The 57,671-nt window shown below is 54.0% G+C and carries 31 protein-coding genes, 1 other RNA gene and 3 pseudogenes (1 of these 35 running past the window's edge); 20 read left to right on the forward strand and 15 right to left on the reverse strand.

The window, feature by feature from the left end; genetic code table 11:
• Window positions 1-6: 6 nt before the first annotated feature.
• The 10 genes from AU511_RS05505 (at window position 7) to AU511_RS05550 (ending at window position 25,799) form a co-directional block, all read left to right on the forward strand.
• A complete protein-coding gene (locus tag AU511_RS05505) occupies window positions 7-7,098 on the forward strand; it encodes a non-ribosomal peptide synthetase (protein ID WP_205756428.1) in 7,092 nt (2,363 codons plus the stop codon).
• Entirely contained in the window at window positions 7,098-10,808 is a 3,711-nt protein-coding gene (locus AU511_RS05510; protein ID WP_094109042.1) for a non-ribosomal peptide synthetase, read from the forward strand. The genes AU511_RS05505 and AU511_RS05510 overlap by 1 nt, the downstream gene beginning before the upstream one ends.
• Window positions 10,808-18,292: a non-ribosomal peptide synthetase gene (locus tag AU511_RS05515; protein WP_139829357.1), complete on the forward strand. Its 7,485-nt coding sequence runs from the start codon at window positions 10,808-10,810 to the stop codon at window positions 18,290-18,292. Before AU511_RS05510 ends, AU511_RS05515 begins: the two co-directional genes overlap by 1 nt.
• Before the next feature lie 605 nt (window positions 18,293-18,897).
• On the forward strand, window positions 18,898-19,968 hold the full coding sequence (rfbB, locus tag AU511_RS05520; RefSeq protein WP_094109044.1) for a dTDP-glucose 4,6-dehydratase: 1,071 nt from the start codon (window positions 18,898-18,900) through the stop codon (window positions 19,966-19,968).
• The gene (rfbA, locus tag AU511_RS05525; RefSeq protein ID WP_094109045.1) at window positions 19,965-20,828 is read left to right on the forward strand and encodes a glucose-1-phosphate thymidylyltransferase RfbA; all 864 of its coding nucleotides are present in this window, start codon (window positions 19,965-19,967) and stop codon (window positions 20,826-20,828) included. Before rfbB ends, rfbA begins: the two co-directional genes overlap by 4 nt.
• 21 nt (window positions 20,829-20,849) lie before the next feature.
• A complete protein-coding gene (rfbD, locus tag AU511_RS05530) occupies window positions 20,850-21,722 on the forward strand; it encodes a dTDP-4-dehydrorhamnose reductase (protein ID WP_094109046.1) in 873 nt (290 codons plus the stop codon).
• A 4-nt stretch (window positions 21,723-21,726) separates the two neighbouring features.
• Window positions 21,727-22,275, forward strand: coding sequence for a dTDP-4-dehydrorhamnose 3,5-epimerase (rfbC, locus tag AU511_RS05535; RefSeq protein ID WP_094109047.1), 549 nt, complete (start codon window positions 21,727-21,729; stop codon window positions 22,273-22,275).
• Window positions 22,276-22,409: 134 nt separating this feature from the next.
• On the forward strand, window positions 22,410-23,309 hold the full coding sequence (locus tag AU511_RS05540; protein WP_094109048.1) for a glycosyltransferase family 2 protein: 900 nt from the start codon (window positions 22,410-22,412) through the stop codon (window positions 23,307-23,309).
• A complete protein-coding gene (locus AU511_RS05545; RefSeq protein WP_094109049.1) occupies window positions 23,272-24,438 on the forward strand; it encodes a glycosyltransferase family 4 protein in 1,167 nt (388 codons plus the stop codon). Before AU511_RS05540 ends, AU511_RS05545 begins: the two co-directional genes overlap by 38 nt.
• Before the next feature lie 116 nt (window positions 24,439-24,554).
• Window positions 24,555-25,799: a rhamnan synthesis F family protein gene (locus AU511_RS05550; RefSeq protein WP_094109050.1), complete on the forward strand. Its 1,245-nt coding sequence runs from the start codon at window positions 24,555-24,557 to the stop codon at window positions 25,797-25,799.
• A gap of 106 nt (window positions 25,800-25,905) precedes the next feature.
• Here the strand turns inward: AU511_RS05550 and AU511_RS05555 are convergent, their stop codons facing one another.
• From AU511_RS05555 to AU511_RS17985, 5 genes and pseudogenes are all read right to left on the reverse strand, one after another.
• Window positions 25,906-26,643 carry an ABC transporter ATP-binding protein gene (locus AU511_RS05555; protein ID WP_094109051.1) on the reverse strand — a complete coding sequence of 246 codons (738 nt, stop codon included), beginning with the start codon at window positions 26,641-26,643 and terminating at the stop codon, window positions 25,906-25,908.
• Window positions 26,644-26,652: 9 nt separating this feature from the next.
• Window positions 26,653-27,453 (reverse strand): ABC transporter permease, encoded by an 801-nt coding sequence (locus AU511_RS05560; protein WP_094109052.1) that lies wholly within the window; start codon window positions 27,451-27,453, stop codon window positions 26,653-26,655.
• A gap of 498 nt (window positions 27,454-27,951) precedes the next feature.
• Complete coding sequence (locus tag AU511_RS05565) at window positions 27,952-29,025, reverse strand: hypothetical protein (RefSeq protein WP_094109053.1); 1,074 nt, start codon at window positions 29,023-29,025, stop codon at window positions 27,952-27,954.
• The gene (locus AU511_RS05570) at window positions 29,025-30,251 is read right to left on the reverse strand and encodes a glycosyltransferase (RefSeq protein WP_094109054.1); all 1,227 of its coding nucleotides are present in this window, start codon (window positions 30,249-30,251) and stop codon (window positions 29,025-29,027) included. The genes AU511_RS05565 and AU511_RS05570 overlap by 1 nt, the downstream gene beginning before the upstream one ends.
• Window positions 30,252-30,353: 102 nt before the next feature.
• Window positions 30,354-32,257: pseudogene (locus AU511_RS17985) on the reverse strand (polysaccharide biosynthesis protein).
• A gap of 176 nt (window positions 32,258-32,433) precedes the next feature.
• On the opposite strand from AU511_RS17985, the gene AU511_RS05580 reads away from it, so the two are divergent.
• The 5 genes from AU511_RS05580 to AU511_RS05605 all read left to right on the forward strand — a co-directional run bounded on the left by AU511_RS05580 (window position 32,434) and on the right by AU511_RS05605 (window position 39,216).
• On the forward strand, window positions 32,434-33,393 hold the full coding sequence (locus tag AU511_RS05580; protein WP_094109055.1) for a UDP-glucose 4-epimerase family protein: 960 nt from the start codon (window positions 32,434-32,436) through the stop codon (window positions 33,391-33,393).
• Between the two features lie 27 nt (window positions 33,394-33,420).
• Window positions 33,421-33,969, forward strand: coding sequence for a sugar transferase (locus AU511_RS05585; RefSeq protein WP_094109095.1), 549 nt, complete (start codon window positions 33,421-33,423; stop codon window positions 33,967-33,969).
• Window positions 33,970-34,669: 700 nt separating this feature from the next.
• Window positions 34,670-35,596, forward strand: a complete 927-nt coding sequence (gene lpxP, locus AU511_RS05595) for a kdo(2)-lipid IV(A) palmitoleoyltransferase (protein WP_094100270.1) — start codon at window positions 34,670-34,672, stop codon at window positions 35,594-35,596.
• Between the two features lie 358 nt (window positions 35,597-35,954).
• Entirely contained in the window at window positions 35,955-37,322 is a 1,368-nt protein-coding gene (locus AU511_RS05600) for an NCS2 family permease (protein ID WP_026742168.1), read from the forward strand.
• Window positions 37,323-37,569: 247 nt separating this feature from the next.
• Window positions 37,570-39,216, forward strand: coding sequence for a Na+/H+ antiporter (locus AU511_RS05605; RefSeq protein ID WP_094100269.1), 1,647 nt, complete (start codon window positions 37,570-37,572; stop codon window positions 39,214-39,216).
• A 48-nt stretch (window positions 39,217-39,264) separates the two neighbouring features.
• Here the strand turns inward: AU511_RS05605 and acs are convergent, their stop codons facing one another.
• Entirely contained in the window at window positions 39,265-41,223 is a 1,959-nt protein-coding gene (acs, locus tag AU511_RS05610; protein WP_094109057.1) for an acetate--CoA ligase, read from the reverse strand.
• A 757-nt stretch (window positions 41,224-41,980) separates the two neighbouring features.
• Here acs and AU511_RS05615 point away from each other — a divergent pair.
• Both AU511_RS05615 and AU511_RS05620 read left to right on the forward strand, forming a co-directional pair.
• Window positions 41,981-42,373 carry a transcriptional regulator gene (locus tag AU511_RS05615; RefSeq protein WP_094100267.1) on the forward strand — a complete coding sequence of 131 codons (393 nt, stop codon included), beginning with the start codon at window positions 41,981-41,983 and terminating at the stop codon, window positions 42,371-42,373.
• A gap of 712 nt (window positions 42,374-43,085) precedes the next feature.
• Window positions 43,086-44,096, forward strand: coding sequence for an AI-2E family transporter (locus AU511_RS05620; RefSeq protein WP_094109058.1), 1,011 nt, complete (start codon window positions 43,086-43,088; stop codon window positions 44,094-44,096).
• A gap of 164 nt (window positions 44,097-44,260) precedes the next feature.
• Here the strand turns inward: AU511_RS05620 and AU511_RS05625 are convergent, their stop codons facing one another.
• Window positions 44,261-45,403, reverse strand: coding sequence for a L,D-transpeptidase family protein (locus AU511_RS05625; protein WP_094109059.1), 1,143 nt, complete (start codon window positions 45,401-45,403; stop codon window positions 44,261-44,263).
• A gap of 295 nt (window positions 45,404-45,698) precedes the next feature.
• Window positions 45,699-49,232, reverse strand: coding sequence for a pyruvate:ferredoxin (flavodoxin) oxidoreductase (gene nifJ / locus AU511_RS05630; RefSeq protein WP_094109060.1), 3,534 nt, complete (start codon window positions 49,230-49,232; stop codon window positions 45,699-45,701).
• 292 nt (window positions 49,233-49,524) lie between these two features.
• Here nifJ and AU511_RS05635 point away from each other — a divergent pair, with 292 nt between their 5' ends.
• Entirely contained in the window at window positions 49,525-50,109 is a 585-nt protein-coding gene (locus tag AU511_RS05635; RefSeq protein WP_094109061.1) for a GNAT family N-acetyltransferase, read from the forward strand.
• A gap of 130 nt (window positions 50,110-50,239) precedes the next feature.
• Here the strand turns inward: AU511_RS05635 and ddlA are convergent, their stop codons facing one another.
• The 4 genes from ddlA to smpB form a co-directional block, all read right to left on the reverse strand.
• Window positions 50,240-51,340 (reverse strand): D-alanine--D-alanine ligase, encoded by a 1,101-nt coding sequence (gene ddlA, locus AU511_RS05640; protein ID WP_094109062.1) that lies wholly within the window; start codon window positions 51,338-51,340, stop codon window positions 50,240-50,242.
• A 189-nt stretch (window positions 51,341-51,529) separates the two neighbouring features.
• Window positions 51,530-52,612: a lytic murein transglycosylase B gene (mltB, locus tag AU511_RS05645; protein WP_094109063.1), complete on the reverse strand. Its 1,083-nt coding sequence runs from the start codon at window positions 52,610-52,612 to the stop codon at window positions 51,530-51,532.
• Window positions 52,613-52,892: 280 nt separating this feature from the next.
• Window positions 52,893-53,257, reverse strand: a transfer-messenger RNA (tmRNA) gene (gene ssrA / locus AU511_RS05650).
• 49 nt (window positions 53,258-53,306) lie between these two features.
• Window positions 53,307-53,789: an SsrA-binding protein SmpB gene (gene smpB / locus AU511_RS05655; RefSeq protein WP_094100260.1), complete on the reverse strand. Its 483-nt coding sequence runs from the start codon at window positions 53,787-53,789 to the stop codon at window positions 53,307-53,309.
• A 154-nt stretch (window positions 53,790-53,943) separates the two neighbouring features.
• Between smpB and AU511_RS05660 the strand changes: the two genes are divergently transcribed.
• Both AU511_RS05660 and AU511_RS05665 read left to right on the forward strand, forming a co-directional pair.
• Window positions 53,944-54,378, forward strand: coding sequence for a type II toxin-antitoxin system RatA family toxin (locus AU511_RS05660; protein WP_205756430.1), 435 nt, complete (start codon window positions 53,944-53,946; stop codon window positions 54,376-54,378).
• Entirely contained in the window at window positions 54,371-54,661 is a 291-nt protein-coding gene (locus AU511_RS05665) for an RnfH family protein (protein WP_094109065.1), read from the forward strand. The genes AU511_RS05660 and AU511_RS05665 overlap by 8 nt, the downstream gene beginning before the upstream one ends.
• 318 nt (window positions 54,662-54,979) lie before the next feature.
• On the opposite strand, the gene bamE is transcribed toward AU511_RS05665, so the two are convergent.
• From bamE to nadK, 3 genes and pseudogenes are all read right to left on the reverse strand, one after another.
• Complete coding sequence (gene bamE / locus AU511_RS05670) at window positions 54,980-55,318, reverse strand: outer membrane protein assembly factor BamE (RefSeq protein ID WP_026738635.1); 339 nt, start codon at window positions 55,316-55,318, stop codon at window positions 54,980-54,982.
• Window positions 55,319-55,429: 111 nt separating this feature from the next.
• Window positions 55,430-57,090, reverse strand: a pseudogene (recN, locus tag AU511_RS05675) (DNA repair protein RecN).
• Between the two features lie 85 nt (window positions 57,091-57,175).
• Window positions 57,176-57,671: pseudogene (gene nadK / locus AU511_RS05680) on the reverse strand (NAD(+) kinase) (it continues 382 nt past the right edge of the window).

A 57,671-nucleotide genomic window follows, 5' to 3' on the forward strand; every position in this document is an offset into this window, starting at 1 on the left:
CTGGGCGTGACGGGCGAGCTGTATGTCGGCGGCGCCGGGGTTGCGCGGGGCTATCTGAATCAGCCTGGGCTGACGGAAGCGCGATTCCCGCTCGACCCGTTCAGCGGTGAAGTGGGGGCGCGAATGTATCGCACCGGCGATCTGGGCCGCTGGCGGGAAGACGGCTCGGTGACGTATCTCGGCCGCAATGATTTTCAGGTGAAGATCCGCGGGTTCCGCATCGAGCTTGGGGAGATCGAGTCTGCGCTCCAGGCCTGTGAGGGCGTAAAACAAGCGGTGGTCACGGCGACAGGCACGGAGACGCAGGATAAACGGCTGATCGCTTACTATGTTGCGGATGAGCGGGGACAGGCTCCGACGACGGAAGCGCTCAAGGCTCAGCTCGGTAAACGCTTACCGGCATTTATGGTCCCGGCGGCCTACGTGGCGTTGGACGCCGTGCCGCTGACGGCGAACGGTAAGGTGGATCGCCCATTGCTGCCGTCCCCGGATCTTGAGGCGTTCGAGCATCAGATTTATGAGGCGCCGCGCGGCGATACGGAAACGACGCTGGCGTCGATCTGGCGCTCGATATTGGGCGTGGAGCGAGTCGGGCGCCACGACAGCTTCTTTGCGCTGGGCGGTCACTCGCTGCTGGCGGTGCAGCTGATTTCCCGCGTGCGTAGCGAACTCCAGCGGGAGCTGTCGGTCGCGACATTGTTTGACTGTCCGGTGCTGCATGAACTGGCGGCCACGTTGGACATCGCGCCGACCGACGGGCATCTGCCCGACATCGTGCCGTTGGCGGAGGGCGTTCATCCTCCGCTGTCTTTGGCTCAGCAACGACTGTGGTTTCTGTCGCGCATGGATGACACCGCGCGGGCGGCATACCTCATTGCATTTACGATCCGGATCGAGGGCGAGCTTAACGTCACGGCGCTAGCGCAGGCGCTCGATCGTATCGTGGATCGTCACGCCGCGCTGCGCACTTGTATTGCTGAACGTGACGGCGCGCCGGTGCAGGTTATCGCTTCTGACGGCAGTGGATTCCCGCTTCGACGTACAACCTCGGACGCGCCGATAGCGACGCCTGATACGGCATCTGAGTCCGCCTCGGACGCCTTGGCGCACGGCGAGCTCATCGCGGTCGGCGCGCAGGAACACCACCTGCGTTTGTCGTTTCATCATTTGGTCGCCGACGGTTGGTCGGTCGGCATTTTTCTTCAGGAACTGCAAAGCCTGTACATCGCGTTCAGTCAGGGCCGCGGCGATCCGTTACCACCGCTGGCGATCCAATTCGGTGACTACGCGGCCTGGCAGCAGCAACACATGCAGGGAGAGGTGCTGCGCGCCCAGCAGGCGTATTGGGAAAAACAGCTGAGCGGGATCCCGGATTGCCTGACGCTGCCCAGCGACCGACCGCGTCAGCCGATGCAGGATTATCGCGGCGCCAGCCTGGACATTGAGCTGGATCCGTCGTTGACGCAGGATCTGAAGTCGCTGAGTCAGCGTCATGGCGCGACGCTGTTCATGATACTGCTGGCGGGCTGGTCGGCGCTGATGAGCCGTTTGTCCGGTCAGGAGGATGTCGTGATCGGCAGCCCGGTCGCTGGCCGCGGCCGTCAGGAGCTTGAGCCGCTGATCGGCATGTTTGTCAATACGCTGGCGCTGCGCGTCAATTTGTCGGAACAGCCGGATACCATCGCGCTGCTTGCGCAGGTGAAGGCGATGACGCTGGCGGCGCAGGAACATCCGGATCTTCCCTTCGAGCAGGTGGTGGAGATGCTGGCGCCTGCTCGTAGTCTGTCTCACAGCCCGGTATTTCAGGTCATGCTGGCGTTGCAGAATACGCAGGAGGTGGCGTTTACGCTTCCTGGACTGAAAGCCTCCCTGATTGCTGATCCCGTGGAGACGGCCCAATTCGATCTGAGTCTGGATCTCCGTGAGGCCGACGGTCGGATCACCGGACGGCTCTACTACGCCACCTCACTGTTTGACGCCGCGACGGTCCGGCGCTATTTGGACTACTGGCATGCAATGTTGCGGGGGATGACGGCGGATCCGCATCAGCCGGTGCAGACGCTGCCGCTGTTACCCGACGACGAACGCCGCCAGCTATTGTTCGGCTTCAACGCCACGCGTGCCGACTATCCGGCCGAAAATGCCCTGCATACGCTGTTCGAAGAGCAGGCGGAGCGACAGCCGGACGCGGCGGCGGTGGAGTGCGACGGAGAACGCCTGAGCTACGGTGAGCTGAACCGGCGCGCTAACCAACTGGCCCACTGGCTGATGGCACAGGGCGTCCGGCCGGATGGCCGAGTGGCGATAGTGCTGGAGCGCAGCTGCGATCTGATCGTCGCGATGCTGGCGACGCTGAAGGCTGGCGGAGCCTATGTGCCGATTGATCCGGCGACGCCCGCTGAACGTCTGGCCTATCTGCTGGAAGACTGTGGGCCGCAGGCCATCATCACAGAACGTGCGCTGCGTAGTCGACTGGGGGAACCGTCGCGCCATCCTCATACGCTGGTCATTGACGGCGGCGCCCGTCCGTGGACGCGCTACCCGCAGGACAACATTCCGCTTGCGGCGGCAGGGCTGACGTCGTTTCATCTGGCGTACCTCATTTACACCTCGGGTTCGACGGGTCGCCCGAAAGGCGTCATGGTCGAGCATCGCAATATCATCAATTTGGTGCATTGGCACTGCGAGGCCTTCGCCCTGCGCTCACGGGACTGCGTTTCCAGCGTGGCGGGTCTGGGCTTCGACGCGGCCGTCTGGGAGATCTGGCCCGCGCTATCGGTGGGCGCGCGGTTACTGCTGCCCTCGCCCGCGATCGCCCGCGATCCGGATCAACTGCTGGCGTGGTGGTGCGCGCAGCCGCTTGACGTGAGTTTTCTGCCGACGCCCATCGCTGAACTGGCGTTTGTCCGCGAGGCCGCACCGGCCACGCTGCGCACGCTGCTGGTCGGCGGCGATCGGCTGAATCGCCGACCGTTTGCCGGGGCGCGCTTCACCCTGATGAACAACTACGGCCCGACCGAAAACACCGTGGTGGCGACTTCCGGAGACATCAGCGCCGATGAAGCGCTGCTGCACATCGGCCGTCCCATCGCCAACACCCAAACCTATATTCTGGATGCGCGAATGCAGCCTGTTCCGGTAGGGGTGTGCGGAGAACTGTATATCGGCGGCGCGCAGGTGGCGCGCGGGTATCTCAACCGTCAGGATCTCACTACCGAGCGCTTTATTCCCGACCCGTTCTCCTCTGAGCCGCATGCGCGACTGTACCGTACCGGCGATTGGGGGCGCTGGCGCGCCAACGGCACGATCGAGTTTCTGGGACGCTGCGACTTCCAGGTGAAGATCCGCGGCTTTCGCATCGAGCTCGGCGAAATCGAAGATGCCTTGTTGCACTGCGAGGGGATCCAGCAGGCCGTGGTGGTTGCGCAGGGGGGCGCCGCTCAGGAAAAACGTCTGATCGCCTACTATCTGGCGGAGAAAGGTACGAATGCACCTTCTATTGATGCGCTGCGAGAACAGCTACTGGCGCGATTGCCTGAATACATGGTGCCGATGGCCTGGGTGCCGCTGGAAAGCCTGCCTCTGACGGCCAATGGCAAGGTTGACCGGCGTGCGCTACCTGAGCCGGATGACTCCGCATTTATAAGACAGCGCTATGAAGCGCCGCAGGGTCGGGTGGAGCCGACGTTAGCCGCCATCTGGCAAACGTTGCTGCGCGTGGAGAAGGTGGGGCGCCGGGATAACTTCTTCCTGTTGGGCGGGCACTCGCTGCTGGCGGTGCAGTTGATCTCGCGTATTCGCAGCGAAATGCAGCGGGAGCTGGACCTGAAAACGCTGTTCATGCACCCCACATTGTGTGAGATGGCGCAAGCGTTGGGCGAGAAGGCGGTACCGCCTTTACCGGCGATTTCTCCCCTGGCGGCGGCTGAGCCGCCGCTGTCGCTGGCGCAGCAACGCCTCTGGCTATTGGTGCAAATGGATCCGGCGGCAAGCGCGGCCTATATGATCACCGGCGGGATCCGGCTCCAGGGACATCTGAATCTCGCCGCGTTGCAACAGGCTCTGGATCGTATCGTCATGCGCCACGCGGCACTGCGCACGCACATCGAGCGCCGGGACGGCGTTGACGTGCAGGCGATTGCTCCCGCGGAGAGCGGTTTCCCCCTGTACCGGCTGGATATGAGCGGCAGCCAAGATCGCCCGGAACCGTTCACGCCGTCCATGTCCCTCACTGCCGGTCCGCTGGCGCAGGGGCAACTGCTCCGTATTTCCCCGCAGGAACACTGGCTGAGGTTGGCGCTGCACCACATTATCGCTGACGGCTGGTCGGTCGGCATTCTGATGCGCGAGCTAGGTACCCTCTATAGCGCATTGAGTCAGGGACAGCCCGACCCGCTGCCGCCGCTGCCTATCCAATACGGCGACTATGCCGCTTGGCAGCGACAACATTTGCAGGGCGAGCGAATGCAGGAGCAGCAACGCTACTGGGTCGAACAGCTGCGCGGCGCGCCTGACACTCTGACGTTACCGACGGACCGACCCCGTCCGCCGTTGCAGCGCTTTGCCGGGGCGTATAAAACCCTGACGCTGGACGCCGACCTGACGCAGGCGTTGAAGACGTTAGGTCAGCAACACGGCTGTACGCTGTATATGACGCTGTTAGCCGGTTGGTCTGCGTTGATGAGCCGCCTTTCCGGGCAGGATGACATCGTGATCGGGTCACCTATCGCCGGGCGCGATCGACAGGAAATCGAACCGCTGATCGGGATGTTCGTCAACACGCTCGCGCTGCGGGTTGCCGTGACGCCAGAGATGGACACTGCGGCGCTGCTGGCGCAGGTCAGGCGTACCACACTGGCGGCGCAGAGCCACGCCGATATTCCGTTCGAACAGGTGGTTGAAGCCGTCGCGCCGGTGCGCACGCTGTCCCACAGTCCCATCTTCCAGGTGATGATGGCGCTGCACAATCTACCTGAAATGGCGATTGAGTTACCTGAGCTTCATGTGTCGCCGTTGCCTAACGAGACGGCGACCTGCCAGTTCGATTTGAATCTGGAATTACGTGAGACGAACGGGCGGCTGGAAGGCACGCTGTATTACGCGACCGCGCTGTTTGATGAGGATACCGCCCAGCGTTATCTGGACTACTGGCAGCGTTTGTTGCGAGGGATGGTCGCCTCCGCCGCGCAGCCGGTAGCCACGTTGCCGCTGGTCTCCGCCGCTGAGCGGCAGCGGGTGCTCACGGCGTTCAACGCCACGGAGTCCGCCTGTCCGGCAGACCGTTGTCTGCATGAACTGTTTGAGATACAGGCGCATCGGCAGCCGACAGCAACGGCGCTGGTCAGCGGCGAACGGCGGCTGAGTTACGGCGAGCTGAACGAGCGGGCCAACCAACTGGCGCACTGGCTGATGGCTGAGGGCGTGCGTCCGGACGATCGCGTGGCGATCTGCGTCACACGAGGTCCGGACATGGTCGTGGCGCTGATGGGGATCCTGAAAGCCGGCGGCGCTTATGTGCCGCTTGATCCCCTCTATCCTACCGAGCGTTTGGCTCACATGATCGCCGACTGCACGCCGCTGGCGGTACTGTGTGACGACGTCGGTCGCTCTTCGCTGGCATCTTGTTCCGCGTTGCCGCCCATCCTCGACCTGAGTGCGGATGAGCCGCTGTGGGCCAAGTCAGAGCGCAGCAATCCGGATCCGCAATGTATCGGACTGACCCCGCGTCATCTGGCTTACACCATCTATACCTCCGGCTCGACCGGTCGCCCCAAAGGCGTGGCGATGCCGCACGCGCCGCTGGTCAATTTGGTGCATTGGCAGAATCAGCGCCCCGTCGGCGTCACGTTGCAGTTTGCTTCTTTTGGTTTCGATGTGGCGAGCCAAGAGATCCTCAGCGCGTTGACCGGCGGGGGGCGGTTGATCATTGTCCCGGATGATGTGCGGCTCGATATGCCGCGGCTGGCGGACTTACTCGAGCAGCAGCACGTCGAGCGGGCCTTTATTCCGCCGTCAGTTTTGCCTGCGCTGGCGCAGATGTATCGCGCTTCGGAACGCGTGCCGCCGTCGATGGAGATTATCGCCAGCGGCGAGGCGCTGCGCCTCGGTCCTGATGTGCGGGCGTTGTTCCAGCACTCGGAGAATGTCCGGCTTCACAACCAGTACGGCCCGGCGGAAACGCATGTGGCGAGTGAATTCGTCTGTCCGGCGACATTTTCGAACGGGGTGTCCCAACCGCCTATCGGGCGTCCTATCGCCAACAGCCGACTCTATCTCCTCGATCAAAAAGGCGAACCCGTGCCAGTCGGCGTGGCGGGGGAGATCTATATCGGCGGCGTCAGCGTGGCGAGAGGTTACCTGAATCAGCCGGCGCTGACCGCCAAGCGGTTTATCCGGGATCCTTTCTCCTCTGAGGCGGACGCGCGAATGTACAAAACCGGCGACCGGGGGCGTTGGCGCAAGGACGGCATCCTCGACTATCTGGGACGCGACGACGACCAGGTCAAGATCCGGGGATTCCGCATCGAGCCGGGCGAGGTGGAAGCCTGTCTGAGCGGATGTCCGGACGTTGTGGCGGCGGTGGTGGTTCCGCGTGAGTGCGGCGGAGAAACACGGCTGGTCGCTTACTACCAGGGGAGCGCGAAAATCGAGGCGATGCGCGCCCATCTCGTGGCGCAACTGCCGGCCTATATGGTGCCCGCGGCCTGGGTGGCATTGACCGAGTTCCCTCTGTCGCCCAATGGAAAAGTGAACCGCCGCGCGTTGCCGGAACCGGGGGATGATGCGTTCGCGCATGCAGCATTCGAAGCGCCGCAAGATGAAACGGAACAGGCGGTAGCGGCAATCTGGCTGTCATTGCTGGGCGTCGAGCGTATCGGCCGTCACGACAACTTTTTCGAACTGGGCGGGCACTCGCTGCTGGCAGTGCAGCTGGTGTCTCGACTACGGCTTGAGCTGGACGTCGACGTGCCGTTGGCGGAAATTTTTGCTCATCCGAGTCTGAGCGCGCTCAGCGAGCGGATCCTGGACCTGAGCATCGAAGAGTTTGATATCGCTGAGCTGCTGGATATGGCGGCATCAATGGAAGGAGAAGAATAATGCAGAACACGGAAGAAACCTCATCCTCTGTCCAGCCCCTCACGCGGGAGCAAAAGGCCAAACTGCTGGCGCTGGCAAAAGCCAAGGGGCTTAAGCCGAAGGCCGCGGGCCGTCGACAACCGATCCCTCTTGCGACGCGCGTCGAAGGCGGGATGCCGCTGGCGCCCGTCCAGCGCGGGCTGTGGTTTATGTCGCAAATGGAGTCGCAAGCGCCGGAGCGTTATCTCCTGAGCATCGCCTATCGGCTTAGTGGCCAGGTGAATATGGCGGCGCTACAGGCGGCGTTGGACCGCATTGTCGCCCGTCATGAGATTCTACGAACGAGGGTGATCAACGTGGCGGGTACGCCGCGTCAGCTCATCGCTTCCGCCGATAGCGGTTTCGCGCTGGAAATCCGGACGTTATCGGATGCCTCGGAACCACTACCGGATTTCACGCCGCGGCCCGATCCGGAAGCCGGCCTGCTGCTGGGCGGACAGCTGGTATGTCTGGGCGACGGGGAGTGCCTGCTGCGCGTTGCGCTGCATCACTTGATTGCCGACGGGTGGTCGCTCGGGATTTTTCTGCATGAGTTGAACGCCCTCTATACGGCGTTTAGCCAGGGACAGCCCGATCCTTTGCCGCCGCTGCCGATTCAATATGCCGACTATGCGGCGTGGCAGCATGCGCAGCTGAGTGACGAGGCGCTGGAAACGCAGCGCGACTACTGGCGGATGCAACTCCGGGGGGCGCCGACGTGTCTGGCGCTGCCGACCGATCGCCCGCGTCCGCGGGTACAGGATTACGACGGCGCCTGCGCGTCAGTGACGCTGGACGCGAAGTTGCTGAACGAGCTGAAAGCGCTGGCGCGGCGCCACGGGTGTACGCTGTTTATGACACTGTTGTCAGGGTGGGCGGCGTTGATGAGGCGTCTGTCCGCTCAGGACGACATCGTCATCGGCGTCCCGACGGCTGGGCGTCACCGCCGCGAGGTCGAATCGTTGATCGGCATGTTCGTCAACACGCAGGCGCTGAGAATCGATCTCTCGGATCCGTTGGATACGCCCGCGCTGCTGATGCAGGTGCGGGACACGGCGCTGGCGGCCCAGCGTTACGCCGACATCCCTTTGGAGCAGGTGGTGGAAGCGGTCGCGCCGACCCGCAGCCTGTCTCACAGCCCGCTGTTTCAGGTGATGCTGTCGTTGCAAAATACGCCGCAGCAGCCGTTTACCCTGCCCGGCGTTGTGGCTTCGCCGTTGGAGGGCGAAGCCACGATGGCGCAGGTCGATTTGAATCTGACGTTGACGGAAACCGACGGGGGATGCGAAGGGACGCTGTGCTATGCGAAGGCCCTGTTCGACGCGGACACGGTGCGGCGTTATCTGAGCTACTGGCTGCGGATCCTACGTGGTATGGCGGAACAGCCTGACTGCGCGGTGCAGTCGCTGCCGCTACTGTCTGCTGATGAGCGGCGACAGGTTCTGGACGAGGTTAATGCGATGCGGGTGGACTACCCCCGCGAGGCCTGCGTCCACGAATTGGTCGAATATCAGGCCGCCGCGCAACCTGAGGCGCTGGCGGTGGTCTCCGACGAACGGACGCTGAGCTACGGCGAACTTAACCGCATGGCTAACCAATTGGCGCACTGGCTCGTGGCGCACGGAGCCGGCCCGGAGACCCGGGTGGCCGTGGCGCTGCCGCGCGGCCCTGAGTTAGTTGCCTCGTTGCTGGCGGTGCTTAAGGCGGGGGCCGCTTATGTACCTTTGGACCCGGCCCAGCCGTCGGCGCGACTTAACGCGTTGCTGCATGACTGCGCGCCTATCGTGGTGATCGCTTCGCAAACAACGCGCGGGGCGCTGGGCGAGCTGCCTGACTCGGCCACGTTGCTGGAGTGTGATGAGGCAATCGGTCCGTGGACGCGATGCGCCGAGGCCAATCTTGCCCCGGTTTCGCGTGGGCTGACGGCGAAGCATCCGGCTTATCTCATTTATACCTCCGGCTCGACCGGCCGTCCCAAAGGCGTGACGGTGCCGCACCGGGCCGTCGTGAATTTCTTGCACAGTCAGCGACATCAGCATCAGGCGGCGTCGCATACCCGACTGCTGGCGGTCACGACCGTCTCCTTTGATATCCACGTTCTGGAAATTTACCTGCCGTTAATCGTGGGTGGTCAACTGCATCTGGCGAGCGATGCACTGCGCCGGGACGGCGAACGGCTGGGGCGTTACCTGAACGCGGAGGCGATCTCGCTGTTTCAAGCCACGCCGGCGACGTGGAAACTGTTGCTGGCCGCCGGTTGGGCAGGCGCGCCCGGCTTGACAGGATTGATAGGCGGTGAGGCTTTTTCGCCGACGCTGGCGGCGGCGTTGATCCCGCGCGTTGATGCGCTGTGGAATATGTTCGGTCCAACGGAGACCACGGTTTGGTCGACGACGTGGCGCATCGGAGCTGAAGAGGTGGCGGTCCCTATCGGTCATCCCATCGCCAATACGCGGGTCTACCTGCTGGACGCGGAAGGACAGCCGGTGCCGACCGGCGTGCCGGGCGAGATTTACATCGGCGGCGATGGCGTCAGTCTGGGGTATTTTAACCGTCCTGACCTGACGGCGGAGCGCTTCCTGCCCGACCCCTTTTGCCGCGATACCGATGCCCGTATGTATCAAACCGGCGATCTGGGGCGCAGACGGCCCGACGGCGTGCTGGAGTATCTGGGTCGCGACGACTTCCAGGTCAAGATCCGCGGTTTCCGTATCGAACTGGGCGAGATCGAGACGGCGCTGTTGGCCTGCGTGGGCGTGCGCGAGGCGGTGGTGACGGCGCTGAGCGGTGAACATGAGGAAGCCCGACTGGTCGCTTATTACGTGGCGGAAGCAGACACGGCACCCACCCGCGAAGGGTTGCGGACGGCGTTGAGCGAGCGTCTTCCTGACTACATGGTGCCTGCCGCTTGGGTCGCGCTGGAGAATGTGCCGTTAACGCCGAACGGCAAGGTAGACCGCAAGGCACTCCCTGCGCCGGATGAATCGGCCTATGCACAGCAGCCCTACGAAGCGCCGCAAGGGGAAACGGAGACGGCGCTGGCGGCGATCTGGCAGTCTCTGCTCGGCGTGCAAAAGGTGAGTCGTCACGACAACTTCTTCGCGCTGGGCGGGCACTCTCTGCTGGCGATGCAGCTCGTTTCCCGGGTGCAGGAAGCGCTGCATCGGGCGCTACCGCTGGCGACGTTATTCGCCTTTCCGTCGATCAGCGGGTTGGCCGCGTCGCTGGACGCCGCGTCGCAGGAGACGCTGAGCGAAATCCCGCCTTTGAAAGAAGGCGTAGACGCTCCGCTATCTCTGGCGCAACGGCGAATCTGGGTGTTAAGCCAGATGGACGCGGCATCTGGGGACGCCTACGTGCTGGCGGGCGGCGTGAAGCTTGAAGGGCCGCTGAATACGGCGGCGCTGCGCCAGGCGCTGGATCGCGTTTATGCGCGGCATGACGTGTTACGTACGCATATCGAGGTTCGCGACGGCACGCCGGTTCAGGTGATTGAGGCGGAGAACCGCGGTTTTCCGCTCAGCGTGGTCGGGCTAGACGACCCGCGCGATCCACCGAGCTTCCAGCCGACGTTCGATCTGACGGCCGGGCCGCTGGCGCTGGCTCAACTGGTCACGGTATCGGAAAAAGAGCACTGGCTGAGACTGCCAAGGCACACATCATCGCCGACGGTTGGTCTATCGGCGTGCTGATGAAGGAGATTGGAACGCTGTATGCCGCGTTTAATCAGCACCAGAACGATCCACTGCCCGCGCTACCGATCCAGTACGGCGATTATGCCGCCTGGCAGCAACACTATCTGTGCGGCGACCGGATGCAGGCGCAGCAGCATTACTGGATGGAGCAGTTGCGCGGCGCGCCCGAATGTCTGACGCTGCCGACCGATCGTTCCAGGCCGCAGACGCAGGATTATCGTGGCGGCCGCGTGGCGGTGTCGCTGGACGCTGGGCTCACACAGGCGCTGAAGGCGCTGAGCCAGCGCGGGAATGCCACGCTGTATATGACGCTGATGGCGGGCTGGGCGGCATTGATGAGCCGGTTGTCCGGTCAGGAGGATGTGGTGATCGGTTCACCTAACGCGGGCCGCCATCGCCGCGAGGTAGAGCCATTGATCGGTATGTTCGTCAACACGCAGGCGCTACGCATTGACCTGTCGTCTCAACCGAATGCCATGACGTTGCTTGAACAGGTGAAAGCGACCGCGCAGGCAGCGCAGACGCATGCCGACATGCCGTTCGAGCAGGTCGTGGAGACGCTGGCGCCGTCCCGTAGCTTGTCTCACAGCCCGATCTTTCAGGTCATGATGACGCTGCAAAATACGCCGGAAGGGGCGCTGGCGCTGCCGGGGGTGGGGGTGACGCCGCTGCAAGACGCGGCGACGGTGTCGCCGTTCGACCTCAGTCTGGTCCTGAGCGAGCAGGGCGATGAGCTTGACGGAGGGCTGTATTTTGCCCGCGCACTGTTCGATGAAAGCACGGTGCGCCGCTATTTGGGCTATTGGCAGCGGCTGCTCGCCGGCATGGTTTCTTCGCCGTCAACGCCGGTGACGGCGTTGCCGCTATTGTCGGAAGAGGAGCGCCGTCAGGTACTGTGCGACTTCAATGCCACGCACGCCGACTATCCAACCGGGGACAGTCTGCATTCGCTGTTCGAGACGCAGGCGGCCCGTCAACCGGATGCGCAGGCGGTGCTGTGCGGCGGCCTGAGCCTGCGCTATGGCGAATTGAATGCTCAGGCTAATCAGTTGGCGCACTGGCTGAAGGCGCAGGGCGTGAGACCGGGCGATCGGGTGGCTATCGCGCTGGATCGCGGTTGCGATCTGATTGTCGCGTTGCTGGCGGCGTTGAAGTCAGGGGCCGCCTACGTGCCGCTGGACCCAGCGCTGCCGACGAAACGACTGGCCTATATTCTGGAAGACAGCGCGCCGCAGGCGGTGGTGACCCGCCGCGACGTACGCGAGCGTTTGGGGGCGCTGCCGTCAGCGGTGACCCTGGTCTTGCTGGAGGGGGGGAACCGGCCTTGGGCGCAGTTGTCCCGGGACAACCTTCCAACAGAAACGCTGGGGCTGACGCCTCGTCACCCGGCCTATCTTATCTATACCTCCGGCTCGACCGGCCAGCCGAAAGGCGTTGTGGTCGAACATCGGCATGTCGTCAATCTGGTGCACTGGCACCAAGAGGCGTTCGATTTGCGGGCGCAAGACATGTCGTCCAGCGTGGCGGGATTGGGATTCGATGCCGCGGCTTGGGAGATCTGGCCGCCGCTGTCGGTCGGGGCCAGGCTGGTGATGCCGACGCCGGAGATATCACGGGATCCGCAGCAGCTGCTGGCATGGTGGGCGGCGCAGCCGCTGGACGTCAGCTTTCTGCCGACGCCCGTCGCTGAGCTGGCGTTCGCCCGGGGTATATCGCCGTCAACGCTGCGGGTGCTGCTGGTCGGCGGCGACAGGCTTAAACGCCGCCCGCCCGCCGGGGCGCGCTTTACCCTGTTCAACAACTACGGCCCGACGGAAAACGCCGTCGTCGCCACTTCCGGCGTCATCCACGCCGATGAGACGGCGATGCACATCGGTCGTCCCATCGCCAATACCCGTGTGTATATTCTGGACAGTCAGAAGCAACCGGTGCCGCCGGGCGTATGCGGCGAACTGTTTATCGGCGGCGCGCAGGTTGCTCGCGGGTACGTCAATCGTCCGGATTTGACCGCCGAACGTTTCCTGCCCGACCCGTTTGTGCAGGACGCAGAAGCGCGGATGTATCGAACCGGTGATTTGGGGCGTTGGCGGAGCGACGGGACGATCGACTATCTTGGACGTAATGACTTCCAATTGAAGATCCGCGGTTTTCGCATCGAACTGGGCGAGATCGAGTCCGCATTGCTGGAGTGCGAGGGGATCCGCGGGGCGGTGGTTGAAGCCTTGTCCCTGACAGATCAGACGCAGGACAAACGGCTGGTCGCCTACTACACCAGCGACGATCTTCAGGGGATCAGCGCTGACGGTCTGCGTGAACAACTGAGCGCCCGACTGCCCGCGTATATGCTGCCCGTCGCCTGGATGGCGTTGGCTGAGATGCCGCTCACCGCGAATGGCAAGGTCGATCGTAAAGCCTTGCCGCTCCCGGATCAGGCCGCGTTTGCGCATCAGCCCTACGCCGCGCCGCGGGGCGACATGGAAACGACGCTGGCGGCGATATGGCAGACGCTTCTAGGCGTGGAAAACGTCAGCCGTTACGACGACTTTTTCGCACTGGGCGGGCACTCTCTGCTGGCCGTGCAGCTGATTTCGCGACTACGCGAAGAGCTGGGCCTCGAGCTCTCTCTGGCGACGCTGTTTGCGCGTCCTGCGCTGTATGATGTCGCCGCCGTGCTTGGCGCGGCGGCGCAGAGCGACTTGGCGCCGATTCGGCGGCGTGGAAGCGAGAAACCGCGGCCGTTGTCTCTGGCTCAACGGCGCATCTGGTTCCTGACGCAGCGGGATGCCAACGCCAGCGCGGCCTACGTCATTACTGGCGGAATCAAACTCTCAGGAGTGCTTGATGTGTCGGCGCTACAGCGCGCGCTCGATCGTATCGTTGCCCGCCACGCCGCGTTACGCACTCACATCGCGTGCCGGGACGGCGAGCCGGTGCAGGTGGTGGAGTTGGAGGATCGGGGGTTCCCGCTGTATGTAACGACAGTGAACGATCAGCATGACGAGCGGGCGTCATTTATGCCGGAGTTCGACCTGACGGCCGGTCCTTTAGCGCTGGGGCAGCTGACTCAGATCTCGCCGCAGGAGCATTGGCTACGTCTGGCGTTGCACCATATCATCGCCGACGGCTGGTCGCTTGGCGTGATTATGAACGAACTGCGCACGCTGTATTCGGCCTTTATACAGGATCAACCCGACCCGCTGCCGGTTATGACGATCCAGTTCGGCGACTACGCCGAGTGGCAACGTGAGCATACGCAGGGTGAAGTCCTTCAGGCTCAGCAAGCGTATTGGGTGACCCAGTTGCAGGGGATCCCGGCGTGTCTGGCGTTGCCGAGCGATCGCCCCCGACCCGCGGTGCAGGATTACCGTGGCGCGAGCCTGACGGTAGAACTGGATCGCGAGTTGACGCAGTCGCTTAAAGCCTTGAGTCAGCGCTGCGGGGGGACGCTGTTTATGACGCTATTAGCGGGCTGGTCGGCGCTGCTGAGCCGACTGTCGGGGCAAGAGGACGTGGTGGTTGGCACCCCCGTGGCCGGTCGTAACCGGCGCGAGCTGGAACCGCTGATCGGCATGTTCGTGAATACCCAGGCTCTGCGCGTTGATATGTCCGCCGATCCCGATGCCGTCGCACTGATCGAGCAGATTCGGGAAACCCAACTGGCTGCACTGGCGCATGCGGATATTCCCTTCGAACAGGTCGTGGAAGCATTGACTCCGGCCCGCAGTTTGTCGCATGGACCGGTCTTTCAGGCCATGTTGGCGTGGCAAAATCTCCCCAATGAATCCGCCGAGTGGCCTGGACTGATGCTCTCGCCGCTGCACCATGAAACGCAGACCGCCCAGTGCGATCTCATTCTGGAGTTGCGCGAGGAAGACGAGCGGTTGGTGGGGAGCCTGAATTATGCGGTCTCTCTGTTCGACGACGTCACTGTACGGCGCTATTTACGCTATTGGGTACGGCTGCTGCGAGGCATGGTGTCTGAACCGTATCGACCGATGCAGGCTGTGCCGCTGCTCTCCTCTTCCGAACGGCAGCGGGTGCTGAGCGATTTCAACGAGACCCGGACGGAATACCCGTCGCAGAAGAGCCTGCCTGAATTGTTCGAGGAGAGGGCGTTGCGGCACCCTGATGCACAGGCACTCAGCTGCGGTGAGCAGCAGGTAAGTTATGGCGAGTTAAACGCGAGAGCGAATCAACTGGCTGCGCGGCTGGCGGCGCTTGGCGTGCAGCCCGGCAGCCGGGTGGCGATCGCACTGGCGCGCAGCGGGGAGCTCATCGTCGCGATATTGGCGACGCTCAAGGCAGGCGGCGCTTATGTGCCGCTGGATAGCGGATATCCGCAGGCGCACCTGCAATACGTTTTGGCGGATAGTGCGTCCGAGGTGCTGATTACGGATGCGATAACGCGCCATGCATTCGACAGTGTCTCGCATGCGTGTGCGGTGGTCGACGTCGATTGCCCGCCACCGAATGCGGCTGATGGCACTGAGTATGACCAGAACGCGAACGTGGCGTGCGGCGGCGGCCAACTTGCTTACATCATGTACACCTCCGGTTCGACCGGTAAGCCGAAAGGCGTGATGGTGGAGCATCGCAACATTGCGAAACTGGCCATCAACAACGGCTATGCAGAGTTTCGGCAGAGCGACCGGGTGGCTTGCCTTGCCAATCCGGCGTTCGACGCCAGTACGATGGAGATTTGGGGGCCCTTGCTTAACGGCGGCTGTATCGTGCTGTTCAGTCAGGATACCGTGCTTGATCCTGTGCGCTTCGCGGCCGAGATCCAGCGTCAGCGGGTCAGTATCGTCTTTATGACCATCGCCCTGTTCAATCAATATGCCGAGACGCTGCAACCGGTGCTTCCCCACCTGCGTTACCTGATGGTCGGCGGCGAATCGCTCGATTTGACGTTTGTGCGCCGGGTGCTGCGCGTCGGGCCGCCGCAGAACTTCCTGCATATGTATGGGCCGACGGAAACAACGACGTATGCCACCGCTTTCCGCATGAATAATGTGGCTCCCGAAACGGGAAGCATGCCGATTGGCCGACCGATCGCCAACACCACGATCTACATCCTCGATCGTTATCGCCAACCGGTGCCTCTCGGCGTGAGCGGCGAGCTGTATATCGGCGGGGCCGGTGTCGCGCGCGGCTACCTGAATCTGGACGAGCAGACGACCGAGCGTTTCCTGCCCGATCCCTTCTCGAACATACCAGGTGCGCGGATGTACAAGACCGGCGATCTGGGGCGCTGGCTGTCCGATGGCACTATCGAGTTTATGGGACGCAATGATTTTCAGGTGAAGATTCGCGGTTTTCGCATTGAACCCGAAGAGGTCGAGGCGGTGTTGCAGGCGCAGGACGAAGTGCGGCAGGCCGTGGTGATGGTGCGGACGACGGCGACTCAGGAAAAACAGCTGACGGCCTATTTCACCGCATCCGAGCCAGATGTCGACATTGCATCGCTACAGGCGCGTTTAGGCGCGCGTCTGCCCGCCTACATGGTGCCCTCCGCCTATGTGCAGTTGGAGAATATGCCTCTGACGCCTAATGGCAAAGTAAACCGCGCGGCGCTGCCTGAGCCGGATGACAGCGCGCGAGTGCGATGCGATTATGAGGCGCCCCAAGGGCGTATCGAACGCACGCTGGCGAAGATCTGGCAGCGTTTGTTGGGAGTGGAGGAAGTCAGCCGTTACGACGACTTTTTTGCGTTGGGCGGCCATTCGCTGCTGGCTCTGCGGCTTGTGAATGAAGCGCGGCAGCAAGGGGTGCAACTGACGCTGTCTTTGCTGTTTTCGGCGCCGCAATTGCAGGCGCTGGCGGCGGAGATCCAGACCCAAAGCCCGCAGGTTGGACGCGGTTCGGAGCAGGCCATCCTATTTCGCGCTACGGGAGAGCAGCGTCCGCTGTTTATCGTGCCGGAAGCCAGCGGCGAATTGTTTTATGGACCATTGCTGACCCGTTGCATTAATGACGATATTCCAGTTTACGGGCTGCCAGGACCGAATTGCAGCCAGCCGCCTTTCGCGACGCTGGAGGCCGCGGCATCACGCTATGTTCGGATCATCCGCGCGGCCCAGCCAGAGGGACCATATCGGCTGATTGGTTGGTCATTTGGCGGGACGATGGTCTATGAAATCGCGGCGCAGCTGCTGGGACAAGATCAACAGGTCGAATTCATGGGCATGCTGGACACGCGGCTGCCGGACTCGCCGGAGGGGTTCACCGTCCCGATGGATGAGCTGTTGGCGATGACCGACGAGGAGGAGATGATGGCATTCCTGGTTCGCGGCGATTTAGAGGCTATGGCCAATGGCGCCGTGGAGCTACCACCGGACGCTATCGCGCGAGCGCGGCGAGGACGGCTGGAAGATCACTATGACATCGGGCGCGAAACGGGCATTTTCCCGGAGGAGTGGCCACCATCATATTACCGTGGCTGGCTGCGCCACCGCTTGGCCTTGCTGCGAGTGCAGTATCGAGTGCCGACGTTACCGCTGAGGTTGGATCTCTTTATCGCTCAAGATGAGCCGTCTGAGGGAGGGCGATATCTTGGTTGGGAACGCGTGCTGCCGAGGTCGTCCATTCGTCGTATTCCGGTGCCCGGCGATCATCGGCGCTTAGTCTCGGAGCCTTACGTGCAGGAGGTGGGGCGGGCGATCAGCGCGGCGTTGCAGACTGGCTGCTCAGAAGTGGAAAGCACTGAGGACCCTGTGGTGGCGCTGCAGGCCGGGAGCGGGGCGGGACCGACTCTGCTCTGCATCCCCGGGGCGGGCGATAACGTGTTCGCATTCAAATCGCTGGTGCAGCGCTTACCCGACGAGTGGACGGTACTGGGGCTGCAACCGCGTGGGTTGTGGGGCAGTGAGGTGCCCCATACAAGCGTTGAGGCGGCCGCGGTGTGTTATCAGCAGGCGCTGAGCCGCTACTCTCTGACGGAAAATGTGCATCTGTTGGGGCACTCGTTCGGCGGCTGGGTCGCATTGGAGCTAGCCGCCAAGCTGGAAACGACAGGGATCGTGCCGGCATCGCTGCTGCTGGTCGACTCCGATGCGCCCGCGCCCGCAACGCGAGAACACACGGACATGCAGGCGCTGATGTCGTTGGCTGAACTTTTCGAAATGAGAGGATGTTCTCTGGGACTCACCGAGGAGTACCTTGCCAGCCTCACGCTGCCTCGTCGGTTGGAGGTCATGCTGGAGCGTCTGACCGCTCAGGGGGTGCTGCCTAAACAGACGAAGTTGTCGGTTCTGGCGGGGATATATCGCGTTTTCTCAACGAACATCCGTACTGCTTACCGGCCGACGGCCTTGCCTTCGACGCCGCCGGTTCTGTTGATGGCGAAAGAAGCGTCCCCTGAGCTGCTCCCCGATTGGCAGTCGGTGGTGCCGACGCTGCGTGGTGTTTATGGCGAAGGGAATCATATTGAACTACTGGCGTCACCCTGCGTCCAGGCCTTAACCGAGTTATTGCGCCGATAGTCCTGGTACGGTAACGGCTCGCCTGAAGGGACTTCCCTTGGGCGAGCCTTTTCCGCTTCACGCCTTTCTCTGTTGTCCTTTTCGGGACGTCCGTTTGCTCCTTATCGGGGCCGAAATTCGCCAATGTCAACCAGACGAACCCACGGTTTCCCTGCGTAATTGTCTTTTCAGCGCCCCTTTATCCCTAACAACTATGCTGTATTGTGTCCTACCCATGCCGGAAGCGTGCAGAGGTCGGAGACGGGTTAAGTTTCCTTTCATGTGCAATTACAGAGAATGCTTATTTATTGCCTTTGCCTTTCATTGCTAGAGTCGATTCTTGCCAACAGAAGAGTGAATGTGAAGGAGATAAAAATTGACTGTTTTTGGCGCTCTTCCTGCAGGAGTCACTACACCTTGGGTATTCGGGCATGTAGAATGCGTGGACTATTTTGGCAATTTACCTCTTCCTGAGGAAAGATTATTGACTAATATTCAACTCGTTCCTGAATTCTTTAGGGGTGCTCCTAAGGGCGGTAGCGTGATTGATACTCCTACTACTCCTTTGTGATTGATACTCCTACTACTCCTTTGTGATTGAACAACTAGGCGATGGATATAGCGTTATGAAAATACTGGTTACAGGCGGTGCAGGCTTTATTGGTTCTGCCGTCGTTCGCCACATCATCAGCAACACCTCGGATGCCGTGATTAATGTGGATAAGCTGACCTACGCTGGGAATCTGGAATCGTTAACAGACGTTGAGGACCACGAGCGTTATGCTTTTGTTCAAGCGGATATCTGCGATCGCGCCGCGCTGGACGATATTTTCCAGAGCCACCGCCCTGATGCGGTCATGCACCTGGCTGCGGAATCGCACGTAGACCGCTCCATCGACGGTCCTGCGGCGTTTATCGAGACGAATATCGTAGGGACGTACACGCTGCTCGAAGCGGCTCGCGCTTATTGGCTGTCGCTCAACGAGGCGGAAAAATCTCGTTTCCGTTTCCATCATATTTCTACCGATGAGGTGTATGGCGATCTGGAAGGCGTGGACGATCTGTTTACCGAAACGACGTCGTATGCGCCTAGCAGCCCGTATTCCGCCTCGAAAGCGTCCAGCGATCATCTGGTGCGCGCCTGGCAGCGGACCTACGGTCTTCCCACGATCGTCACTAACTGTTCCAACAACTACGGCCCCTACCATTTCCCAGAGAAACTGATCCCTCTGATCATTCTTAACGCGTTGGAAGGTAAACCGCTGCCGGTCTATGGCAACGGAATGCAGATCCGCGACTGGCTGTTCGTCGAAGATCACGCCCGAGCGCTCTATACCGTGGTGACCACCGGCGAAGTGGGTGAGACCTACAACATCGGGGGGCATAACGAGAAAGCCAATATCGACGTCGTGAAGACCATCTGCGCCTTGTTGGAAGAACGGGTGCCGAAAAAGCCCGATGGGGTCAGCCAGTACCAGGACCTGATTACCTATGTCAAAGATCGTCCTGGCCATGACGTTCGCTACGCCATCGACGCCAGTAAAATCGCCCGCGAGCTGGGCTGGAAACCGCAGGAAACGTTCGAGTCCGGGATTCGTAAGACCGTGGAGTGGTATTTGACTCACCGGGAATGGTGGAGCCGCGTTCAGGATGGCTCCTATGCGCGTGAGCGCCTGGGTATGGGAGAGACATCATGAAAGGCATTATTCTGGCAGGCGGGTCCGGTACGCGTCTGTATCCCCTGACGCGCGGCGTGTCGAAGCAGCTGCTACCGGTGTACAACAAGCCGATGATCTACTATCCGCTCTCCACGCTGATGCTGGCTGGCATCCGGGACGTCCTGATCATCACAACGTCGGAAGATAACGAGGCCTTCCGTCGTTTGTTGGGCGACGGCTCTAATTTCGGCATCAATATCGATTATGCGGAACAGCCTAGTCCGGACGGCCTGGCGCAGGCGTTTATCATCGGTGAATCCTTTATCGGGAATGAGCGCTGTGCTTTGGTGCTGGGCGACAATATCTTCTATGGCCAGTCTTTCAGCCGCATGTTGGCGGACGCCGCCGCCAAAGAGCACGGTGCAACCGTGTTCGGCTACCAGGTGAAAGACCCAGAGCGTTTTGGCGTGGTTGAGTTCGATAACAATATGAAAGCCGTCTCCATCGAAGAGAAACCGACCAAGCCTAAATCCAACTATGCCATTACCGGGCTCTATTTCTACGACAACCGCGTGGTGGATTTCGCCAAGCAGGTGAAGCCTTCCCACCGCGGCGAGCTGGAGATCACTTCCCTAAATCAGATGTATTTGGAAGATAATTCGCTATGTGTCGAGTTATTTGGTCGTGGCTTTGCATGGCTGGACACGGGAACGCATGAAAGCCTGCACGATGCATCGTCCTTTGTGCAGACTATCGAAAATGTGCAGGGCCTGCAGGTCGCCTGTTTGGAAGAGATTGCCTGGCGCAACGGTTGGCTTTCCGACCAACAATTAGCGACTTTGGCCGATCCGATGATGAAAAATCAGTACGGTCGCTACATCATGAATTTACTTAACTGACGGAAGTGTCCGGGAGCTAGAATGAAAATACTAATCACGGGTAGTCAGGGGCAGGTAGGGCAGAGCTTGGTCGCTCAATTACAAGAAAAGGCTGAACTATTGGCCGTCGACCGTGACGAACTGGATATTACCGATCGATATGCTGTAATGCGTAAGGTAGAACAGTTTGAGCCAGACTACATCATCAATGCAGCCGCTCACACCGCTGTAGATAAGGCTGAGGATGAGATCGCTCCCTCATATAGTATCAACCGTGATGGCCCGGCCTATTTGGCTGAGGCTGCGAAACAGGTTGATGCTGTCTTACTGCATATCTCTACTGACTATGTTTTCGATGGTAAAAGCGATCAGATTTACAGTGAAGAGATGCCCGTAGGACCGCAAGGGATCTATGGCAAAAGCAAACTCGCGGGGGAGTATGCGGTGGCTGAACTGGCCGATCGCTATTTGATCCTGCGTACCGCGTGGGTGTTTGGCGAACATGGTAATAATTTCGTCAAGACGATGCTGCGTCTGGGCGAAACTCGAGATGCGCTCAGCATCGTGGGCGATCAGGTTGGCGGTCCGACTTACGCTGGTGATATTGCTGCGGCGTTGATTCACATGGTGGAATTTATTGAAGCCGGCAACACGCCCGAGTGGGGCGTGTATCATTTCTCCGGTATGCCGTACGTCAGCTGGTTCGAGTTTGCACAGGCTATTTTCGAGCAGGCAAGCAAGGCGGCGTTACTCCCGGCTCTGCCAACATTGTCCTCTATTTCGACTTCCGACTATCCCACTCGCGCCCAACGTCCGGCCAACTCCCGACTCAATTGTCAGAGGATCGAGAGGCAGTTTGGTATTGCCCCTAGCGACTGGCAGTCCGCCCTCAACAACATCCAAGCGTATAAGTGATCTTATGAAAATTATCGAAACGGCTATACCTGATGTGAAAATTATCGAGCCCGCCATCTTTGGGGATGAGCGTGGTTTTTTTATGGAAACCTGGCAGCAGAAAAAATTCGAAGATTTAGTGGTTAAACGCCCCTGCACTTTTATTCAGGATAATCACTCAAAATCTAAACAAGGTATACTGAGAGGACTTCACTACCAAACTGAAAATACCCAAGGTAAATTGGTACGAGTTGTCGCTGGTGAAGTTTTCGATGTGGCCGTAGATATACGAAAAAACTCGCCTTCCTTTGGTCAGTGGGTTGGTGTTTATCTCTCTTCGGAAAATAAACGACAGCTCTGGGTTCCAGAAGGTTTTGCTCACGGGTTTTATGTGACAAGTAATGAGGCCGAGTTTGTCTACAAATGCACTGATTATTACAATCCATTATCTGAGCAGTCTATTTTGTGGAATGATAGCTCGATTGGCATCGAATGGCCGATTAAAAACGATTTGGTGATTTTATCTGCCAAAGATGAAAATGGTAAAAAACTTCAGGATAGCGTTTTACTCTAGTCGAGCATTGTCATATTGATTAAGTATGCTTGATAAAGCCGCATTAAGATGCGGCTTTTGTGATCATCAATTAATAACACACTGCATTGTCCCCCCTTGCAAACAGATATAATGTTCGGAAAGCTAACATTAAAATGAAAGATAAATTTCAAAGCATTGCGGCTATTATTATAACTTTCAATCCTGATTTGGCCGCACTAAATACTCTTATTGGTATAATTAAAAACCAGGTAAACAGTACAATAATAATCGACAATAGTTGCCCATCTAAGTTAGATATGGATTTCCCTGAAAATGTAGAAGTGATTACCCTGAATGAAAATAGAGGTATAGCGACAGCTCAAAATATAGGAATAAAAAAAGCCGTCGAGAAAGAAATGCATAATGTCATTTTGTTCGATCAGGATACAATCCCTTCAACCACGTTGGTTTTTGACTTATTGCAAGCAAGAGAAAAAGCAGAGAAAAACAATATCAAAGTGGCCGCTATTGGCCCGGCTCATTATGATGCTGATAAAAAGAGTCACTGTGTTTCTGTAAAAACAGAAAGAAATAAATTATTTATACTCACCCCGGATTTTGATAAAGAATATACAGTTTGTGACTTTGTTATATCATCCGGATGCTTGATTAAATCGGACGTCTTGAAAAGAGTCGGATTGATGGAAGATGAACTATTTATAGATTGTGTCGATATTGAGTGGGGGTTCAGAGCTAAATCATTCGGGATGAATTGCTTAATTGCAAATGCTGCACATGCCTATCACAAGATAGGTGATAAGCCGTTGGTGGTATTGAAAAGAGCCTTGACCACTCACTCACCTGTTCGTCATTACTATTTTTATAGAAATTTCTATCTTTTGATGAAAAGAAAATATGTGCCGTCTGTTTGGAAAAGACACGTATTCATTAAATCATCGTTGCAAGCATTCATATTCTCACTGCTCCTTTACCCTAGAGTTGAACACTTAAAAATGATAATAAAAGGCATATATCATGGAATTGTTGGGCGTACAGGAAAGCATGAAAAATAAGACCCTGCTTTATGTTGTGAACATAGACTGGTACTTTAAACTACACTGGTTAAATAGAGCGATGGCCTCAATAGAGGCTGGTTACTGTGTGAAGCTAGTATCATCCTTTGTCACCAAGGGTGTAAAAAGTGAGCTGGAAGCTTTTGGCATCGAATGTTTTGACATCAACCTTTCACGCAATAGCATTAATCCACTATCAGAGTTAAGTACGCTGTATGAAATTTATAAAATAGTGTCTAAACTGCATCCCGATATTATTCAAAGTATAACAGTAAAGCCTAATTTATATGCCGGGATAATTGGTCAGTGGTTAAATATTCCTGTTGTAAAAAGTATAACAGGAACTGGGTCAATATTTTCTAGTCAGTCAAGCCTGCTTAGGATATTGAAACCTATCGTTATTATCCTTTATAAGTATGTTGGACGAGGTGCTCGAGGTGCCTTTGTTTTCGAGAATAACGAAGATAAAGAGCTCTTTCGAAACTTGGGTATTGGTAATAATCATCTTTCTGTACATGTTTCTGGAGCGGGTGTTGATCCTAATAAGTATGTTTATAGTGAAAAAATATTCGAACGTGACACGGTAAGAATATTGTTTGCTGCTAGGCTATTAAAGGATAAGGGGCTAGATACCCTATTGGAAGCGCTGGATGTTATTTATCAGGAAAGACAAGATTTTGAACTGATTATTGCCGGTATTTTAGACTCAGCTTCATGTAATGCTTATCAGGAACATGAAATCGTAAATATAAGTCATAGAAAGTTTGTCCGATGGATTGGCCAACGAGATGATATGAATAATATATTATCTGAAGTCGATATTGTTGCTCTTCCTACTCGCTATGGCGAAGGTGTGCCTAGAATCCTAATAGAAGCAGGATTTACTGGTCGTGTAGTGGTAACGACTGATGTAAGGGGATGTCGTGAGTTAATTGATGACAATGAAACAGGGTATCTAATGATGCCAAATAATACCGAACAATTAATAACTATTCTAAAAAATATCTTTTCCAACAAGTCCGACGCTTGTCATTGTGCTAGAAACTTATATCGCAAGGTAAATAATAATTTCACAGATAAGGATGTCATTGAGGGGTTTCTCTATACGTACAGAAATCTTCTGAATTGATTTTTTACTTCATTAAGGTTTTTCATTGACATAGTAGATAGTCCCCCGAAGTTTTATGATATACTAACTAAGGTTATAGTGCTGTTAATATCAACAAATACAAGAGCTTATCGTTTATGGCGTATATGATTTTACTATTTAATCGTGCGAAGAGATTTCTTTCGCTTTTTTCTATTAAACTTGGATTGAGATTTCGCTCTTTCTTAGAACGAAGAAAATACCCAAGTAAATGTTCTATCATTTATGAGAGAGAATATTTATCAGAGCCTGTTATGCTTTTAGCCCTTTATGAGAAGGGGGGGTTGCGTAATGACGTTCAATGTCTTCTTAAATTTGCGAAAAAGCTTGGTATTTACACCATAGGTGTTAATACCAGGTCTATGCAATGGGACCCTGAATATAGCGAATTGCTAGACTGCTATATTGAGAGAGATAATTTTGGTAGAGACTTTGGTAGCTATAAGGTTGGTTTTAATCATATTTACAGCAAATCTATAGATGAGCGTTGTAATAGGTTTCTGATGATTAACGATAGTGTTTTTTTCTCTGAAAAGCACTGCCTAAGTTTTCTTAAAATAATGTTTGAATCCGAAATTGACGTTTTAGGGGCTACAGAAAACCATGAGATTAGACACCATCTCGGTTCTTTCTGCATATCTATGTCTGGGAATATATTACGTTCTGACAAGTTAAAGAAATATTGGTCGAACTATAAGAACTCTGACATTAGACCTGAAGTCATTGCACGCGGGGAGATGGGATTATCCCAATGTTTAAGAAGCATTGTATCAGCAGATGACCAATTTAGAGCCTACTATGATACCGCTTATGTATCGAGCATTATTGAAGATAGGACAGATGAATTATTGCCACTCCTAGATAGATTGAGTTGCAAATCTGAGCATCGAGGATGGCGTAAGTTTAATTGGGAAGATGCCCTAAATACCAGTGCTTTTCTGAAAAATAGCTTACTCAAACCAATAGGCGATGATGACTTCTTCTTCGATGTTAATGACTGGAAAGGGTTAGAAGGATTGATACCTAATAATAAAGGAGATATTGATCCTGAAAGGTTTTTGGGTGAGTTTGAAGAAAAAGTAAAAGCACATTTCTTGACGTGTTTTAATTCCGGCTCTCAAATTCATGCTAACAACATATTCTTGCACTATATAGGTATGCCCATAATTAAACTGGACGGGCTATATCGTGGTATGTTCAACGCCGAAGATGTAGAAAATATAGCTTCGCAGCTAGTACCTTCTCAGAAAGATGAGTTTAGAAGGATGATGTATTCAAGGCCATTTGGTGGTCACGTTCTCTTCGGTTGGAAAAACACCGCATTCTTCAATGGATTCATTTAGTTATAAATGCTAATTAGTACCCATGGCTTAATCTAGTTCAAGCAGTTTTCCATCATCAATGGATATATGACCTGGTTCTTATCCTATAATGGAAAACTGCTCAATTCTAACTAAAATATCGAGAAAGAATTTCTTCGGGGGCACCATCCATTTTTACAGTTCCATGCTCCAACCAGATGACTCTGTTACAAACTTTCTCAAGTAACTTTCGGCTATGGCTTGCCAAAATCAAAATCTTTGTCGAGTGAATGAGGTCTGTCATTCGCTTCTCTGCTTTATCTTTAAATCCTTCATCACCTACCGACAGCCACTCATCCATTAGCAGTATCTCAGGATTAAATATTGTGGAAACGCTAAATCCCAATCTCATCTGCATACCCGACGAATAGGTTCTAACCGGCATGTCAATAAAATCACCTAAATCTGTAAAGTCTATAATTTCATCAATTCGGTCATCTACTTTCTTTTTTGACAAGCCGAGCAATGCCCCTCGGATGTATATATTTTCGCGACCACTAAATTCGGGATTTATACCAAGTGAAATGGATATTAATGAGCCTATCTCGCCTTGGATCAGGGCTTTTCCCTCTGTTGGATGATAGACACGGCTGAAAAGTCTAAGTAATGTAGTTTTGCCTGCGCCGTTATGCCCAATCAAGCCTACCCGTTCGCCATCGCCAATGTTTAAGTTAATATTGTTTAAAGCCGATACAACGACTTTCCCTCCTTTGTTGCCAACTTTTCCGCCAGTGGCAAAGTTGATGAAGTTGTTTTTTATTGACCTAGAAGATGCGTCAAAAATAGGGAAGTCGACACCAACATTTTCAAAATTAATTATAGCCATTTTTTATACCTATACCCAGTATGCTACTCTATATTTGTATTTTCCCAATGCTAGAAAAGAAATCACGAAACCTATAATTAACATTGATAAAGTAACGATATAACTGGTTTGAGATGGGATTTCACCCAGCAAGGGTGCTCTGACGACATTGACTAGATGATAAAAAGGATTGAAGTTTAATAATGACTCGCCTGCTCGATGCGTTAATAAACTGGGCATCCAAATAACAGGTGTCAGATAGAAAAAAACTTGCATAATACTCGATATAATTTGGGCCATATCTCTGAATCTTGCGCAGACAAGCGCCAACAGCATTGATATCCAAGACATATTAAATACTAGTATAAATATACCGGGAATAGCTAAAAGGGCATCAAGATTAATTGGTCTACCCATAGCAACTAAAACTAAGGGGTAAATAACAATGTTATGAAGAAATATTATTATATTTCTCCATACAATTCTGAGTACGTGAGTATATAAAGGTACCGGAAGCTGCTTGATTATGCCTTCAGCTAGTATAAGAGCGTCACACCCTTCGGAGATGCAGGACGAAATTAGCCCCCATATGATTAACCCTAAGGTTAGATATGGTAGAAAATCATAGAGCGGCGTTTTGAATAAATTACCAAATACCAATCCCATGGTCGAGATCATTACTGCCATACTGATTGTTATCCAGAATGGTCCCAATGTTGATCGTTTATATCGATGCTTTATATCCTGCCCACCTAAAACCCTCACTATATGGAAGGCTTTTATGGCTGAGCAAAAATCTGTTATGCCGTCTAGTTTTGCTATGAGATTCATATTAAACCTATTGACTATGTTTTACTTGGGTAAGACCCATCTAAAAAGGAAAAAATTACAATATATTTACTGATGAATATTTATAAAGTCACCCGATGATATTGAATAATTCGCATAGATACTGATACATCATCTTTATCTTTTTACCTATCTACGATAAGAAAACTCTTGTATTTGTTAGTGAGTTTTTTATGTCATAAACAATAAATTATCGCCCTTTTTAGTGGCGCCAATGTTGTAAACGACCAAATCAATAACAGACATCCGTCATTTTCTCTATTTATAGTATAATGTCAAGAGTAATCAAGTTCTTTATAACGTAATATTGATTTTATACACGTTTCTTTCATATGCAGGAAATCGCTGCGGATAATACTGTTACAAGGAATATTCATTTGTCAGCACCTGTATAAAAAATAAATGGCATGTGATAAGTAATCCTTAATAGTGGTGATGTAAGAAGCTAATGCACGACTTAGCTTACATATGTAAATTATTTTATTCTAGGAATACAGCTGCGGGTGAGGTAGTGTTTACCCCATTCTCCGAAGTAATAAACTCGTCAAATTTCTCAGGGCTATAGTCTTTCAAAAAACCTGTCTTTAACGGAGTTGGTAATGATTTAATATCTTCTTTTTTTTCAAAGATGTTTACTGTATCTATTTTTCTAGTTAAATTCCTAACACCATCGCAAGTAAAAAGATTGACGCCCTTGTTGTGCATTTCATAATCAAGTAAACATGTTGAGGCTGTGCTGATACCCATCTTGCAGTAGGGTATTAAATCGTTTGTACATTGAATCCCATGGAAGTAAATATCTTGATCTAATCCATAAGTTAAAATGTTCTTAGGCATAAAATCTTTTACATAAAAACTAAAAGAATCAAGATTCATTTCAGCTGGATGCGGACTCCAGATAAATAACTCTCCAGTCTTTTCTTGCGCATAATCGATGATTATTTTGAAGAATTCCCGCTTGTCTTTCATTGCATACAAATACCAATTTGTATTTGTTGTAATAAGATTGAAAACAGGTAGAGGCCGCTTCGGATAACTGTTTCTTAGGGTTGTTCGTGGATAACCAATACCTTCTTTTCCGTACCACCATGCTCTATTTTTTGTTATTGGAGGAAGGTTATCTCCGATACCATCGTAGTAGGAAGCAATATCAATATACTTAGTGTCGTCAACTAGGTTATATCCTGATTGGAAAAGACCATGAGGAATTTCGTAAATGTTTATATTATTTTCCATCGCAGCCTGTAATACTTTTAAATAAGAAGACTGTGTATTTATTGATGGGTGAGTCGAAAATATAACCAGTTTGGTGAATTTTACAAAAATTCCTGCAAGTGACATATAATTTTTGATTAACTTAAAATTAACCTGACTCTCGGGAACATCAGCGCTATTGTGAGATTCAAAATAAATATAAGAGTCAAATTTGCTATTGCTGGCTATGATTTTAGCTAGTTCGTAGTGAGAGTGGTTTAGTGCAAAAAACAACACTACATGCTCAGTATAATCAGACGGTGAAACTTCTTTAAAATCACCAATAATTATATTATTCATTATATACTAAACTCCTTCAATGCCGTTTTGTGTGCATTGATCCCAACATTATAAACTACGGAAGGGGTCGATATTATATGTCTTAATTTTTCATACCATTCAATTTCATTTTCACACAGCCATCCATTAACATTGTCTTGAATGCATGAAAGATATTCACTTGCTGTGGAGGCAATGACTGGAACGCCTTGGGAAGCAGCTTCGATAAACTTTATATTAGATTTGGCATCGTTGAAAACTGTGTTCTCAAGAGGAACAAGCACTAGATCATGTTCTCTGATTGTATCCAGCATATCTTCGAAAGGGCGCAATGGGATAAATTTCGAGTCACATCCTATTGTGTTGAAAATTTCTGAATAGTCATGTAATTTTCCAAAAAAGTTAATGCTAAATTTGTTAGGCATCTCTTGAGCTAGGCGAAGCAATACACCATTGATAAGACTGTAATCTTTTTTATGACTGAAGCCTCCTGATAAATAAAGTAGTTTTGCTTTCCTTTTTTTGTGATCCAATTTGTCCCCAAAAAATGATTTGTTTTTTTTGAATAAATAAGTTGGTAATTTATTTTTTGAAATGGTTATTTTTCTCGCTAGACCAACATGCAGTTCCGCTATCTTCTGGGTAGAACAAATAATTTCATCTGCCGCAAGTATTAATGCTGAATCTTTTAGCATATGTTCAAAAACTTGTCTCTTAGATATTGTTCCAGATCTGGATTCCCCCAGTAAATCAATGTATTCAGGTAGTAATAGATCATCTAAATCTAGTGATAATTTCACTCCAAGTTTGCGGCACAGCTTTATTATATATTGCATTTTTTCATTATTGGTCGGCCGAAGTAATATGATCTCTTCGGCACTAAATATACCGGTAAGCAGCTCTGCTGTTTGCGCGTCATTGCCCAGTACTAATGACCCTTTACCATTAACATAAAACCCTCTATAAATGAAAGACCCGCTTTCAGCTGGTAGAGTTGAATATATTACTTTTTTACCATCCACTTTTTGTGGGAATTTTTTAGAAAAAGACAGGTTCGGAAAACACCATTGTCGTCCTTCAGCCTCTCCGTGGCGCACGAAGTGGTCCACGGCACAAATCTTGGCCTTTTTTACATCTGGATACATCTCATAATATTTTTCGTCATTTAAAATAAGATGTTTGATTTCGTCTTCTGATATGTCCGGTCTCAGTGAGTGAAGTGTTGAAATTATAGTATTAACAGTCATTTTTCCCTCGTAAAATCTGGTGAAATAATTTAGTAAGCTAAAATGATACAATTAACATGCATTTGATAATTTTAATTTTTGTGACGCTTTATTCCTATCTGTTTATATTGTAGAGGCCAACTTTATCTGCTCTCTTTCGATTCTCTGCTGAGTTTTATACCCAGTAGGCGCTGCCAGTAACACCTTTTTAACCAGCTCTTCGTTATAATCGTGACAGGCCACATTGAGCCGATGTAACAGCTCCTCCATTTCCCGCCAACTTAATCTATCTTCCAGCGCTGTCATGATTTTAGGGTGACGAGTGCCTTCCACATTTTCGCTAATCAGCAACTCCTCATAGAGCTTCTCCCCGGGGCGCAACCCGGTGAATTTGATAGCGATATCACCTTCCTCTCCAGAGCCCTCAACGTATTCCTTCATCCCCATCAAATGAATCATCCGACGAGCGAGGTCGAGAATTTTCACCGGTTCCCCCATATCCAGCACGAAGACCTGGCCGTTGTTGCCCATGGCACCAGCTTGGATCACCAGTTGGGCGGCTTCAGGGATCAGCATGAAGTAGCGAATAATATCCGGGTGGGTCACTGTGACGGGGCCGCCCTGGCGAATTTGCTTTTTGAATAAAGGAACCACGGACCCCGATGATCCCAGCACGTTGCCGAAACGCACCATAGTGAACACGGTTTGGCACTGTCTTTCAGCTAGCGCCTGCAAGACTAACTCTGCCAGTCGTTTACTTGCCCCCATGATATTGGTGGGGCGCACGGCTTTATCAGTGGAAATGAGGGTGAAGCTGTTTACGCCCGCTTCAATTGCGGCCTCAGCACAGGCGAGTGTGCCAAAAACGTTATTGCGGATGCCCTCAATAACATTGTCTTCGACCAATGGCACATGTTTGTATGCCGCAGCGTGATACACCGTTTCTACCTGATTATCGTGCATCACCTTCAGCAAGCGGTTTTGTTTTTGAATAGAGCCTAGGGTGGTAACGATGCGCGTTTCAAGTCCTAAGCGCTGCTTGATGCTCTGTAACTCTTGATCAATGGTATAGAGGTTGTATTCATTGAGCTCAAACAACACCAGAGTGCTGGGTTTCAGGGCAATAATTTGCCGGCAAAGCTCAGAGCCGATGGATCCGCCAGCCCCGGTGACCATGACAGACTTTTGAAAGATGTTTTTCGTCAGCAGCGTTTGGTCGGGGTCGACGGCGCGCGCCCTAAGAGGTCTGCCACTTCCAGATCTCGGACTTCGGTTGCTTGGGCGCGACCCGCGACAATATCTTCCATGGAGGGAACTGACTGGACCTCAATAGGCCAATGAGACAGTTTCTCCAACAATCTCAGTCGCAGTCCTCGCTTAATATTATTAATGGCCAACAGCAACTTGACCGGTTGATATAACTTTTGCAGCGTATCAAATTCGCCGCTGTAGTGGACGCGAATACCACAGATGATTTGGCCCGCTTTACGCTCGTCATCATCCAAAATCACCACTGGGTGAAATTCATCACCTTGCGTTAAGGCATAGGCGAGATCCCTTCCGGTCGCTCCCGCCCCGTAAATGAACACATTGGGCTTTTGGCGTTTGTAGTAGTGGTAGTAGAAGCTACGAATAAAAACACGTGGACTGCCCAACGTCAGGATGGCTAATCCCGCATAGATGAACGGTACGCTGCGTGGCACAAATGACTGGAAGAAAAAGCTGCTCAGGGCGAGCGTCAACGTCGACAAGATGACTGCGAAGAACACGTTGCCCAACGCGGGCAGCATCATGTAGCGCAGTACGGCGCGGTACATCCCGCATCGAATAAACACTGCGATGGTGATCACCAGCGTCACCAATAGGCTGGCTATTTCCGAAAGACCAACATGGAAGGTGTAAGTGCCCAGACGAAAGGCGACCGCCAGGTAGAGCGAAAAGATAATCGCGGCAATATCATACAGAACGGTAACGATACGTTTGTTTTTTCTTGGCGCGTTAAGCAATGCATGAATGGGGTTAAACATCTAAAGCCTGGATGTCAGATGATGAAATTGGATTTTGTTGTTACTATTCACAACCATTGTAGACACCCCTTTTTTTATTAGCTAGCGGGAAGTATAGCCCCTCATAATGTGAGGTTGATATGTATACGATGGCGTCCGTTATCTTACGAGTGTCGGCCTTAAAAAGGTAATACATTTTGAAACTATTAGTGACAGGTAGTAGCGGGTTTATTGGACGCCGCGTCGTTGAATTGGCCGAAGCTCGGGGAATATCGTGCCTGTCCCATCGTAGCAAGAAGCCGGACGCTGATTATCAGGAAGGCGTCGTTTACAAAAACTTGTCGGCTGACGAAGACTGGCATGACGCGCTCGATGGCGTCGATACCGTCATCCACTGCGCGGCTCGTGTACACCAGATGCAAGACGCGGAGCGCGACTCACTGTTGCTATATCGCGAGACCAACGTGGCGGGGACGTTAGCACTGGCGCGCCAGGCGGCGGACGCCGGGGTAAAGCGTTTCGTCTTTCTCAGCTCCATCAAGGTCAACGGGGAAGTAAGCCTACCCAATCATCCTTTCACGCCCCATGTCGCACAATCCCCGCAAGATCCCTACGGCCTGAGCAAATATGAAGCTGAGCTGGGCCTATGGCAAATTGCCCGTGAGACTGGCCTTGAAGTGACGGTGATTCGCCCGCCTCTGGTCTATGGTCCTGGAGTTAAAGCGAACTTCCGTACGATGATGAATTGGATCCGCAAAGGTTTACCCCTGCCGCTCGCGGCCGTGAAGAACAAACGCAGCCTGGTTTTTGTGGATAATCTGGCGGATCTCGTCTTGCTGTGCGCTCATCATCCGCAGGCGGCGGGCGAAACATTTCTGGTTTCGGACGATCATGATGTCTCTAGCGCCGAGCTGCTTGCCGATATGGCGAAGGCTTTGGGCGTTCCCAGCCGCCTCTGGCCGCTGCCTCCGCGTTGTTTGCTGTGGGCGGCGAGGGCGTTAGGCAAAGCGCCCGTAGCGGAAAGATTATTGGGATCGTTGCAGGTCGATATTAGTCATACGCGCGACCGTCTGGGATGGCGGCCTGTTGTGGCCTATCCTCAGGCGCTTGCGCTGACCGCCAGCGCCTATCAGGCTGAGCGCGACGCTACGGATTAATCGATAAACCAAGGTTTAATGCACATTATGTTTCGTTTTTTTGATCTCACGCTCGCGTTGGTTGGACTTTGTTGTTTATGGCCCGTGATGGGCGTTATTTATCTCATCGGGCTATTTGATACCGGGTCGCCGGTGTTCGTGCAACGGCGGGTCGGGCGGCACCAACGGCCGTTCAATCTGATTAAATTCCGCACGATGGCAGTCGCAACCGAGTCCGTCGCGACCCATTTGGCCAACCGTCATGCCGTGACCCGTCTGGGCGCCTTTTTACGTAAAACTAAGCTGGACGAGCTGCCGCAGCTGATCAATGTGGCTCGCGGCGAGATGAGTCTCGTAGGGCCTCGCCCCTGTTTGTTCAACCAGCAGGAACTGATCGACGCACGACAATCCCGTGGCGTATTCGACGTCTTGCCCGGCATCACCGGATTGGCGCAGATTAACGCCATCGACATGTCTACGCCGCAGAAGTTGGCGGAATGGGATCAGCGAATGATTGAGACGCTAACGGTGAAACGCTATTTTCGCTATCTGCTGCTGACGGTGGTGGGGAAAGGCGCGGGCGACCGCGTGCGTTGATATTGACTCCTGCGGCCTGTTAACGGTCGTGGGGGCTTCCCCCCTTGGCCGCCAGAGGCTTACTTCACGCCTTCTAATGCCGTTTGGTCCACATAGGGCTTGATTAAGCTATCCGCTTCGCGTTGCGCGGCATTGGCGGCATCCTGCGTGACGGCTCCCTGACACCGTGCTGGAATATGAAAATAAAGAAAGTAGAACCCCGTGCGGTCAATGTTGTCGAACCGGACAACAGCGAATGACGTTGGAATGCATCCGTGCATTTTTGTCTAAACTCAGCGTGTAATCTGAGCGGAAGTGAAAGGGAGAGGATGCGGTTTTAGCGTAACGTGTTGCTTAGGTTGCAGATGATTCTGATAGGAATGGGCGACGCCATGTCAGTTCAGCATGTTACACTGCCCGCGGCAGTCGCAGGGCGTGTGCGGTTTACGCGGCGCATTCTCTTCCAAACAGTCGATATCCCTACCATTTCAGGCTCTGTTATCGCGTTAAGTTGTGCGTGGGGGCAGACTATTTTTAGGTAAAATAGTTTTACCATTAATTGTTGGCCTGCCTGGGGTCGATTGTTTCCTCTGCCATTACCATTCCGCTTTAGTCGGTTTTCCCGGCCTGCGTGGTAAGGAATTAACGGTTTTTTGTCATTTCTGGCATGGTTCGGCTAAGAACTGCTGTCATTCCAGTATGGCGTTACGAGATGATAGCAATGAGCACCCCCAAAAAATTCACCAAAGATTTACTCCATCCCCGTTATTGGCTCGTCTGGTTTGGTCTGGCCCTTTTATATCTCCTGGTACAGTTGCCTTATCCGCTGCTGATGTACATCGGACGCAGCATGGGCAACGCCGCGCGTTTCTTCCTGAAACGCCGGGTTCGCATCGCCCGCCGCAATCTCGAACTGTGCTTTCCCACGATGTCGCCCCAAAAGCGTGAGGCGATCGTCAAAGAAAACTTCGCTTCACTGGGCATGGCGCTCATGGAAACCGGCATGGCCTGGTTTTGGTCCGATCGCCGCGTACGCGCCTGGTGCGAAGTTATCGGGCTGGAAAATTTGCAGCAGGCGGGCAGCGAACAGCGAGGCGTGATGGTGATCGGCGTACATTTCATGTCGTTGGAGCTGGGCGGCAGGGCGATGGGATTATGCCGACCGATGATGGCGATGTACCGGCCTCACAACAATAAAGTGATGGAACTGGTGCAAACCTGGGGACGTTCCCGCTCCAATAAAGCCATGATCGACCGCAAAGATTTACGCGGCATGGTACAGGCGCTGAAACGCGGCGAAGCGGTCTGGTTCGCGCCGGATCAAGACTACGGTCCGCGCGGCAGCGTATTTGCGCCGTTCTTCGCCGTCCCGCAAGCGGCGACGACTAGCGGAACGTTCACGATCAGCAAGCTGGCCAATCAGCCAGCGATGGTGACCACCATCTTGATTCGCAAACCGAAGTGCAGGGGCTATCAGCTGGTGATTCAACCCGAGCTAAAGGACTATCCACAAAACGACGAAACGCAGGCGGCGAGCTATATGAACCGCGTGATCGAGCAGGAGATCATGCGCGCGCCGGAACAGTATCTCTGGTTGCATCGCCGTTTTAAAACGCGACCGGTGGGAGAAGCGTCTCTCTACCTCTAGACGCTTCCTCAATTTAACGACGGGCAACCGCTTATGGCGGATTGCCCGTCTTTGATCATGAAGGAATGTCGGCGCAATAAATAAATAGTTTTTGAAATTGCCGCCCTAAAAACGGGATAATCGCAGGCTTACTTTACGGCAGCAAACGTTGTCCCGACGTTGTCGGGGCTTTAGGGGGCGTTTCTGTCGCGGGTGAGGGTCCATGTTGTTTGTCTTAGGCAAGGGATAAACGGCGTGGCGTTAGCTGAATTTTGGCTCCGTTTCTGCTTCACCCCATCTCTGGTCAGTCACCTTGAGCGTGTCGTCCGGATTAGATGAACAGAGACTTAATAATAATGACTTAGCAAGGGATACCACCATGTCCAATTCTACTCGTCAGGCTGATGAGGCTGCCCGTCCTCGCGGCGCACTCGACGCTTTCTTCAAAATCGCCCAGCGAGGCAGCAGCGTACGTCAGGAAATATTGGCGGGTCTCACCACGTTTCTGGCGATGGTTTACTCGGTTATCGTTGTTCCCAGCATGCTGGGAAAAGCAGGCTTTCCGCCTGCGGCTGTATTTGTTTCGACCTGCCTGGTGGCGGGCTTCGGCTCTCTGCTGATGGGGCTGTGGGCCAATCTCCCGATGGCTATCGGCTGCGCAATCTCTTTGACCGCATTCACGGCGTTTAGTCTGGTGCTGGGGCAGAATATCAGCGTGCCGGTCGCGCTGGGCGCCATTTTCATGATGGGCGTGCTGTTTACCATTATCTCCGCCACAGGGATCCGTTCTTGGATCTTGCGTAACCTGCCGCAAGGGGTAGCGCATGGCGCAGGTATCGGTATTGGTCTGTTCCTGTTGATCATCGCCGCTAACGGCATCGGTCTGGTGGTGAAAAACCCGGGCGCGGGTCTGCCGGTCGCGATGGGCGAGTTTACGGCGTTCCCGGTCATGATGTCGCTGCTGGGGCTGGCGGCGACAATCGGTCTGGAAAAACGTCGTGTTCCCGGCGGCATTCTGATTGTGATTATCGCCATTTCCGCACTCGGCCTGATTTTTGATCCCAACGTGACCTACCACGGTTTATTCGCCTTGCCGAGCCTGAGCGATGCCTCTGGTCAGTCGTTGTTCTTCAATCTGGATATCAAAGGCGCGTTGCAGCCTATCGTCCTGCCGAGCGTGTTGGCGCTGGTCATGACAGCGGTATTCGATGCGACCGGGACAATCCGCGCGGTCGCGGGGCAGGCGAACCTGCTGGATAAAGACGGTCAGATTATCAGCGGCGGTCGTGCGCTGACGGCCGACTCCGTGAGCAGTATTTTCTCCAGCCTGATGGGAACCTCGCCTGCGGCGGTTTACATTGAGTCCGCAGCCGGTACGGCGGCCGGAGGCCGCACGGGGCTGACGGCGACGGTGGTCGGCGTACTCTTCCTGCTGATGCTGTTCCTGTCTCCGCTCTCTTATCTGGTGCCAAACTACGCCACCGCGCCTGCGCTGATGTACGTCGGCCTGTTGATGCTGAGCAACGTATCCAAGCTGGACTTCAACGATTTCGTCGACGCGATGGCCGGTCTGGTCTGCGCCGTGTTTATCGTGCTGACGTGCAACATCGTGACCGGCATTATGCTCGGTTTTGGTTCGCTGGTACTGGGCCGGGTTTTCTCCGGCGAATGGCGCAAGCTGAATGTGGGCACGGTCATCATCGCGGTAGCGCTGGTGGTGTTCTACGCCGGCGGCTGGGCGCTGTGATACTGTCGCACAGACTGTAGTCGCTAGAGGGGAACGTTATCGTTCCCCTTTTTTGTAAACTCATTTCCGTTTTTTCTTTTCCGTTGCCTTTTCATCGCAATCCTTCTGTTATTATTTTCATAGGTCGATGACGACATTGCTCGAACGACGCTTAAGGTCAATTCCCTACGCGGCCCCGCCAGAAACATGTCACGTCAATTCACCGGTGTTAGCGCGTTGATCGGTTACAGCAAGAACTAAGGAAAGCATGGAAATATTTTTCACCATCTTGATTATGACGCTGGTGGTTTCTTTGTCCGGCGTTATCACACGTATTTTGCCCTTCCAAATACCGTTGCCACTGATGCAGATTGGCTTGGGGGCGGTGTTGGCCTGGCCTAAGTTTGGTTTACACGTCGATTTCAATCCTGAGCTGTTCATGGTGTTGTTCATCCCGCCGCTGCTGTTCGCCGACGGCTGGAAGACGCCGACGAGAGAGTTCCTTCGCCATATGCGAGAGATCCTCGGGTTGGCTCTGCTGCTCGTGATTATCACCGTTGTCGGAATGGGATATCTCATTCATTGGATGGTGCCGGATATGCCGCTGGTGGCCGCGTTCGCGCTGGCGGCGGTGTTGTCGCCGACGGATGCGGTGGCGTTGTCGGGCATCGTCGGCGAAGACCGGATTCCGAAAAAATTGATGGGAATTTTGCAGGGCGAAGCGTTGATGAACGATGCGTCCGGCCTGGTATCGCTGAAATTTGCTATCGCTATCGCCATGGGCACGATGGTTTTTACCGTGCATGGCGCAACGCTGGAATTTCTGCAGGTGGCTCTCGGCGGTCTGCTGGCGGGGATCGCCATTACCTGGGCTTACAGTAAATCGCTCGGGTTGATCAGCCGCTGGAGCGATGACGACGCCGCAACGCAAATCGTCTTGCTGCTCCTGCTGCCGTTCGCCGCTTATCTGATAGCGGAACATTTGGGCGTGTCGGGTATTTTGGCGTCCGTCGCGTCGGGAATGACGATCAGCCGCTCGGGCATGATGCGCAGCGCGCCGTTGAACATGCGCCTGCGGGCCAACAGCGTCTGGTCCATGCTGGAATTTGTGTTTAACGGCATGGTGTTTCTGATGCTGGGGTTACAGCTGCCGAGCGTGCTGGAAGAGTCGATCGTTCAGGCGCAGAGAGACCCGACGATTGAGACCTGGATGCTGTTCACCGATATCGCCATCATCTACTGCGCGCTGCTGCTTCTGCGCTTTTGCTGGGTATGGCTGATGAAGCATTACAGCCTCCACATTCAGAACAAGCGCCCGATGGTGTTCGCGGAGTACTCCTCGCGCGAACTGTGGATTGTCTCTTTTGCCGGGGTGCGTGGCGCCATCACGCTGGCGGGTGTGCTATCCATCCCGCTGATGCTGAGCGACGGCAGTGATTTCCCCTCACGTTATCAGTTGGTCTTTATCGCGACCGGCGTCATCCTGTTTTCATTAATGTGCGGGGTGATTGCGTTGCCGCTGTTGCTCAAAGGCATTGTAATGACGGACAAAAGTTCGCATAAAAAAGAGGAACGATTGGCCCGCACCGCCATGGCCAAAGTCGCCATCGATAGCCTGCTGAAAATGCAGGAGCGGTTGGCGGCCGATCGTGAGGATAATATTGATGAACAGGTGCTGAATGAGGTCTGCGCGCAGGTCATCGGGATGCTGCGTCGGCGTGTGGCTGGCAATGATGAGTTGGAAGCGAGTATCGAGATTGAGAACCTGGAACGTCGTTTCCGACTGGCCGCCGTTAACGCGGAACGCGCCGAACTTTATCATCTGCGCGCCACGCAGCAGATTAGCAATGAAACGCTGCAAAAGATGCTGCGCGAGCTGGATCTGCTGGAAGCCGTGCTGATCGAAAAGGTCTAGTTCAGGCGATGCCCCGTAGCGCGGTGCTGGCGTTGTGGGGCATTTTTATCAAGGCGGCGTACCCGGGAGCGGTTTTTCCTCCAGCAGCTGAGCGATGATGCCTGGGTTGGCCAACGTCGAGATGTCCCCCAAATTCTCTCCCTCTCCCGCGGCGATTTTTCGCAGGATCCGACGCATGATCTTGCCGGAACGCGTCTTCGGCAGGGCTTCCGTCCAGTGCAAAATATCGGGAGTGGCAATTGCGCCGATCTCTTTACGCACCCACGCGCGCACCTCCTCATGCAGTTCATCAGTCGGTTTCTCGCCGTGGTTTAGCATGATGTAGGCATAAATGGCCTGTCCTTTCACGCTGTGTCCCACCCCCACGACGGCGGCTTCGGCAATTTTGGGATGAGAAACCAACGCGGATTCGATCTCCGCCGTCCCCAGCCGATGACCGGATACATTTAACACATCGTCCACGCGGCCGGTGATCCAGTAATAACCGTCCGCATCGCGTTTTGCGCCGTCGCCGCTGAAATAGCAACCTTTGAAGGTTGAAAAGTAGGTTTCCTCAAAACGAGCGTGGTCGCCGAACAGGGTGCGCGCCTGCCCCGGCCAGGCGTCGGTGATGACCAGGTTGCCTTCACATTCCCCTTCCAACAGCTGGCCTTCGCCATCGACCAATGCGGGTTTGACGCCGAAAAAAGGCAGCGTGGCCGCGCCGGGTTTGAGAGCAATGGCACCCGGCAACGGGGTGATCATGATGCCGCCAGTCTCCGTCTGCCACCAGGTATCGACGACCGGACAGTCGCCGTTGCCGATTTTATGGTAATACCACTCCCAGGCTTCAGGGTTAATGGGTTCGCCGACGGATCCAATGAGCTTTAACGAGCGGCGAGTTGACCCTTGAATCGCCTTATCGCCATCCGCCATGAGCGCGCGAATGGCCGTGGGGGCGGTATACAGAATATTGACCTGATGCCTGTCTACGATATGTCCCAAACGACTGGCGTCCGGCCAGTTGGGAATACCTTCAAACATCAGCGAGGTTGCGCCACAGGCCAGCGGTCCATACACCAGGTAACTGTGACCGGTGATCCATCCGACGTCGGCGGTACACCAGTAAATATCGCCGGGGTGGTAATCAAATACGTATTTGAAGGTGAGGGCCGCGTAAACCAGATATCCGCCGCTGGTGTGCAGCACGCCCTTGGGCGTGCCGGTTGAACCGGAAGTGTAAAGAATAAACAACGGATCTTCGGCTTGCTGTTCTACAGGCGGGCAATGATCGTCCGCCTGTTCCATCAATGAGTGCCACCAGCAATCGCGATTTTCTTCCCAGACTACGTCATTGCCGGTATGACGAAACACGATCACACGTTCAACCTGACTAAGTCGTGGATTTTTCAATGCATCGGTCATGTTTTGTTTGAGGGGGATCGTTTTTCCGGCTCGCTGGCCTTCATCCGCCGTGATCACCATCCGGCTGCCGGAGTCGAGCAGCCGGCCAGCAATGGACTCCGGTGAGAAGCCACCGAAAATGACGGAGTGAATCGCCCCGATGCGGGCGCACGCCAACATGGCGATGGCTGCTTCCGGCACCATCGGCATGTAGAGCGTAATGACATCGCCTTTGCCCATCCCCTGATTTTTCAACACGTTGGCAAATCGGCAGACCGCCAAATGGAGTTCACGATAAGTCAGGCATCGGGTGCGTTGCCCGTCATCACTCTCCCACAGAATAGCGTTTTGGTCGGCGGCGTGCGGTAGATGGCGATCCAGACAGTTGGCCGAGACGTTCAGTGTGCCGTCTTCAAACCAGCGAATATCGATCTCACCCGGAGAAAAGGAGGTTTTTTTTACCGACTGGTAGGGTTTAATCCAATCGACTATCCTTCCTTGCTGACGCCAAAAAGTATCAGGGTCTTCAATGGATTGCTGATAAAGCAGCCGGTAGCGCTCGGCGGTGATCAGCGCCTTATCCGCGATGGCGGCGGAGACCGGATAGGGTTTGTGCTGGCTCATCGTGCATCTCCTTTATATTTGTGTTAACGATATGTCAATAAAAGGTTAAATGCATTTTGAGGTGTGAGTTTGTTTGGTTTTTGCGCGGACGATCACGGATTACTCAAGTCTGGGTAATGTTTCCAGATGGCAAAATAGACCGATGCCAATGGAAAATACGAAGTTTAAAAGGATTCAAAAATAGTGACTAACATCACATTTTATTGAATATAAAGACGATTTTTTACCTCCCGTAATTAGAAAGCTACATTGCCTAACAATCATTGATTTGAACTATTCTTAACAGGAATTTGATCGGTGTATGCGATCAAATGGCGTAAAGATCGCGCTTATTTGGCCGATTACATCCAAACGAATTGAGGTATAGTGCCGCAGTCTTGATTTATGAACGGTTCGAGTTAGAGGAATGTGGCGTATATTCGGTACGTCGGGCAGGGGCCTAAAGAAAAGACTTCAGCGATGATCAAGATAGCTATATTCAACTCGCCTTAGTAACAAACATATAAGTATTCTTTTAAGGAATAGCTTAGAAACAATTCGTTAATTTATTATAAATAAGCACAAAGAATAAATGGTAGAAGTCGTTCTACATCATTCAAAGGCTTAATGCTATTTTTGGCACGGTTGGTTTTTCATTTGTCAGAAATTTTTCTGACGGGGCGAGGATTGCCATCATCAGGGGGACCATCTCTGTCTGGCCGAACTGGTGCCTGGCTTTATCATTTTCTATACAGCTTGATATAGAGCAGAGGAAACAATGAGTCTCATATTTGGGCGGAATGACATCATCGGTATATTGAGTACACCGATCCATAATGACCGCCGGGCGGTCGCCATTATCGACGAACAATGCAAGGTTCTCTGCGCCAATTCTGCATTTAACGCCCATTTTGGCTTGCGTCCGAATGCCAGCAATCCGGCGTCGATACACGAAATACTGCCTATCAATGTGCGGTTTGCCTTCCAGGACTTTATCGCCGATAAGCATATGCTGAGCACGCATGTCAGCTGTGAACTGCTGGCGGACGGCTTTATGAAAAAGCCGATAAGCACGCTGACCTTTTCCAAGCTGAATGTGGAAAACCGCGTGTTGTCGCTGATCATCCTTAATCATGGCGGTGTGTTCCTGAAGCCGGGTTTGGCTTCCTGACTCAGACACCCCGCAGTATTTTTCTTGGGAACGACAGATATACGTCTTGTATCGCTGTCGTTGGCCCTTTGGGAAGTTTATACCTTACTTTTATGAAAATTTTATTCTAATTAGAGAACTTAATAAGCAAGTAGAGGGAATTGAGCACACTGCCTTCCGTACATTTCATGGCGTGTCTCATAAATAATATTTACTTATCTCTAACGTTCTTATTCGTTATCGTCTGTGTCCTGCATAATGTTTTCTGAGCTGATTTCTCCCTGCCTCTCTATTATTCATCAAGTTAGCGAAGGCATGTCTTCAATTATTGAGTCAAATGATTCCGCAAGATGTCATTCTGTTATTACAGCGTATAAAAATGGATTGATATTTTAATGAATTGATCGCTTCACCTAATAACAAATAACCCTAATATCATCGGTGATATTAATTATCCGGTTGGCTTAGTATGGCGGTTTACCGGTCAGGGTAAGGTGAGGGTGAGGAGAGTCAGCGCAGACGTCTCTCGCGTTGGCGGTGTGGTTAGCCTCGATCCGGCGTTGGACAAGGCGCGGCGGCAAATTGCCGCTGGTGTTTCTGAGGTAAAACGCTAAGAATAATTGCAGAAACAGCCTTTCATTGTCAGTTCATCGCTCTTTCTCAGGAATTCTCTGTATCAGTGAACAGAGGGAGGCGATGCCTTGACGCAGCATTACGGACACAGGATGCCATCATGCAGTTGTTGAATTTAAAACAAGCCCGATTGTTAAGTTTTGTCTTTATCATGGGAGGATTGCTGCTGTTGATACAGCTGCGTTTACTGGCTTGTTTTATCGCCGGTTTTCTGGTGTACGAAATCATCAACCTGCTCACGCCCCATTTTCAGAAGGTCATCAGCGGCAAGCGCGCTCGCTTGGCGGTTGTCGCGGTGATCAGCGCGCTGGTCGTCAGCTTGCTCAGCGTCACATTTGCTGCGCTGGTGGGGCTATTAATGCAGGAGATGAGGGACACCCGTGTTTTCAACGCGCGTATCGCCTACATTCTGGGTGATGTGCAATCCCAGATTATGACTTTTTTGCCAGGTTATCTGCCGGTCAGCGTTGAAGACCTCCAGCAAGAGGTGATCCAGTGGCTACAACAGCACGTGGCGATTTTGCAGAACTTGGGGAAAAGCTTCCTGCACGGCTTCGTGACGATGCTGATAGGCATGATCCTGGGGGCAATCATTTCGCTGTATAACGTCGATCATCGTGTGGACAAGCCGTTGCTCAAAATGGAGCTGTTGAATCGTATCGCTTTGCTGTCGGCTTCGTTCCGCAACATCGTCTTCGCGCAGGTGAAAATCTCGCTGGTGAATACGATCCTGTCCGCCATTTTTATACTGGGCATTCTGCCGGTTTTCGGGATCCACCTGCCGTTTTCAAAAACGCTGGTTGTGCTGACGTTTGTTTTCGGCCTGCTGCCGGTGGTCGGGAATTTGATCTCCAACGCGATGGTTTTCATCTCCGCACTTTCCATCTCGCTGCCGACGGCGCTGATCGCACTTCTGTATCTCATGTTGATCCACAAGCTGGAATATTTTCTTAACGCACAGATCGTCGGGACGAGAATCAAAGCCCACGCCTGGGAGATTTTGCTGGCGATGCTGGTGTTTGAGGCCGCTTTTGGTTTATCCGGCGTGATCGCCGCGCCAATTTATTACGCCTATCTGAAAAGCGAGCTGAAGCAAGCTGCGTTGATCTAACTGTCGTTAGCGTTTTGCCGTTCTTTGTGAGAAGCAATTTTTATGCTCGTCCCATGACGACGGTCTGTTGCGCAAGTCGGGTCAGATTGGCGTATACGGAAAGCGTCGGAGAGGCGGGATGGAAATCGAAAGAAGGGCGGCCGAGCGCCGCCCTGTCGAAGAACTCAAGACTGGCTGGGAGTCTCTGAAGGTGGTGTCGCGGTGTCGGTTTCTTCCGGCGCAGCTGTGGCTTCGGGCGCCGTCGTTTCCGGCTGTGCGGTATCAGACTGCGGCTGAGCTTCCGGTTGAGTGGTCTCTGGCGCAGCGGGCGTGTTCGCTTCCGGTGCGGGCTGCTGTGCGGTCTGCGGTTCGACCGGCGCAGTACTCTGCGGCGCTGCCGGGTCATTGGCCGGGCCGTTAACCTTGAGCGGAATGCCGAGGCGATCGTGAATCACCTGATTAACCGTACTTTCGTTCACGCTGGCATCAGTCAGAATATTGGTCACGGCAGGCGTCAGCGTCAGCGGCACCGGTGTGTCGGCGTTGAATTCTTCCACGGTGCGCGACAGAGGGTGGTGAACCTCGAGATAGCGGGATCCATCAGGCTCCGTCGTTGCTTTTACCGGTTCATTGATGAACTGCACGCGAGTGCCGACCGGCACATGATCGAACAGGTACTTGATATCGTCGGCACGCAGACGCACACAGCCGTGGCTGACGCGCAGGCCTATGCCGAAGTTGGCATTGGTGCCGTGAATGGCATACAGGCGTCCGACGTACAGCGCATACAGGCCCATCGGGTTATCCGGACCGGCCGGGTAGACCGCAGGCAGCGTCTCGCCGCGAGCGGCGTATTCGGCATGCATAGCGGCGGTCGGCGTCCATGTCGGGCCATCTTTCTTGCGCTGTACCGAGGTGACCCAGTTAATCGGGGTGTCTTTGCCTAATTCGCCGATGCCGATCGGCAGGACTACGACGGTATTTGTGCCTTTCGGGTAGTAATACAGACGCATTTCAGCGCTGTTGATCACAATGCCCTGACGCGGCGTATCAGGGAGAATCAACTGCTGCGGGATGACGATATCGCTGCCGGGTTTGGGCAGGTAAACATCGATCCCCGGATTTGCTTCCATCATATTGCTCAACCCCATCTGGAACTGGGCGGCAAAATGCTCTAGAGGCTGGGTGCTATCGCTAGGGATAGTAAAGTGAATGTTTTCACCCACCAACCGACTTTTACCGGCAGGCAGAGGATAGACTACGGCCAGGGCTGCCTGGCTAAAGCAGGCAGCAGCCAAAACGAACGTCAGAATCGCACGAATACTCATGTTGGGATCTTAATTGAGTGTGAAGCCATACCGGCGGAAATGGTTATTGGGGTCAATAGAGACCTGTGCGCATTATATGGGCAGATCGTCTTAATTGGGAAACAACATGTGTAACTAATCACATTTTTTGAAGCCCATCCACGCGGTTTCTCATTTTTGGCACGAAAAAGTGCCGGGGCCGTCTTTCTGACGGGGATACCAGTACGTCGGCCGCTGCTCATATAAGTGTGCGTCACCATAAAAAACGCCCTGCGCCGAAGTGCGGCGCAGGGCGTGGATGTAGCCGCGGCGACTGTTACTCCTGAGTGTTCTTCTCGGCCTTGCCAGCCATCAGATTCAGGAAGTCATAGCGACGACGCAGATCCAGCTCGGCTTCTTCATATAGCACGGCCGTTTCCTCCGGCATCTGCGTATTCAGGCGGCGGAACCGTTGTTCCTTAAGCAGCGTTTCGCTCAGGCTGGCGGACGGCGGACGAGAGTCCGTCATCAGCGCAGGTTTGCCTTCCGCGCTGCGGCGTGGGTCGAAGCGGTACAGCGGCCAGAAGCCGGTCGCCGTCAACTGACGCATCTGATCGTGACTGAACGCCAGATCGTAGCCGTGCTCTTCACATGGGCTGTAGGCGATAATCAGTGACGGACCCGGCCAGGCTTCCGCTTCCTGAATCGCTTTCATCGTCTGGTTGAGCTGAGCGCCCAGCGAGATCTGCGCGACGTAGACGTGACCGTACATCATGACGTTGATGCCGAGATCTTTCCGCGCCTTGCGTTTGCCGTTCTCGCCAAACTTGGTCACCGCACCCAGCGGCGTCGCTTTGGACTGCTGGCCGCCGGTGTTGGAGTAGCACTGCGTATCCAGCACCAGAACGTTAACGTTTTCCGACAAGCTCATCACGTGGTCCAGACCGCCGTAGCCGATATCATAAGCCCAGCCATCGCCCCCAATCAGCCAAATGGATTTATCGACCAGATGATCGGCTTCTTCCGACAACTGCCGCGCTTCATGGCTCGTCAGTGACGCAAGCTGTTCGCGTAGCTGCTCAATCTGCCGGCGACGGTCGTCGGTTTTGATGTTTTCTTCCAGCAGAGACGCGACCAGTTCCGTCGGCAACTGAGGCGCCAGCTGGTTCAGCAGGCGCTGAGCGCGCTGACGATGATGATCCACGCTCAGGCGGAAGCCCAGACCAAATTCGGCGTTGTCTTCGAACAGGGAGTTGGCCCATGCCGGACCGCGGCCGTTGGCGTCGGTCGTCCACGGCGTCGTTGGCAGGTTGCCGCCGTAAATCGACGAACACCCCGTGGCGTTGGCGATCAGCAACCGGTCGCCGTACAGCTGGGTCAGTATCTTGATATAAGGCGTTTCGCCGCAGCCGGAGCAGGCGCCGGAGTATTCAAACAGCGGGGTAATCAGCTGAGACGTACGAATGTCGATACGCTCCAACTTGTTGCGGTCGATTTCCGGCAGATTCAGGAAGAAGTCGTAATGTGCCTTCTCTTCCTCGACGTGTTCCAGACGCGGCTTCATGTTGATGGCCTTGATCTCTGGATTCTGACGATCTTTCGCCGGGCAGACTTCCACGCACAGGTTACAGCCGGTGCAGTCTTCAGGCGCGACCTGCAATACGTATTTCTGTCCACGCATGTCGCGAGCCTTCACGTCCAGCGACTGCAGTGACGCTGGCGCGGCATCCATCTCCTCCGCCGGTACGACTTTGGCTCGGATGGCGGCGTGCGGGCAGGCAGCGACGCAATGGTTGCACTGGGTGCACAGGTCGGGTTTCCACAGCGGGATCTCTTCCGCGATGTTGCGCTTTTCCCAACGGGTAGTGCCCGTCGGCCAGGTGCCGTCCGGCGGTAGCGCGGAGACGGGCAGGGTATCGCCCAATCCGGCCAGCATGGCGGCGGTCACGGTCTTGACGAAGTCGGGCGCGGCGTCGGAGACGACCGGCGGGCGCTGCGGGCTGCTCGGGTTGACCTGCTCCAGCGGCACGGCCTCCAGCGCTTCCAGCGTGGCGTCCAGCGCGCGCCAGTTACGTTCAACCAGCTCTACACCCTTGCTGCCGTAGCTGCTGTTGATGGCGGCGCGCAGTTTCTCCCGCGCATCTTCACCCGGCAAAATTTGCGACAGGTGGAAGAAGGCCATCTGCATGACGGTATTGATACGCGCACCCAGTTGGCAATCACGTGCGATCTTGGCGGCGTTGATGCAATAGACGCGCGCCTGGCGCTGATTCAATCCCGCCTGAACTTCCTGTGGCAGTCGATGCCACAGGTCTTCGCTGCTATAAGGCGTGTTAATCAGGAAAACCCCGCCCGGTTTCAGGCGTTCGACCATGCTGTATTTATCAATGAACTGCCACTGGTGACAGGCCACGAAGTCGGCCTGCTCGATAAGATATGCCGAGTTGATGGGCGTCGGGCCGACGCGCATGTGCGATACGGTCAGGCTGCCGGCTTTCTTCGAGTCATACACGAAGTAGCCTTGCACGAACATCGGCGTGGAATTACCGACGATTTTGATAGAGTTTTTGGTGGCGGAGACGGTGCCGTCGCTGCCCAAACCGTAGAACAGCGCTTCGTGCGACGCCTGCGTCGGCATTGGCAGGTCGGACAGCGGCAGAGACAAATGCGTTACATCGTCATAGATACCTACCGTGAAGCGCGGTCGCGGGTTGGCAAGCGCTAACTCCTTAAATATGGCCTCGACGCATTGCGGCGTAAATTCTTTGGATGACAGGCCGTAACGGCCGCCGATCACGCGGGGCATGAGTGGGCGCTCACCTCGAGAGAAAGCCTCGGCCACCGCGGTCATGACATCCAGATACAGCGGCTCCGCCAGCGCGCCCGGCTCTTTGGTGCGATCCAGTACGGCAATGTTCTGCGCGGTCTGCGGGATGACATCCAGCAGATGCTGGGCGGAGAACGGGCGGTACAGACGCACTTTCACCACACCGACTTTTTCGCCACGGGTCAGCAGTGTATCAATGACTTCTTCGCTGGTGCCGACGCCGGACCCCATCAGGATGATGATGCGGGTCGCTTCCGGATGCCCGTAGTACTCAAACGGGTGGTACTGACGACCGGTCGCGGCGGCGAAGTCATTCATCGCCTGTTCAACATGCTGATAGGCATCGTTGTACCAGGTATTGGTGGCTTCACGCGCCTGGAAGAAGGTATCCGGGTTGGACGCGGTCCCGCGAATGACGGGACGCTCAGGTGTGAGCGCTCGCTCACGATGCTCATCAATCGACTTCTGCGGCAGCAGTTGCAGAATGTGTTCATCGCTGAGCGGCTCGATCTTATTGATTTCATGCGAGGTGCGGAAACCATCAAAGAAATGGATAAAAGGCAAGCGGCTGTTCAGACTGGCCATCTGAGAGATCAGCGCGAAGTCCTGCGCTTCCTGAACGTTGCTGGCGCACAGCATAGCGCAGCCGGTTTGACGAACGGCCATCACATCCGAATGATCGCAGAAAATGGACAACGCGTGGGTGGCTACGGTACGGGCGGCCACGTGCAGGACGAAGGGCGTGAGCTGCCCGGCCAGTTTGTACAGCGTCGGGATCATCAACAACAGTCCCTGGGACGATGTAAACGAGGTCGCCAGGGCCCCGGTTTGCAGCGCGCCGTGCACGGTCGCGATGGCGCCGGCTTCCGACTGCATTTCCATCACGCGCGGCGTGTCTCCCCACAGGTTGCGGCGGCCTTCGCTAGACCAGGCTGCGGCCTGCTCCGCCATGGTCGAACTGGGCGTAATGGGGTAAATGGCGATAACTTCATTAGCTCGCCAGGCCACGGATGCGACTGCGTTATTACCGTCGGTGGTGATCATGACTTAACCTTCAATTGCTGAGCGAATTACCTTGTGGGGCGGGTTTTATCACCGCTGAGACTGATCGTTATACAGCCGTTTGTGCGCGGAGTTGTCTTAAAAATCTGTTCACTTCAAGCTGAAGCCAAAATGTAGCCATTTTGTTACAGCAAGACGAATCGTTTTCGATCATAACAGGTCCGGCGAAAACGTTCATCCTCGCGACGAATACGGGAACTGTTTTTTCCTGCGCCGCCACTGAATCCTCATTACCCCGTTCATTTCTGCGGGGACCGCGCGTAAGGTGGGCGTTATGACAAAAGAAAAGCGGCAGCAGCCGATCATTGACACACCGCGTCTGGCGCTGCGACCGCTGCGGGATTCGGACGTAGTCGCGTTGTTCGCACTGCTGGAAAGCGACCCGCGCATTGCCGCTATGGCCGTGCATATTCCTTATCCTTGCCCGCAGTCCCGAATTTCATCATGGATTGCTTCTCTACAGGATAACTGGCTAAGCGGAAAAAGCGTGACGTTTGCCCTGTGTCTGCGACAGGGCGGCGAGATCGTGGGCGCGATTTCGTTGTCGGCGCTGGATAGCCATTACCCGGAGGTCGGATACTGGTTAGGGACGGAGTATTGGGGGCACGGATATGGTACGGAAGCCTGTCTGGCGATATGTCAGTTCGCGTTTCAGCAACTCGGTTTGGACCGGCTGTATGGTTGCCACAAAGACGGCAATATTGCGTCAGGCAAGGTGCTGCTAAAAAGCGGATTTCAGCTACTGGGCAGTCAGAATCTGTATATCGCCGAGCTGCAGCGACATGAATGGGTCGCCTTTTATCTGAGAGTCGCTGCTGGGGAGGCTGCGCTGGGGCAAGATGATGCGCTGGCGGAATAACCGCCGCTCGATGCGTCGTGAATAGTGAGGATATAAGGAGGAAAGCGCGTTCGAGGTAAATCCGGAGATTGAGAGAATGGAAGGCGAACCGGGCAAGACTTCTGACGCCTTGCCCGATGACCATTGAGCGTCAGTCGCGCACTGAGCTTTGCAGGGCGTTATCCTGCTTGTAGCGCTCCAGCGCTAGCTCAATCAGCTGAGTAATTAATGCGGTATAACTAATACCGCTCGCCTGCCACAACTTCGGGTACATACTGATATTGGTGAAACCGGGCAGCGTGTTGACTTCGTTGATAACGATCTCGTCATCCTGCGTCAGGAAGACATCGACCCGCGCCATCCCCTGACACTCCAGCGTCTGGAAAGCGCGCAACGCAACGGCGCGAATACGCTCGTCGGTCACTTCCGGCAGGGGAGCCGGGATTGCGACGCCGGCACCGTCTTTATCAATGTATTTGGTATCGTAAGAGTAGAACTCGTCGTGCAGCACGATCTCGCCGCACACGCTGGCCTGCGGAAAATCATTGCCCAGTACGGCGCATTCGATTTCACGGCCGACAATCGCGGACTCTACCAGCACCTTGTGGTCATAACTGAACGCCAGATCGACCGCGCGTTTAAATGACGCCTCGTCTTTGACTTTGCTGACGCCGACGGAAGAGCCTTGGTTGGCCGGTTTGATAAACAGCGGCAGACCCAGCTTGGCGGTGATTGTGGTGAAGTCGAATCGACGACGGTTAGCGCGGGTGAGAGTAACAAACGGCGCGACCAGCAGCCCGGCGTCTCGTAACAGTCGCTTGGTCACGTCTTTATCCATGCTGACCGCCGAGCCCAGTACGCCGCTGCCGACGAACGGTATATTCGCCATCCGCAGCAGTCCCTGCAGAGAACCATCTTCGCCCAACGTGCCGTGAACGATCGGGAAGATCACGTCGATCTGGGACAGGGCATCTGCATTTTTCGTATCGATTAACTGGCGGTCGACCTGACCGGGGATCAGCGCGACATGCTGGCTTGAACGGTTAAGGGCTATTTTCACCGGGTTTTCTGCATTCAGCAGATAATTGGAGGCATCATTAATGTGCCACTCGCCCTGCTTGTCGATACCCAGCAGAACGACGTCGAATCTATCCTTATCAATGGTTTCCACGATGTTTTTGGCGGACTGCAGCGAAACTTCGTGTTCTGCCGATTTACCACCGAACACGACGCCAACTCGAATCTTAGTCATATCACTCTTTCCGTTATGCGAGGTCTTTGCCCCAGCCTTGATCGATAGTGCTCACTAAAACAGCCAACGGCACCAGGCGCAAGGGAATCATTCCGGGAAATTCGATTTTACGTTGCAAGCGAAGAAACTATCGCCTAAGCGCCTAACTCCCCGTCAGTCCATCCGCCTCTCACGTCGGTAAAGATGCCGTCACTGCTGAGCTCGCCGGGCTATTTTCACCTCTTCGCCCAACTGCCAGACCACCATCGCGTAATGGGTGCTGTGGTTATAGCGGGTGATGGTGTAGAAGTTGGGCTGCCCGTACCAATACTGATAGCGATTCCCCATATCCAAACGCAATAGGCTAACTTCCTGGTTACCGATGAGCGGTTCGAGCGGAGACAGGCCGGCGGCCGACAGGGTTCTTACCGAATAGCGGGTATTAAAGCCGGTATCCAGACTCAACGCCTGACCATTCGCGGAGACGGCCACCTGTCCGTTGCGTACCCAGCCGTGGGCTTTGAAGTAGTTGGCGACGCTGCCGATGGCGTCGACGGGGTCCCAAAGATTGGGGATGCCATCGCCATTAAAATCTACCGCATAGCGTTTAAAGGCGGAGGGCATGAATTGCCCGTATCCCATAGCGCCGGCGTAAGAACCCCGCAGCGTCAGCGGGTCAAAACCATCTTTCCGCGCCATCAACAGAAATTGCTCCAGCTCGCCTTTGAAATAGGCGGCGCGACGCGGATAGGCGAAGGAGAGTGTTGCCAACGCATCCAAAATACGGGTTTTCCCCATGATGCGGCCCCAGCGGGTTTCCACGCCAATAATCCCCACGATGATTTCCGGCGGCACGCCATAGGTCTGCCATGCGCGATTCAATGCATCTTCGTATTGGTTCCAGAACATAACGCCATTTTGCACGTTGTCCGGCGTAATAAATTTCTTGCGATAACGCAGCCAGGCGCCGTTGGGGATGTTGGACGGGATCGCGGAGGTCGGCGAGGGCGCCTGTCGATCCATCAGCCGGATCACACCATCCAGCCGTTGCGCCTGTCCCAGGACGCGGTGCAGGTTTTCACGCTCGAATCCGTACTCTTTCACCATGTGATCCACGAAGCGATCGACGTCTGGATTGTTTGCGAAGTCTCCGCTCTGAAAGCCCGCGGATGAAGAGCGAAAAAAACCGCCTGACGGTTTCAGCATAGTGTCTGAAGGGAGGGAAGAGGCTGGCTTGCTGCTACACGCTTGCAGCATCACGATAAGGGGCAATAAAGCAACCAGACGACGCATCGGAAATCCATAAAATTGGGGTAAATTGGATGTTGGAATGTTAGCTCATCACGCTCAAAAACGGTGAGTTAAATGCGAATAGTTCGGTTAATTATTCAGGGGGTGTTTTCTTAGTTTGCTCTCGCAAAACTTGCTTGGGGATGTGTTGTGAGGGGCACTAACGTTGTGAAAGCTACATAACCGCACTGCGTCCATCTGGCACAAAAAAGCCCGCGGGGCTTGTGCCATGCGGGCTTTTCGTACTTCACCGGCCTTATCTGGTAATAACCGGTGTCTAAATTGGTGGAGCTGGGGGGATTTGAACCCCCGTCCGGAATTACTCTACCGTCGGTACTACATGCTTAGTCTAGTCTTTACATTCGCCTGGTAGCTGCGGACAGACACGCTACTAACAAACTAGCCTGATTAGATTTAACGCTTCAACCCCAGGCAAGGCATCCACGCGATCTCTTTTTAGGTTTGACCTCTCTTGATCCCCGTCCTAAGAGCGGAGGCTAGGGAGAGAGGGCTATACGCAGGGTATTAAGCTGCTACAGCGTAGTTTTCGTCGTTTGCGACTATTTTTTTGCGGCTTTTTACGAGGCCAACCGCCCCTCGGCATGCACCTTGGGCTTTGCAAATCCCGTCGAATCCAGAATCAGCCCCAAGAAACTTTCGCCAGTATACCAGAACTTACCGGACTTAAGCCACCCGCTTAGCGGTTTGCGCTCTTCATGATACGGGCTTTGTCTAATTTCCACTCACGTTCTTTGATATCGTCGCGCTTGTCGTGATCTCGTTTCCCTTTCGCTACGCCGATTTTGACTTTGCTCCAGGCATTTTTCCAATACATCGACAATGCGACGACGGTATAACCCTCACGGCTGATTCGGCCGATGAGCGATTCTATCTCGCGTTTGTTGAGTAACAGTTTGCGCGTGCGAGTGGGGTCACATACAACATGCGAAGACGCAACGTTGAGCGGGGTAATCGTGGCGCCAAAGAGGAAGGCTTCGCCGTCTCTTAGGGTCACATAGCTGTCGCTGATATTGGCTTTGCCCGCTCGCAGAGATTTGACTTCCCAACCTTGCAGTTCAAGGCCAGCTTCAAATTCTTCTTCGATGAAGTACTCATGGCGAGCACGCTTGTTTTGCGCAATGGTAGCGGAACCGGGTTTGTACGCTTTTTTCTTTTTCATAGTGCCGTCATTATACTGGATGTCTAAGGGAATGAAATCCCCGCCAAAGTGTAGAGTGACATTGTGTTCTGCCTTGGGGCAACTTTCCCGGCGTTTTTATCTGAAGACCGAAAATGCTATTATTTTGCGCATTTTGTTACTCTTGGAAAATGGTATGCCCAAAATCAATCGCTCTGCGTTAGTCCCCTACAGTGCCGAGCAAATGTTTAAACTCGTTAATGATGTTCCTTCTTACCCTGCTTTTTTACCGGGATGTACAGGAAGCCGAGTTTTATCTACCTCTTCGGAGGGAATGACCGCGGCGGTTGATGTTTCCAAAGCTGGCATTAGTAAAACCTTTACAACACGAAATACGCTGACAGATAACCAGTCTATCTCAATGCGGCTGGTTGACGGTCCGTTTCGGCAATTAAAGGGTGATTGGCGGTTTACCCCGCTGAGTGAAGAGGCCTGCAAAGTTGAACTCGACTTGGATTTTGAGTTCAAAAATGCGTTGATTGAACTTGCTTTCGGCAAAGTATTTAAAGAGTTAGCGAATAATATGGTCCAGGCTTTCACAGAACGAGCCAAAGAGGTTTACAGTGCCTGAGATGCGGGTTGAGGTGGTTTACGCGCTGCCGGAGCGCCAGTTTCTTCGTACGCTGGGGCTCAATGAGGGTAGTACAGTGGAGCAGGCAATCAAAGCGTCGGGTTTACTGACATTGCGTCCAGAGATAGATCTCAATATCAATAAAATTGGTATTTTTAGCCGCCCGGTCAAACTGGATCAAAAGCTGCAGGAAGGCGATCGCGTTGAAATTTATCGCCCCTTGACTGCCGATCCCAAAGAGTTGCGCCGACAACGGGCTGAACACTCAAAAAGTAAACGCTAGACGTGTGCCATCTCGCTAACGAACTCAAGGCAGTTTGCCAGAAAAGTCCCCATAAAAGGGAAAACAGAAAGGTGGCGGTTTTACGAGGCGTAGCATCAAAGATGCGACAGCCACCGACTTACTTAATCGTTATTCCCGACATCTACTGCATGACGCCCCCCGAATAGACATACTGTGCGTCTCCCGTTCAGTGATGTATCCGTATCGCTCGTTGCCATAATTCGATTCGACCTGAAAAGCTTTTCCCGAGAGGAAGGCTTTTCAGGCGTCTTCGGCTTCAACTCAGTAGCTTTGAGCCTATCCGACAACACTCGCCGATTAGTTCAGCGCTGGCTTATTATCGATGCTGGTAAGGATGCCTTGGCTGTTGAAATTCAGCGTCAGAGTCTGCTGTTTTACGGCTTCGTGACCGGGTTGCTGGCGGAATACATAGAACCATGTATCGCTACCAAACGGGTCCTGTAACATCGGTGTTCCCAGAGAATAAGCAACCTGTTGTTTTGTCATACCATTATGGATCTTGGCGACGTCAGCCGGAGCTAAGTAGTTCCCCTGATTGATATCCGGGCGATAAACCACCTTCTCCAGCGTGGAGCATCCGGCGGTCAACATAACAGCGACTACGGCGGCGATGACAGTCAGCGTTTTACAGCGCATAGTGAGTTCATTCCTTAAGGGCATAGGTTGCCGATGATAATAGACCTTGCCTGTCTTGAAAACCGGCAAGGCCCATGTAAGACCTCAGGAACCCGAAAAAGTTGAACGTTTTTATGCGGCCAATAACTCTTTGGCATTCGCCAGCGTATTCTTGGTCACGGCGCTTCCCCCTAGCAGGCGGGCCAATTCCTGAAGGCGAGCTCGTTTGCCGAGAGGCTCCATCAGCGTCTCAGTTTCTGCACCGTCAGTCTGCTTGCTGACGAAGTAATGATGGTGTCCGCAACCAGCGACCTGCGGTAGATGGGTTACGCACATCACCTGCGTGGACTCGCCGAGTTGGCGCAGCATTTTGCCTACAATCGCCGCGGTCGGACCGCTAATTCCCACATCCACCTCATCGAAAATAAGTGCCGGCGTATCCATTTTCTGTGCCGTGATGACTTGCAGAATTAACGCGATACGTGACAGTTCCCCGCCTGATGCGACCTTCGCTAATTGTTGGTGTGGCTGTCCTGGGTTGGTTGTGACGCGAAACTCGATCTGGTCGGCCCCCGTCATGTTGAGGTGCTCGGTCGCGAAGGTGACGTGAATGGAGAAATCGCCGTGTGGCATTGCCAGTTCGCGCATGTTCTCGGTAATTAACTGGGAGAGTGCTTCCGCATGCTGGCAGCGCCGAGTATGCAGCTGTTCAGCGACATGCAATGCCTCCTGATGATATTCGTGTACAGCCTGACTTAAGGTCTCGTGATCGCTTTCCTGCTGCTCCAACAGCTGTTGCTCGTTTAGCAGTTGCTGATAAAACACAGGCAGCTCTTCCGGCGTGACATGGTGTTTCCGAGACAACGACAGCTGGCGGGACAGCCGCTGCTCCAGTTCATACAGGCGGACAGGATCAAGCTCCATTCGGTCGCTGTAGTGACGCAACTCATCGCTGGCTTCGCTAATTTGAATGTGGCTTCGTCGAGTAAAGACAGAATGCCAGACAACGATTCGTCCAGCCCAACCAGTTCGGTCAGGGTCTGACGAGCGCTGTGTAACATTCCGAGCAGGTTCTGCTCTTCCCCTTCGCTGAGGATCTGCAAGGTTTGTTGGCTCAGAGACTGTAACTGCCCGCTGTTGGCTAGACGTTTGTACTCGGCGTCGATCTGTTCGTATTCGCCGGCCTGAGGCATAAATTCGTTCAATTCTTTCAATTGGTACTGCAGCAGCTCGCGTCGGGCCTCTCGCTCAATCGCGGCCTGCTGGTGGCGAGCAAGCTCTCGGCAGCTATGGTGCCACTGACGGCAAGATTCTCGCATCGCAGACAGTAGCTGCGGTTCGTCCGCATAAGCGTCCAGCAGGTAACGCTGATGTTCAGGTTTCAGCAGCAGCTGATGGGCGTGCTGACCGTGCAGTTGAATCAAATGCTGACCCAATTCACGAAGTTGGGAAAGCGGCACGGCAGTCCCGTTGATAAACCCGCGAGAACGCCCATCAGCTCCGACTACCCGGCGGAGAAGACATTCGTTGCTGTCATCCAACTGATTAAGCTCCAGCCACTCAAGTGCGGCTGGCGTATCTGCCAGGGAAAACCGCGCGCAGATGTCCGCGCGCGCCGCGCCGGGCCGAACCATGCTGGCGTCGGCGCGATTCCCGAGGCAAAGGCCCAAGGCATCAATCGCGATGGATTTACCTGCCCCGGTCTCTCCGGTAATGACGCTCATACCTGTCTGAAAATCAATCTCCAGTTCGCGCACGATAGCGAAGTTACTGATAGTGAGTTGAGCCAGCATGATGTTTTTCCTGTATGTAAAAACAAGTGTTAATGCATACAGTATAAACTGGTTTTTTATACAGTAAAGCCGTTAGGTTGACTTATTAAAATAATTTTTTCGACCAACCTAATTTACTGCTCAGCGTATTGAAATAATTGTAATTTTCAGGGTGGATAAGATTGAGATGGTGAGGGCTGCGGCGAATTAAGACCTCTTCGCCTTCCTGAATAGGAAGCGCGATCTGGCTATCGCAACTGATCTCTAAGTCGTTGGTAATCTGGGAGAATTTAAGTCTTATGGTGCTGTCGTTGCTGATCACGAGCGGCCGAGCGGAGAGCGTATGAGGGAACATCGGCACCAGCGCGATGGCGTCCAGCGATGGGCTCAAGATCGGGCCGCCGCCGGAAAGGGAATAGGCGGTGGAGCCAGTGGGCGTCGAGATAATCAACCCGTCTGAACGCTGTGAAAAGGCAAAACTGTCGTCGATGTAGACTTCAAACTCGATCATGTGGCGACTTTGCCAGGATGGAGGACGACTTCGTTGATGGCGCTGCTGCTGCTGTTCATGTGGTTGGCCCGGCACACCTGAGCTTCCAGCA

The organism is Lonsdalea iberica, from assembly GCF_002111585.1.
In the GTDB taxonomy this organism is placed as follows: Bacteria; Pseudomonadota; Gammaproteobacteria; order Enterobacterales; family Enterobacteriaceae; genus Lonsdalea; species Lonsdalea iberica.

Coding starts and splice junctions, on each gene's coding strand:
- rfbD (WP_094109046.1), top strand. CDS start 20,850: ATGAAAATACTAATCACGGGTAGTCAGGGGCAGGTAGGGCAGAGCTTG.
- AU511_RS05605 (WP_094100269.1), top strand. CDS start 37,570: ATGGAAATATTTTTCACCATCTTGATTATGACGCTGGTGGTTTCTTTG.
- AU511_RS05560 (WP_094109052.1), bottom strand. CDS start 27,453: ATGAATCTCATAGCAAAACTAGACGGCATAACAGATTTTTGCTCAGCC.
- rfbC (WP_094109047.1), top strand. CDS start 21,727: ATGAAAATTATCGAAACGGCTATACCTGATGTGAAAATTATCGAGCCC.
- AU511_RS05585 (WP_094109095.1), top strand. CDS start 33,421: ATGTTTCGTTTTTTTGATCTCACGCTCGCGTTGGTTGGACTTTGTTGT.
- bamE (WP_026738635.1), bottom strand. CDS start 55,318: ATGCGCTGTAAAACGCTGACTGTCATCGCCGCCGTAGTCGCTGTTATG.
- lpxP (WP_094100270.1), top strand. CDS start 34,670: ATGAGCACCCCCAAAAAATTCACCAAAGATTTACTCCATCCCCGTTAT.
- mltB (WP_094109063.1), bottom strand. CDS start 52,612: ATGCGTCGTCTGGTTGCTTTATTGCCCCTTATCGTGATGCTGCAAGCG.
- AU511_RS05625 (WP_094109059.1), bottom strand. CDS start 45,403: ATGAGTATTCGTGCGATTCTGACGTTCGTTTTGGCTGCTGCCTGCTTT.
- rfbB (WP_094109044.1), top strand. CDS start 18,898: ATGAAAATACTGGTTACAGGCGGTGCAGGCTTTATTGGTTCTGCCGTC.
- smpB (WP_094100260.1), bottom strand. CDS start 53,789: ATGAAAAAGAAAAAAGCGTACAAACCCGGTTCCGCTACCATTGCGCAA.
- AU511_RS05545 (WP_094109049.1), top strand. CDS start 23,272: ATGGAATTGTTGGGCGTACAGGAAAGCATGAAAAATAAGACCCTGCTT.
- AU511_RS05510 (WP_094109042.1), top strand. CDS start 7,098: ATGCAGAACACGGAAGAAACCTCATCCTCTGTCCAGCCCCTCACGCGG.
- ddlA (WP_094109062.1), bottom strand. CDS start 51,340: ATGACTAAGATTCGAGTTGGCGTCGTGTTCGGTGGTAAATCGGCAGAA.
- nifJ (WP_094109060.1), bottom strand. CDS start 49,232: ATGATCACCACCGACGGTAATAACGCAGTCGCATCCGTGGCCTGGCGA.
- rfbA (WP_094109045.1), top strand. CDS start 19,965: ATGAAAGGCATTATTCTGGCAGGCGGGTCCGGTACGCGTCTGTATCCC.
- AU511_RS05635 (WP_094109061.1), top strand. CDS start 49,525: ATGACAAAAGAAAAGCGGCAGCAGCCGATCATTGACACACCGCGTCTG.
- AU511_RS05660 (WP_205756430.1), top strand. CDS start 53,944: ATGCCCAAAATCAATCGCTCTGCGTTAGTCCCCTACAGTGCCGAGCAA.
- AU511_RS05555 (WP_094109051.1), bottom strand. CDS start 26,643: ATGGCTATAATTAATTTTGAAAATGTTGGTGTCGACTTCCCTATTTTT.
- AU511_RS05615 (WP_094100267.1), top strand. CDS start 41,981: ATGAGTCTCATATTTGGGCGGAATGACATCATCGGTATATTGAGTACA.
- AU511_RS05515 (WP_139829357.1), top strand. CDS start 10,808: ATGAAGGAGATTGGAACGCTGTATGCCGCGTTTAATCAGCACCAGAAC.
- AU511_RS05620 (WP_094109058.1), top strand. CDS start 43,086: ATGCAGTTGTTGAATTTAAAACAAGCCCGATTGTTAAGTTTTGTCTTT.
- AU511_RS05570 (WP_094109054.1), bottom strand. CDS start 30,251: ATGACTGTTAATACTATAATTTCAACACTTCACTCACTGAGACCGGAC.
- AU511_RS05540 (WP_094109048.1), top strand. CDS start 22,410: ATGAAAGATAAATTTCAAAGCATTGCGGCTATTATTATAACTTTCAAT.
- AU511_RS05600 (WP_026742168.1), top strand. CDS start 35,955: ATGTCCAATTCTACTCGTCAGGCTGATGAGGCTGCCCGTCCTCGCGGC.
- AU511_RS05550 (WP_094109050.1), top strand. CDS start 24,555: ATGGCGTATATGATTTTACTATTTAATCGTGCGAAGAGATTTCTTTCG.
- acs (WP_094109057.1), bottom strand. CDS start 41,223: ATGAGCCAGCACAAACCCTATCCGGTCTCCGCCGCCATCGCGGATAAG.
- AU511_RS05565 (WP_094109053.1), bottom strand. CDS start 29,025: ATGAATAATATAATTATTGGTGATTTTAAAGAAGTTTCACCGTCTGAT.